Below are 56267 nucleotides of genomic sequence, written 5' to 3' on the forward strand. Positions count from 1 at the left end.
CGCCTCCGGCGCACGCGTGCGCCGGAGGCGGCCTGTTTTTCTAGGATTCGTGCGCCGGCATTTCGGTTTGTTCTTCCACGCCGGGTTCGGTATAGCAACAGTGGCATACCTCCTGCTCGTCCATGCCGAGCAAGGCGCCACACTTTTTACAAAATTGCTGTTCCATCTTTATTCCTCCTGACCAAAATCCTCCGCCTCATCGCGTATCAGGGGCGGGCCTTCGCGCCGCAAAAGCGCAAAGGTCTTTGTGTTGTCGAACACCCATGTCTTGAGTTCGTTCCGCTTCAAAACGACCGGCATGCGGTCGTGCACCGCCTGCATCGAAGCGTTTGCCGGTTCGGTGAGGATGACGAAGCGCTGCTCGCCGCCGAACGTATGATACAGCCCGGCCAAATACAGCACCGGCTCTTCGGGCAGGGTAAAGCGGTATTTTTGCCGCTCGCCATAATGGGCCCACTCATAAAAGCCGCTGGCCGGTATGGCGCACCGACGGCACATGAGGCTGTTCCGAAACATCTTTTTCTCCCCGGCCGTTTCAGACCGGGCGTTGATGACCGTACCGCCTCCGCCCACACGCGGAAACCCCCATTTAATAGGCCGGGGGCTGAGTGTGTTCTCCTCTCCGATCAGCACGGGTACCGTATGCGTTGGGAATATCTCACCGGTTTCCATTTTGACATTCGGAAAACGCTGCCGCGCTTGCTCCCATAACTGCCGCAGTGTGGGCTGCTCCATGGAAAAAAGATACCTGCCGCACATAGCCTTTCCTCCCCCCTACTCATGAGGTGTTTTTATTTTAGAACAAATGTTCGTGTTTGTCAACTGTTACTTTTCCCTAGCGTGCCCTCCATTCATTCAAAAAAACCGGTCCGCCGCGAAAAGCGGCAGACCGGTTTTTGGAATGGTTATTCTCCTTCGGCGCGGATGCGGTCGACGATCGACTGACGCAGCGCAAAGCGATGGGTAATTAGGGGCAGCAGCGCGCCAAGGAGCAAGAACACAGGCGCGATGCACGCCACCGGCAAAATAGAGAACCGGTACGTGAAGAACCAGAATGTTGAGCCGAGCGCCGTTTGCAGCAGCGGCCCTAAAACAAGGCTCAGCACCAGCGACACGGCGACAGCCATGCCCGCGTAGCACAAGCCCTCATAAATCAGCATGCGGCGAAGCTGCTGCCCGGTCATGCCGACGGCCTGCAAGACCGCGAACTCGCGGCGGCGGGTCAGGATACCGGTAAGAATCGCATTGAAGAAGTTGAGCACGCCGACCAGACCGATCACCAGACTTAAAATGCTGCCCAGCATTAGGAACATGCTGCGGAAGGAATGGAATTCATCGACATAGCTCTGCTTGGATTCATAATCGAGCAGCGGATCGATATTCTCCGTGTAATCCTTTAAAAAGGCTTCCATTTCCGCGTTTGATTCGGGCGTGGTGTTAAACAGGTAGGTCATAATGTTCGACGTACCCGTATCGCGCTGAAACACATCGCTATTTAAAACGAACGCATCCGCACCGGAATAGCGGTAGCTCATCGCATGTTGCATGGTTACGCAGGCGGCGACCGTATAGGTCACATCGTGGTATTTTACCGCGCGGCTGCCTACGAAACCGGCCTCGATCTCCTCGGCGGGCATGACCTCGCCGGTTCGGACGTCGTAATATTCATATTCGTCCACATAGCGCAAGGTGACCTCGTCGCCTATCTTGGCCCAGTGCGAGGTATCGTACACCTCATTATAATCATTTGTTTCGTAAACAGCCGCGATCGCGTTCTGGCTGGGATCGTACAGCGGGGCGAGATCGCCCGCGACGATGTCCAGCCGGTCAAGCGGCAGCTTTTCCATACCATAGAGCTGCGCCCTATCAGCCACCGTGTTCTCCGGACCTCTTTCCGTGTCTTCCAACAGCCTATCCACCACTTCCGGACTGTTCCATCTGCCTTGCATTTGGCGGAACCATTCCTCGGAAACAAATTCCTGTACGGACGTGGTTTGGCCGTAGATACGACCGCCCTCCGTCACATCGCCCTTGGCGGTCACCGTATCAATCGCGTCCTCGGGCAGGGCTTGATCCTCGGAGGCAAAGCCGCCTCCTGTCTGGAAATAGTCCGCATTGCCAAGGATAAAGTCGGTAACGACCCAGTTGCGGAGATATTTATCCATATCGAAGCCGTTGGCGAAGGTATAGGTCACCTGCATCAAAACGACCGCGAGCGACAGCGAAACGATGACCAGCACCGTTTTCAAACGGTTACGGCCCAGATTGGCAAACGCCATATGCGGAATTTTCGCGCCCTTTTGGCCCTGCTTGATCTTCTTTTTTTGTTTGGCGTTCGCGCCCTCGGTATAGCGAACCGCCTCGACCGGAGAAACCCGCCCCGCGATACGGCCGGGCTTGCGGCACGAGATCAGCACCGTAATAAGCGAAAACAGCGTGGCGCCGATAAAAATAATCGGATTGGCGGTCACATGCGTGACCGTATAGGAAAGATTCTTCATGATCATCGGCGTGATCACCGTACCGCACACCCAGCCGATCAACAGGCCGATTGGAATGCCAGTGATTGATAGATAGAGCGCCTGCCGCCGTATAATGCGGCGAATTTGCCTGCCGGTGGTGCCAATGGTTTTCAAAAGGCCGTAAAACCGGATATCGTTCGTGACGGAAATCTGAAAAATGTTGTAAATAATCAGATACCCGGTAAAAATAAAGATGAGCAGCAAGACGATGATGGCGATCATGGTGGTGGGGTCGGCATTCGCCGCGAACTGCGCGCCGGTATACGCCCAGTTGACGCCGATCTTAATATAATTATCCTCGCCCGCGGTCTCATTCTGATAGCCATGGTTTTCGAGCACGGCCAGCAGGTCTTCCTTAATATGGTTCGTATTTTTGAAGTAAACGTTCAGGCTCCATTTACCGATCCCATAACCCGAGTCTGCCGGAGCGGTTTTTAGCTGTTCCTCCACGTAGGAGCGCGGCAGAATCGCCATGCTGGCCATGCCCGCCGAATCGTACTCCCACCAACCGGAAAGGGTGAACGTATCCTTTCGCTTGTCGGTCTCGCTCAGATCAAACGGCATTTCAACGGTCGCCCCAAGCTTGGGTTCCACGCCGAGCAGCTTCAAAATGCGAGTATCGCAGGCGATCTCCTTGGTGCCCTCGCGGGGGAGCGCGCCGGTCGTCGGCATATTCATGCCGCCCTTGGCGCAGTTTTCGTCCATGTAGCTTACTTCAATGTGGGCCTTGTTAAACGGCGGGTCGGTCGGCATGCCGAGCATCAGGCGCGTGGCGGTCTTGACGATCAGGGGGTCGTCCGCGAGCTCCAACATTTGCTCTTCGGTTAAATCCTTGAACGTGCCGTGCATATCGCCGCCGACCTGACGGAAGTTCTGCTGCTCGTACGAGGAAACGATCGTCATGCCGATGGTAAACAGCGCGGTAAACAGAATGGTCGTCAGCGCAATGGCGATGATCGCGACCCAGTTGCGCGCCCTACTGGCTTTCAGGCTTTTGCGCGACAGGTTCTGAATGCACTTTTTATTGGCTACTTTCAGCATGGTTATCGCCTCACGATCTGGCCGTCCTCGATGCGGACGATGCGCTGGGCGAGCTGGGCAAGCTCCTCGTTATGGGTGATCATGACAATGGTCTGTTTGAACTTTTCGCCCGTCACCTTGAGTAGGGAAAGCACGTCTTGACTGGTTTTGGAATCCAGATTGCCGGTCGGCTCGTCGGCCAGTAAAATAGCGGGCTTGGTCGCCAGCGCGCGGGCGATGGCGACGCGCTGCTGCTGGCCGCCGGAAAGCTGGCTCGGCAGGTTGGCAAGCTTGCTTTCAAGGCCCAGCGTGCGGATGATTTCATCCACATAGGTCTTGTCCACCGTGCCGCCGTCCAGCTCGATGGGAAGCACGATATTTTCGTAAACATTCAGCACCGGCACAAGGTTGTAGGCCTGAAATACAAAGCCGATCTTGCGGCGGCGGAAAATGGTCAGTTCATCATCCTTTAAAGAGAATATATCCTTTTGATCGACGAACACCTTGCCGCTTGTCGGCCGGTCCAGCCCGCCGAGCATATGCAAAAGCGTGCTTTTGCCGCTGCCCGAAGTGCCAACCACCGCGACAAACTCGCCGCTTTCAACCGAAAGGTCTAATCCATCCAGCGCGTTTACCTGTGTTTCCCCGCTGCCATATTGCTTGCGCAGCGCCTCAGTCTGTAATACGGTCATATCCCGTTCCTCCCAAATGAAAAGTCTGTATGGTACCTGCTTGGTACAATACAGACTATACCCCATGATCCTTGCGAGAGCCTTTCTGAAAACTAACAAGATTGACACAATTCATCCACGCGTCATTTAGCTGAGGCGTTTTTAAACGTGTGTTATCCTTAGCGTAGCGAAGGATCTCGCGCGAACGCGCGGGCATTACGTATGCATCGCGCGTTCGCGCGGGATTCTTCGGCCTAAAGGCCTCAGAATGACAGCGCAAATAGCGCTAAACGAAATGGCACTACAATTCATCCCGGAATTCTTTTAGACCTGCCGCCGTTTAAAGTCCAGATACCCCTGTAAGATCAGAGAAGCGGCCACCGCGTCCACGGTTTTCTTGTGCTGCTTGCTTTTTTTGCCGCTTTCGTGTAAAATAGCATGAGCTTCCACCGTGGTGCGCCGTTCATCCCAAAGGACGACGGGCACGCCGGTTTTCTCGCGCAGCTCCTCGGCAAGCTGTTCGCACTTTTGCGCGCGTTCGCCCACGGTGCCGTCCATATTTTTGGGATGTCCGAGGACGATCTCCTCTATTTTTTCTTCCCTGATGAACTGGACAAGCTTGTCGATCAGCTTGTCCCTGTTCCATTCGCTGATTACGCGGGGAGAACCGGCGATCAAGCCGGTCGCGTCCGACACGGAAAGGCCGGTGCGCGCGTCCCCGTAGTCGATACCTAAAATGCGCATAAGTGCCTCCTATATGTTGTGGTATACACAAGTATAGCACAACTATTCCAAAAATTCAGCACTTTTTTATATAGAAAAACTTGACCGGCCGCCACCGCCATGCTATAATAATTGAACCTATGCAGGTTCTTTTTTTTGTGCGCTTTTTTTGTGTGTCTCAGAAAAAGCTGCCGGAACACTGTAAAGGGAGGCAAGTTGCTCCCCCTGCTTATATAAAAGGTATATAGGCTGAAAAGGAGCACAGGTGGCCGCCGCCCTAACCCGGCGCGGCTGAAACAAAGAAGGAGGTGCCGTTAATGCGCGTAAAGGTTACGCTCGCCTGCACAGAGTGCAAGCAAAGAAACTATGACACGATGAAGAACAAGAAAAACGATCCGGACCGTCTTGAGATGAACAAGTATTGCCGTTTCTGCAAAAAGCATACGCAGCATCGCGAGACCAAGTAAGAGAAAGGAAGACGCTTCATGGCTGAAGAAACCAAAGCGAAGAAGCCCGGTCTCTTTGCACGCATAGGCAAATGGTTCCGCGAACTGAAAAGCGAATGCCGTAAGATCGTCTGGCCGACGCGGCAGCAAACCGTCAACAACACAATGGTCGTTATCGCAGCGGTTGTGATCGTGGGTATTTTCATCTGGATCCTCGACCTGATTTTCGGCGGTGTGGTCCAGTTTGCGCTGCTGCATTTTGCTTCCGCCGCCTAACTGAAGGAGGCTTATATGTCAGACGCTGCAAAGTGGTATGTGGTTCACACATACTCGGGCTATGAAAACAAAGTAGCCTCTTCGATCGAAAAAGCGGTTGAAAACCGCAAACTGCACGACCTGATCCCCGCGGTCAACATCCCGACGGAGACCGTGACCGAGGTGAAGGACGGCAAGACCCGCGAGGTGGAGCGCAAGCTCTTCCCCGGCTATGTGCTTGTCAAAATGATCTTGACGGACGAAACCTGGTACCTCGTGCGCAACACGCGCGGCTGCACCGGCTTTGTCGGGCAGGATAAGGCGGGCGGCAGCAAGCCTATTCCGCTGACAGAGGACGAGATCGCCGCGATGGGCGTTGAAAAGCGCGAGATCGAAGTAAGCTACGCGCTTGGAGACAGCGTGCGCCTCATCGATGGGCCGCTGGCCGGCTTTATCGGCGTGGTGGACGTGCTCGAACCGGATAAGAACAAGGTTCGCGTGGTCGTATCCATGTTCGGACGCGAGACCCCGGTCGAGCTGGAGCTCGATCAGGTCGAAACTGTTACCGATTGATTTTCCTGCGGAACGCATTCCGCATTACTCCGGGCGCGGGCGCGCCCGTATCAGGCAAGTGGGAGAGCCGCCAATAGGCTCGCCAGCCACCACATTTCGTTAAGGAGGAACCCTTTACAATGGCTCAAAAAGTAGTAGGTTATATCAAGCTCCAGATTCCCGCAGGCAAGGCTTCTCCGGCGCCTCCGGTAGGTCCGGCCCTCGGCCAGCATGGTGTAAACATCATGGCCTTTACCAAGGAATTCAACGAGCGCACCAAGAACGACGCAGGCCTGCTGATCCCGGTCGTTATCACGGTCTATGCTGACCGTTCGTTCAGCTTCATCACCAAGACGCCTCCCGCGGCAGTCCTCATCAAGAAGGCCTGCGGTATCGAGAGCGGCTCCGCCGTTCCGAACAAGACCAAGGTTGCCGTTCTGAAGAAGGCCGACCTGCAGAAGATCGCCGAAACCAAGATGCCCGATCTGAACGCCGCTTCTCTGGAAGCCGCGATGAGCATGGTTGCCGGCACTGCCCGCGCCATGGGCGTAACGGTGGAAGAGTAATTTTTTCCGCCCCCGAAGCTTGAATGTTTGTTTGACCGCCGCAGGCTGTATACCGCCGCGGGTGCGTCAAAGTGGGAGGGTATGGTTTCATCCTGTCCCCGCTATACCACTAAGGAGGATTTATTGTGCATAAAGGTAAAAAATATGTAGACAGCGCCAAGACCGTCGACCGCGCAAAGCTGTACGACGTGAACGAGGCGCTCACCACCGTTGTTTCCACCGCCAAGGCCAAGTTCGATGAGACCATCGAACTTCACGTAAAGCTGGGCGTTGACTCCCGTCACGCCGACCAGCAGGTTCGCGGCGCTATCGTGCTGCCCCACGGCACCGGCAAGAACGTTCGCGTTCTTGTGTTCGCCAAGGGCCCCAAGGCTGACGAAGCCGCCGCTGCCGGCGCGGATTACGTTGGCGCTGAGGATATGCTCGAGCGTATCCAGAAGGAAAACTTCTTCGATTACGACGTGGTTATCGCGACGCCCGACATGATGGGTATCGTTGGCCGCCTCGGTAAGATTCTTGGTCCTAAGGGCTTGATGCCGAACCCGAAGGCCGGTACGGTTTCCATGGACGTTGCCAAGGCTGTTCAGGAATCCAAGGCTGGTAAGATCGAGTACCGTCTGGACAAGACCAACATCATCCACTGCCCGATCGGCAAGGCCTCTTTCGGCCCCGAAAAGCTGATGGACAACTTCAGCGCTCTGATGGGTGCTATCATCAAGGCCAAGCCGTCCGCGGCAAAGGGCCAGTACGTCAAGTCCTGCGTGGTCGCTTCCACGATGGGCCCCGGCGTAAAGGTGAACGCTGCCAAGCTGATGGATTGATCGTTTTCCGCCAAAGGAATAACAAAGACCACGCTGCAAATGCATTTGCAGCGTGGTCTTTTTGTATCGTTTTATTCGGTTTGACACGTTGTTTCCACTTTTTCCGGCTTCTTATAGGGCAGTTCCACGGTGCTGATAAAGCTTTCGCTGCACGGGCTGTTTGCCATTACCACGCGCACAGAAAAGATACCATTTTCATACTTGGCGTCAAACGCGCCGTTATGCTTGTGCGCCATTTGCGACAACTGCCGCAGGCCGACGCCATGAAACGGGCCTTTCTTCGTACTGCGAAAGCGATATTTCTTCGCCGGTATTGGCGCGATCTCGCTGGGATTGTCGCAGAGAACACCGAAAAAGTATCCCTTTTGCTTGAGCACCAGACGGATGCGCCGGTTTTCCGGGTCTTTATTCTTTTCGCAAGCCTCAATCGCGTTATCCAGTACGTTAAACAAGACGGTGCATAAATCGGCCGTGGGCACATGCATCGGATTGGGATACCATATTTCGGCACTGATACGGATACCGCTTTCCAGCGCGCGAGAAAATTTTGCGTTCACCAGCGCGGCAACCGTGGGGTCGCGCACTTCTATCCACTGCCTTGTGGATAACGGTTCGGAATCAGCCATTTCTTTCAAATACTTTTTAATTTCCTCCAGTCTGCCCTCTTCGGCCAGCGTGCCCAACACTTGCATATGATTTTTAAAGTCGTGCCGTATCGCACGTGATTTTTCATAAAGCGAGCGTATGGTTTTGCTCTGTTCCTCTCGCTGGTCTGCTCGCAACAACTCGCTTTGAAGTTTATATTCTCGTTCATTACCACGAGACATATTGATTAGTAGCGCCAACATGATAATTAGCTGTAATGCAAATACAATAGGTAAAATAGGCGCAATATGATGCATCCAAAGCGGATCATCGTTTTGGGAATAGGAAAATGCAGTAACAAAACTTGCTAGCAGTGTAATGCCTGCGCCGAAACACACCCATTGAGACGCATGTAGATAGCGCTGTTCTCCTACCCCAGCTTTTCGATAAATAGTATAAATTGCGCTACCTAGTAATAGGTATAACAATCCGCGCGATTCCAGTGTACCATAAATTTGAAAGAAGGATGTTCCCAAAACGCTCTCCGTCGTGACACTAGGATAGAAAAGAGCTAGGACAAATGTCGCTGTGCTTTCACAAAGGTATAACAATCCAAAATAAATCGCTGGTAAGCAAAACGATATTCCAAAACGATGGTTTGACAGAATATAGCATGTAACGATATCAATAATAAAAGCCACTAATGATTTAATTAAATACGGTACGGGAGTAAAACTAAGAATTAGTGTTGGAAACAAATTAATAGCAAGAAGTACTAGTATTTGTGATCGAGTTAGATTTTTCCCAAACGGTCTTAGTACTATATAGTATAGTAGACAAGAAAGGAATACATCTCCGAAGGAGGAAACCACAGATAAAATCGATTCCAGCATGTTGTCCCTCACATATCTGTCAATGCAGCTTTTACATTGTCTGCAAAACCACGGCTTACCGGTACTTTCTTTCCGTTATTCATGCAAAGCCCCTGCACTTCACATGAGCAAATGCTATTGCGATTCACAAGATAAGAACGATGGCACTGTATAAATTGATTTTTCGGCACCTCGTTTACAAAATCCGCGAATTTTTTGCGGTATTTGATCATGCCGTTCTTCGTATAAATGTGGCAGTAATGTTCGGCCGCTTCGATAAATATCACATCGCAGTAGTGAATTAATATTTTCTTTCCCTTCTGGGCAAGAATAACGATCTCCTGTGATTTTGTCTCAGCCAGACCGGCAGCGTGTTCCAAGCAAGGCATGCAATCCTCTTTCCCAATCGGCTTGAGTAAATACCGGTACGCTTGAACGGTATACCCCTCAACCGAATAGGATTCATGGTTTGTGGTAAAGACGATCGGCGTGCGCCCGGTCACCTTACGAATGCGCCGCGCCGTGTCGATTCCGTTTTCCTCTTTCGTTTCAATATCCAGAAAGAATAGATCGGCCCAAAGGATATCGTCCTCCTCTATTTCCGACCCATCGGCAAAGGTGCGAAAGACTGTAAGCATTTGCAATTCTTCCGCTGTCCTTTTGATTGTTTTCTGCGTTTGTTCCATGGTAATCGGCTCGTCCTCGACCAGCGCAATATGTAAAACCATATTTTCACTTCCCTCTTTGCAATTCGTGCCTATTCCCCTTCAATTCATGCCAGTTATCTTGTTATTTATATCCCAATCTTTTATACTTAATTATAGCCCAAGAGCGCGGAATTTTCAAACTATGGAGGGTATTATTATGAAAAATAAAAAAATTTGGCTAAAGCAGCTTCTGATGTCCGCCGCCACCACGATCAGCATGTTCGCCATTTTCATGAGCAAAATGCCTTGTGAAGGAAAATTTTATCAGCCCGAAGTACCGGAGCAGCTCCGCAAGTGATCTAAAACCACGTTTTTTTCACCTGCACAGAACTTTTTCTTGCATTTATAAAAAGCTTCTCTTCCATCAGAGAGGCTTTTTGTTATGTTTCGCAATTATTCCATAAAGTTTTCGTTTTTGACTTGACAAACGCGTCCCCACTCTATATAATATAAGAGCTTGGTCAGAGACAGCTGGCAGCCGCAAGGCTTAAAAGGCGATTACGCCGCCCGCCGAGGTCAACACGGAACTGTATCATCATGTTATCTGTGTACCCTCCCTGTGTCTTTGCACCGGGAGGGTATTTTTATTTTTTAGGAGGTGAATATAGATGCCGAATGCAAAGGTTCTGGAAGAAAAGAAAGCAATGGTTGCGAACCTGGTCGAAAAGATCAAGAATTCCCCCGCTGGCGTTCTGGTCGACTACAAGGGCATCAATGTTGAGGACGACACCAAGCTCCGCCGTGAGCTGCGCGCCGCTGGCGTTGATTATGCTGTAATCAAGAACACCCTGATTCGCTTCGCCGCCAAGGAGCTCGGTTTCGATGCGCTCGATGAGCACCTGAACGGTACGTCCGCTTTGGCTATCTCGACGACGGACGACGTGATCGCCCCCGCCAAGATTCTGGGCGACTTCGCCAAGAAGCACGAAAACTTCACGATCAAGGCCGGTTTCCTCGATGGCGCCGTTGTTGACGCAGCCGAGGTACAGAAGCTCGCAAGCATGCCGAGCAAGGAAGTCCTGATCGCGCAGGTGCTGTACTCCTTCAACTATCCCATCATGCAGCTTGCTATCGCGTGCGACGCGATCGTCAAGAAGGCCGATGGCAACATGGATATGAAGGTTTCCGACCTGCTTGCCCCCGCAGCCGCTCCCGTAGCTGCTGAAGCTTCCGCTGAGGAAGCACCCGCTGCTGAATAAGCAGAAAACAAAAATAAATTTAAAACAAAACGGAGGTATATCCCATGTCTGTTGCTGAGATTATGGAAGCTGTAAAAGAGCTCAAGGTAATGGAGCTCTCCGAGCTGGTTAAGGCTCTGGAAGAAGAATTTGGCGTTTCCGCTACGCCCGTAGCTGTTGCCGGTGCCGGCGCAGGTGCTGGTGACGGCGCTGCCGCTGCCGAAGCCAAGACCGATTTCGACGTCGTTCTGGTTGAAGCTGGTTCCTCGAAAATCAACGTTATCAAGGTTGTTCGCGAGATCACCGGTCTGGGCCTGAAGGAAGCGAAGGAGAAGGTTGACACCGCTCCGCAGACGATCAAGGAAGGCGCTGCTGAGGCAGAGGCCAACGAGATCAAGGAGAAGCTCGAGGCTGCCGGCGCGAAGGTCGAACTCAAGTAATTTTTCCGCTTTTAAAAGACGTGCTGCAAATGATTTTGCGGCGCGTCTTTTCTTTTTGCCCATTTTCCTGTACAATAGAAATATCTATACCGTATTGTCATTCCGTGAAACCGCAAGGCGGACTTTGCCCGCCCGTTATTGGCACGCAAACCGGAAATGACATGGCGCTACACCGAAAGGGGAATCTTTTTTATGACCAATCCGGAAGTCGGTACCGTCGCCCAGTGTTCGCGTCTGGCCGATGGCTTGTATCAGCTTGTCATTCACGCGCCCGAGATCGCTTCGCGCGCGAAATGCGGGCAATTCGTTCATATTTTATGCGGCGAGGGCAACTTCCTCCGCCGCCCGATCTCTATTTGCGATGTCGACGCACCGCGCCTGCGCATTGTGTTTCAGGTCAAGGGCGAAGGCACCAAATGGCTGTCCGAGCGCAAGGCGGAGGACAAACTCGACCTGCTTGGCCCGCGCGGCCGTGGGTTCGACCTTGCCAAGCTGGGCGCAAAGCCGGTATTCATCGGCGGCGGCATCGGCGTACCGCCCATGCTGTACGCGACAAAGTGCGCCCAGAACGCGGGCGCGAAACCGAGCGCTATCTTAGGCTTCCGCTCGCAAAGCGCCGTTATTCTTGAAGAGGACTTTGCCTGCCCCGCCACCGTCTGCACGGACGATGGCTCCTACGGCGTACACGGCTTTGTATCCGACGTTTTAAAGCAACAGGCGGCGGGTTTTACGGGCATTGCCGCCTGCGGCCCCAAGCCGATGCTGAAAGCGATCGCCGCGATCGCGCAGCAAGCGGGTCTGCCCTGTCAGGTATCCATGGAAGAGCGCATGGGCTGCGGTATCGGCGCATGTCTGGTATGCGCCTGCGCGCTGAACGCGGAAAACGGCGAGACCCGGTACGGCCACGTTTGCAAGGACGGCCCGGTATTTGACGCAGAGGAGGTGCAGTGGTAATGGTGGATATGACGGTAGACCTGTGCGGCGTTACCCTGAAAAACCCGGTGACCACCGCCTCCGGCACTTTTGGCTTCGGCCATGAGTACGGCGAATTCTTTGACCTGTCCGCGCTTGGCGGCATCGGCGTAAAGGGCCTGACCCCGCACGAGCGGCTTGGAAACCCCGCGCCCCGCATCGCGGAAACGCCCATGGGCATTTTAAACTGCGTCGGCCTGCAAAACCCCGGCGTAGACCGCTTTATCGAAGAGCAAATCCCCTTTTTGCGCCAGCATGATACCAAGATCATCGCCAACGTATCAGGCAATACGGTGGAGGAGTACGCCGGGATCGTGGAACGCATTTCCGAAGCGGATATTGATTTGATCGAGCTGAACATCTCCTGCCCGAACGTGAAATGCGGCGGTCTGGCCTTTGGCACGCGCACCGATATGGTGACCGAGGTCGTTTCCGCGGCGAAAAAACATGCAAAGAGGCCGCTGATCGTCAAACTCAGTCCCAACGTGACCGATATTGCCGAAATCGCGCGCGCCGCCGTGGACGCGGGCGCGGACGCGCTTTCGCTAATCAATACCCTGCTGGGCATGCGCATCGACATCGAAACGAAAAAGCCCATCCTCTCCAACGTGATGGGCGGCCTGTCCGGCCCGGCGGTGTTCCCGATCGCGGTGCGTATGGTCTATCAAGTGCGCCGCGCGGTCTCCGTACCGATCATCGGCATGGGCGGCATCCGCACCGGGCGTGACGCGGTGGAAATGCTCATGGCGGGCGCGGACGCAATCGCCGTGGGCACCGCCCTGTTCGCCGATCCCCTCGCCCCTGTGCATGTGCTGGAAGAGATGCAGGAATGGATGGAAGCGCACGGCGTGCGCTCTGTACGCGAATTGACCGGCGCGGTAGAGGTGAACGCATGAAGACCACCGTTTACCTTGTGCGCCATGCCGAGGCCGAAGGCAACGTATACCGCCGCTGCCACGGCCAGTATGACAGCCTGCTCACCCCGCGCGCCTATCAGCAGCTCCCCTACCTTGCCGAGCGCTTCAAAGAAGTACCGCTGGACGCGATCTACGCGTCCGACCTGTTCCGCGCCCGCACAACCGCAAAGGCGATCGCCGCCGCCAAGGGCATGCAGGTGGAGATACGGCCCATTCTGCGCGAGATCGATATGGGCGATTGGGAGGACCTAACTTGGGCCGAGCTGCCGGTATTCTGGCCCGAGCAATACCATGAGTGGCAGACCCGCCCGTGGGACGCCGCGCCGCCGCACGGCGAAAGTGTCATAAACGCGGGCGCGCGCATGCTCGGCGGCGTGCGCGAACTGGTGCGCGAGCATGAAGGGCAAGCCTTCGCCGTGGTCACGCACGGCTCGGCTATTCGCGGCGCGCTTACCATCGCAAACGGCCTGGCGCCCGAACAAATGGTCGAGATCGGCTGGGGCGACAATACCTGTGTGGCCAAGCTGGAATTTGACGGGCCGGATTCGGTCTCCGTCGTTTACCAGAACGACGCCTCCCATTTACCGGCGGAGCTTTCCACCTTCGCCTCCATCGGCTGGACAAACAACAAGGGCCAACCGACCACCCTTCAGCTCTGGTTCCGCCGCGCCGATCCGCTGGACAAAGCGGACGCGGAAAAGATTGTGCACTTCATGCGCGAGATCCACAAAAACGCCTACGGCACCGATCTGGGCGTGCATCCAGACGAGATCCTGTCGCATATCGAGGAATTGCAACGCATCTCCCCGCGTTCGGTCACCTTCGGCGTGCTGCCAGACGGCGAGATCGCGGCGCTCGTTTATATGAACACCTCGTATGAGGATGAGCCGAACGTCGGCCTTGTCGGCGGCTTCTGCATCGAGGATCAGTACCGCGGCTGCGGCCTGTCCCAGCAGATCCTTGGGCAGGCGATCAGCGTGTACCGCGCGCTGGGCAAGGAATACCTAGTCGCCCATGTGGCCGTGCACAACGAACGCGCCAAGGGCTTTTACCATAAATATGATTTTGAGCAGCGCGGCGAATACCGGAACGAAAACGGCAACCACTACCGCATGTTCAAACGCATCGCGGTTGATTGACCCAAATAAAAGCCGCCTTTGGCCCCAGTATGACGGGGCCAAAGGCGGTTCTTTTTATTTAAACGGACACGCCGTTTTTTTCGAGCAAGCGCATCACTTTATCGATGATCGGTTCGGGGTCAACGATTGTATACTGCATGCCATGCATCGGCTTGACACGCGCCTGCACGGCGCCCAAAACGGGCGAACCGATCTTCACCATCACCGACGCCCCTTGTTCCGTCAGCGGATTGATCATGACCGCGATGTACGGCCCTTGTTCCAGCGAAAAGGTCTGCGCATCGACGCCCGGCGGCGTGTACCGCAGGTCGGCCTGCCGGATTAGATCGAGCAATGCCGCTTGGTCTTCGTCATATAGCGTCGCATGGCGGAACTCGTCCGAGTGGTCCACAAGGACATCTACCAGCAAATGTTTGTTTTCCGGCAGCCGCAAATGCCGTACCGGCAAAAAGCATGCCAGCGCGGTACAGACCGCCGCCATACACAGCATCGCGGCAAGCCGTTTCAGCGGACTTTTCATGGCAAGCCTCTCTTTCTTTTTCCGGATGCCAAAACAGGAAGCAGCGTTGCCTGCTTCCTGTTTTTCTTTTGACTTAAATGGTGTTGATGTCCACCATTTCGCAATTTTCGATCTTCACGTCGCCTTCCAGACAGCGCAGCAGCGCGGAGGCCGTGTCAATGCTGGTCAGACACGGAATGGCGCGCTCTACCGCCGTGCGGCGGATATGCACCGAGCCAAGCTCCGGGTGGCGGCCCTTGACGGAGGATGCGATGACATAGTCGATCTTGCCCGATTCGATCAAATCGATGATGTTCGGGCCGGGCTCGTCCACGTTGCGCACCGCGTTGGTCGCGACCATGTGGCGGTTGAGCACGTTGGCGGTGCCGCTCGTCGCGTAGATCTCAAAGCCAAGGGCTTCAAAACGTTCGCCGATGCGGATGGCTTCCTGCTTGTCCGAATCGCGCACCGAGATCAGCACGGCGCCCTTCTTCTTCATCTGGAAGCTCGCGCCGATCAGGCCCTTGAGCAGCGCCTCGCGGAACGAGGTGGATACGCCCAGCACCTCGCCGGTGGATTTCATTTCCGGCCCAAGCTGGGTATCGAGATCGCGCAGCTTCTGGAAGGAGAACACCGGCACCTTAACGGCGTAGTGGTCGCTTTCCGGGTGCAGGCCGGTGCCGCAGCCCATGTCCTTCAGCTTTTCGCCGAACATGCAGCGCGTCGCAAGGTCTACCATGGGCACGCCCGTCACCTTCGAGATATACGGCACGGTACGAGAGGAACGCGGGTTGACCTCGATCACGTAGACCTCGTCGTTATACAGAACGAACTGGATATTGACCAGACCGAGTACCGCGAGCGACTTGGCCAGCGCCTCGGTATAGCGGATAATGGTCTCCTTATGCTTGGGCTCTATGGTGATGGACGGATAAACGGAGATCGAGTCGCCCGAGTGAACGCCCGCGCGCTCCATATGCTCCATGATGCCGGGGATGAGGATCTCATCGCCGTCGCAGATGGCGTCGACCTCGATCTCGCGGCCCATCATGTACTTATCGACCAGCACCGGATTTTCCACCTTGTTGCGGGTGATGACCTGCATGAATTCGCGCACGTCCTCTTCCTTGTACGCGATTTCCATGCCCTGTCCGCCGAGCACGTAGGAGGGACGGACGAGTACCGGATAGCCCAGCTCATCCGCGGCCTTTACCGCTTCTTCCTCGGTCATGACGGTATGACCCGCCGGGCGCGGGATGCCGCAGTTTTCGAGGATCACGTCGAACTTCTCACGGTCCTCCGCCGCATCGATCGACCACGCGGGCGTGCCGAGGATCGGTACGCCGAGCGATTCGATATGCGCCGCAAGGTTGATGGCCGTCTGTCCGCCGAACTGCACGATCGCGTAATCCGGCTTTTCCGCGTTCACCACGCCGGTAACGTCCTCCGGCGTCAGGGGCTCGAAATACAGGCGGTCGGCCGTGTCAAAGTCGGTGGATACGGTTTCCGGGTTATTATTGATGATGACGGTCTCGCAGCCAAGCGCCTTCAGCGCCCACACCGCGTGCACCGAGCAGTAGTCAAATTCGATGCCCTGACCGATACGGATCGGGCCGGAGCCGAGAACCAGCACCTTTTTCTTGCCCGTGGCGGGCTTTACCTCGGTCTCCTCATCATAGGTGGAGTAATAGTAGGGGGTCTCGGCCTCGAACTCGGCGGCGCAGGTGTCTACCGTTTTGTAAACGGGCAGGCGCTTGACAGCCGAAATATCCTTACCGGAAAGCTCTTCGATCGTCTTATCGAGGAAGCCCATCTTCTTGGCGCGCAGATAAAGCGCGGAATCGATCGTATCGGCAGCGGCGATCGCCTTTTCCATTTCGACGATGTTCCAGAACTTGTGCAGGAACCATGTGTCGATCGTGGTGATGCGGTGCACGTCCTCGATGGACAGAATGCCGCGGCGGAACGCCTCGCAGATGTGGAACAGGCGCTGGTCGTCCGTGGTGGCGACGCCCTTTTCAATCTCCGCGTCGCTCTTCGCGCGCAGATGGGGCATGATCATGCTGTTCATCTTGATCTCGCAGCCGCGCACGGCCTTCATCATCGCGCCCTCGAACGAATTGTCGATCGCCATGACCTCGCCGGTGGCCTTCATCTGCGTGCCGAGCGTATTGTCCGCGTAAACGAATTTATCAAACGGCCAGCGCGGGAACTTGACCACGCAATAGTCGATCGTCGGCTCGAAGCAGGCCTTGGTCTTGCCGGTAACGGCGTTCATGATCTCGTCCAGACCGTAGCCGATCGCGATCTTGGCGGTCACCTTGGCGATCGGGTACCCGGTGGCCTTGGACGCGAGCGCGGACGAACGGGATACGCGGGGATTGACCTCGATCACAGCGTACTCGAACGATTCCGGGTTCAGCGCGTACTGCACGTTGCAGCCGCCCTCGATGCCCAACTCCGTAATGATGTTGAGCGCGGAGGTGCGCAACATCTGGTATTCCTTGTCACACAGCGTCTGGCTGGGCGCGACGACGACCGAGTCGCCGGTGTGCACGCCGACCGGGTCGACGTTTTCCATATTACAAATGGTAATGGCGTTGCCCTTGGCGTCGCGCATGACCTCGTACTCGATTTCCTTCCAGCCGGAGATGCACTTTTCGACCAGAATTTCGTCCACACGCGAATACATGATGCCGGACGCGGCGATCTCGCGCAGCTGCTCCCAGCTATAAGCGATGCCGCCGCCCGTGCCGCCGAGCGTATACGCCGGGCGGATGATAACGGGCAGGCCGATCTCGCGCGTGAAATCCACCGCGTCCTCGACCGTGTGCACAACCTTGGAGGCGATGCACGGCTCGCCGATCTTCTCCATCGTATCCTTGAACAGCTGGCGGTCCTCGGCCTTGGCGATGGTATCCGGCTTGGCGCCCAAAAGCTTGACGTTCATTTTATCGAGGAAGCCGCTTTCGCACAGCTCCATCGCAAGGTTCAGACCGGTCTGTCCGCCCAGATTGGGCAGCAGGCTGTCCGGCCGTTCCTTCTTGATGATCTCCTGCACGGCTTCCACGGTCATGGGTTCGATATAGACCTTGTCCGCCATGGCTTTGTCGGTCATGATGGTTGCGGGGTTGGAGTTGACGAGCACGACCTCCAGCCCTTCCTCGCGCAGCGCGCGGCAGGCCTGCGTGCCCGCGTAGTCGAACTCGGCCGCCTGACCGATGACGATCGGGCCGGAGCCCAGCACCATTACCTTATGAATATCCTTGCGCAGCGGCATTAGCGGCAGCCCCCTTTCGCTTGATCGATGTTTTCGATGAACAGATCGAACAGATAGCTCGTGTCCATCGGCCCGGGGCATACCTCGGGGTGGTACTGTACGGTGAAGACCGGACGGCCGACATGCTCGATGCCTTCCACCGTGCCGTCGTTCAGGTTGACGTAGCGCACGCGGGCGACCGCCGGGTCGACCGATTCACCCACGACCGCGTAGCCGTGGTTCTGCGAGGTGATATAGGTGCGGTCGCGGTCGATATCCTTTACCGGATGGTTGACGCCGCGGTGGCCGTACTTGAGCTTTTCCGTCTTCGCGCCGATGGCGAGCGCCAACAGCTGGTGGCCCAGACAGATGCCGAAAACAGGCAGGCCGGTTTCGAGCAGATGGCGAAGGTTTTCGACAACATCAACGTTCTCCGCCGGGTCGCCGGGGCCGTTCGAGAGCATGACCGCGTCAAAGCCCTGTTTGACCAGCTCTTCCGCCGGGGTGAGCGCCGGGATGGTGGTCACTTCGCAGCCGCGCTTTTGCAGCTCGCGCTCGATGTTATACTTTACGCCGTAGTCATACAGGGCGATGCGGTACTTGGTTTCGCCCTCGGCCGGGTAAACGGTCGAATCCTCGCAGGTGACGGCTTTTACCGCGTCCTTTACCACATAGGCTTTCATTTCGGCGATCGTCTGCTCGGAGGGCTCAAAGCCCTCCGTGTAGATGATGCCGTTCATCACGCCGCTCGAACGCAGCAGGCGGGTCAGCCGCCGGGTATCGATGCCCTGCAGGCCGACGACCTTCTGCTCCTTTAGGTATTCGTCCAGCGTCATCTTGCAGCGCCAGTTGGACGGATACTCCGCGATCTCGCGCATGATAAAACCGGAGACCCAGCTTTTGCGGGATTCATAGTCTTCAAAATTGATGCCGTAGTTGCCGATCATCGGATAGGTCATGGTGACGATCTGGCCGTAATAGGAAGGATCGGTCAGAACCTCCTGATAGCCCGCCATGCCGGTGTTGAATACGACCTCGCCAATGCTTTGGCCTTCGTAACCGACGCTCGTGCCTTCCAGCAAAGTGCCGTCGGCAAGCAGTAAAAACGCTTTTTTCAAGTGCTAATCACTCCTATTTTTTATCTGATTCCTGCCATCCCCACAAAAAGAGGCAAATGGGAATTTACTTGATTGCCGCGACGATCTCATCGCGCATGCGGATCGCTTCGGCGCGGGCGGCTTCCTTGTAATCGTCGCCGCCGTTTCCGGTCTTTTTCCACGCGCACATGATGCCGCGCGACGAATTGACGATCGCGCCTAGGCCGTCGTCGTTAAAGGCGTTTGCAATGTCCTTCGCGGTCGCGCCCTGCGCGCCGTAGCCCGGCACGAGGAAATAGCTCTTGGGCAGCGTTTCGCGAACGATCTTCTGCTCCTCCGGGTAGGTCGCGCCGACCACCGCGCCGATCTGGCTGTAACCGCAGGGGGCAACCAAACCTTCGCCCCACTTGGCCACCATTTCAGCCATGCGCGCGTAAAGCGGCCTGCCCTCCATATCGCGGTTTTGCAGCTCGCCGGAGGAAGGGTTCGAGGTCTTGACCAGAATGAACAGGCTCTTTTCCCGCTCGCGGCACTCCTTGAGGAACGGCTCGATGCCGTCCGTGCCGAGGTAGCCGTTTACCGTGGCCGAATCGCAGCCGTACGGCGCGATCTCGGTATCGCCCACGCGGGTCTTGCCCAAATAAGCTTCGGCGTAGGCCGTGGCCGTCGCGCCGATATCGTTTCGCTTGATATCGCCGATCACGTACATGCCCTTGGCGTGCGCGTAGTCGATGGTCTCCTTCAGCGCCATCGCGCCGTAGGAGCCGAGCAGCTCATAATAAGCGGCCTGCGGCTTGACGGCGGGAACGATGTCGCACAGCGCGTCGATCAGGCCGCAGTTAAAAGCGACGACGCTTTCGGCGGCGGCGCGCAGGGTCTCGCCGTGCAGCATCATATTGCGGCTCGAGATATGCGGCGGGATGTACTCGAGACGGGCGTCCAGCCCGGCGACGGTGGGGTTGCCTTTTTCTTTGATCTTCTCTACCAAAGTTTCAATAGACATGTGCTGCACTCCTTTTCCAGCGGTTGATAGGCTTACAGAATGGTGACGATATCCTCCCCATCGACCTCGGTGACGCGCACGCGGACGCGTTCTTCCTTGGCCGTGGGCAGGTTTTTGCCGATATAGTCGGGCCGGATGGGGATTTCGCGGTGTCCCCTATCGATCAATACGGCGAGCTGGATGCGGCCCGCGCGGCCCAGATAGGACACGGCCTCGATCGCGGCGCGCACCGTGCGGCCCGTATAGAGCACATCGTCCACGATGATGACGGTCGCGTTCTCGACCCGGCGGTCCGGCTCGGGCAGGGGCAGGTCGCGGCGGGGCTTGTCGTCCCGCCACGGGGTCACGTCCAGCTCGATCACGGGCGGTGCGGCGCCCTCTACCTCGCGCAGCTTGTCGGCGATACGGCGGGCCAGATAAACGCCCCGCGTGCGCACGCCGGCGAGCAGCACGCCTTCCGTGCCGCGATTTTTCTCCACGATCTCGTAGGCAATGCGTGTGAGCGCCCGGCGCACACCGTCGGCATCCATAATGACAGCTTTTTGTTCGGGCATGCTGCGCCCCCTTTCCTAAAAATGCAAAAAAGCTTTCTGCCAATAGCAGAAAGCCGCACAAAAACGCCAGCTATCCCTTTGTAGAGAGACCGGGCGCGCACTGATTTTCTGCCTTGGCGAACTCGCGGGTTGCACCTTAAAGGCGGATTGTTATCGTTATTATATCCTATGCGGGCGATTTTGTAAACAGCCGAAACGACAAAACAATCTTGTTTTTTGTGCCAGAAATAGTGAAATACACCGACAAGTCCGCAGGACGGGTTTCTAAACACTGTATATGCAATCCTATTGTCCCGCAAGGAGAAATAGACTATACTGAATATAAGTTAACACACGGTTAGGAGGGCGCACTTTGAAAAGCGTACACAGCCTGCAATATAAAAACGCAAATAAGGAAGAGTATCTGCCGGGCCGCACGGCGGAATTCCCCTATATCGCCTCCTACTGCGAACTGGACAAGTACATTGGCCGAGTCGTGCCTTGGCATTGGCACAAGGAGGTCGAACTGTTCTACGTAAAAAGCGGCACAGTGGAATACTTCACGCCCAAAGGGAAGACCGTGTTCCCCACCGGTTCGGGCGGCATTCTCAATTCCAACGTGCTCCATACCACCAGACCGCAGGACGGACCGGATGAAACCATTCAGCTCTTGCATATTTTTGATCCCTCGCTGATCGGCGGTCAGCAGGGCTGCCGGATCGAGCAGAAATTTGTCACGCCGCTGATCACCGCCCAGCAAGTCGAACTGATCCGCCTGTCCGCGGACGACCCCGCACAGGCGCGCACGATCCAGATGATCCTAGATTCATTCGATATCGCACCGGAGGAGCCCACTTATGAGATCAAGCTGCGCGCGGCGTTATCAGAAATCTGGTGCCGGTTGCTGGAGCTCGCGCAGCCTTTGCTCCAAGAAAAAGGGAAATATGATAAAACCAACGAAAAGCTGCGCGTGATGATGATCTATATCCATGAGCATTTTTCAGAAAAACTACCCATTGCGCAAATCGCCGCCTCGGCCTTTGTCAGCGAACGCGAGTGTTTCCGCGCCTTTCAGCAGTACCTGCATATGACGCCCGCGGAATACCTGAAAAGCTACCGCCTGCAAAAGGCGTGTCACATGCTGGCAAGGAGCCGGGAATCGATCACCGCGATCTGCCACGCCTGCGGCCTTGGCAGCAGCAGCTATTTTGGCAAGACCTTCCGCGAAAGCATTGGCTGTACGCCGCTGGAATATCGGCGCAAATGGCAGGATTACGATATTACTGGGCAGGAATAATATATTTTTAAAGAAAAGATTGCACTATACTGATATCAACAAAGGTGATAGGGCAATCGACGATACGCTGCCAGACGCGGTCACCTTAGGGTGGCCGCTTTTTTATGGAACGGAGGTGCGCTATGTTTCATCTGAGTATTTTCAATTTGAAGGGCTTTTTCCAAACAGTGGACCGCTGCACCGGCGCCGTCTATCTTGTGTGTCCGGACGGCAGCAAAAAGGATATCAACAAGCAATTTGATTTACAGCAAAGCTTACAGCGGCAGTTTTTTGAAAATAAGCGGTATTTGCGCCTTTGTCTGGATGTGCCGGGCGTCAGCGATTATTTGAGCGTCGTCTGTTTTTCCCTTGGCGATTATTAAATTCGATCCCATCCATATTTTCATCATAAGGGAGCCCGGCTGCTGCACAGCCGGGCTTTCCCCATGCCGTGAAGCGATCATTTTTTGTTAATTTTTCCACTCCGTTTATGCAATTTTTGTTCTTCCGCCGCGGCGCGTAAATTCTCAGCCGATTCGGGCAAACTGAATATGCAGCACCAAGTGAATCTATTTTTTGAAAGGCGGCAGACGAATATGCGAGTTTCTCCCTTTATTTCCGGCATTGCCACCGGCGCGGTGGCAGGCGCGGTCGTTTCGATGGTAGCGGCAGGCGCGATGCTCAACCCCTCGATCCGACGCAGCGTTCAGCACACGGCCCACAAGGCCGAGCACGCCATGCAGCACGCGGCTAAGAACGTGAACCAGATGATCGGCTAAAGTTTCCCCCTCTTCGCCCGCAAAACAGCCCGCTGCGTTTGCAGCGGGCTGTTTTGCTTTATTTTTCCTTGTCTGTTTGCTGTTTATACAGAGTCAAGATCCATAGAACACAGTCCCGCCGTTCCTTCGCCGTTTGGATGTATTCCTCGATCTGCGCCTGCGATAGCTTTTCCCCCTTACACATTTCATCCGCCAGATCAATGTTATCGATCAGCCAATAAACTCCTTTCTGCATCCATTCAGGCAAAGTTCTCATTTTTTCAAGGATCTTTTCAATCGCTTTTTCTTTGGAATCCATCGATTTTTCCTCCTTATATTGTATCACTATGTAATGCACTACTATTCTACACCAAGCGACCTGTAAATCGTGGAATGCATACATTCCAAAGGAAAATTTATTTTTAACTGTCCGTGACAAATGCGGCATCCGCCGCGCATTTCATCGCGGGCGAAGCGAGCCGCCTACGGTTGCGTTCCCTCACGCCGCGGACGGCCGAGTGGGGTCACTCGGCCCTACGAGAGGTGCGTGTTTTCCCCTTACCAGAAGCGGCTGACATTGCGCGAACGCACGTTTCTTTGGAGGCTCGCTACGCTCGCAATATCATGCGCGGCAGCAGCCGCGAAGGAACGTCGCGCCGCCCGGCGCGGGGGCAAAGGGGAAGGAACAACCATCCGGTTTTTCCTTCCCCCTTGACCTCCATTCTTTTCCCTTACTCTTGTATGGGGCGGCGCAAGCCGCCTTTTTGTTTTGCATGCGAGTTGCTGCGTGCCATACCGGGTGCCTAGGGATTCAGTGGATGGGTTGCTCCGCTCGGCCGAACCGGCCTGTTTGGTGCGCCCACAGTGGTTGACGCTTCGTTCTCGGCGCGCCGAGAACGTGGGAATCACTTGTTCGCGGCGGTGCGAACCGCTGGGATGTAGGGCGGGACGCCTCGGCCCGCCGCGTTTTATGGCGAGCGAAGCGAGCCGCCAAAAGAAAAGCGGCCCCCCCCCCCCCCCCCCCCCCCCCCCCCCGCCAAAAGAAAAGCGCCCGGAACCGAAGTTCCGGGCGCTTTCCCATGTGATCGACAGTTTTTAGCGGATCGGCAGCATCTTGCCGGTCTCGAAGGATTCCTTGCAGCGGTAGGCGGCTTCGGATACGGCGGTGCCGTCGTATACGGTCAGGTCGGCGGGCTTGGTGCCGTTCTTGACATGGCCGACAAACGCGGTCATTTCGGCAACGAAAGCCTCGTGCCAGCGGCTCATGAAGTCCGGGTAGTACTCCTCGCGCGAGCCGTGCTCGTCGACGATGTTCAGCAGATTCTGCGCGCCGACGTTCGCAATGCGCAGCGTGCCCTTGGTGCCGATGATCTCGGTCTCCACGTTGGAGCCGGCGGCGTGGGTGCGGTTGGTGAACATAAAGCCCATTGCGCCGTTATCGCACTGTACGGTGGCGCAGGCGTTGTCCGCGTCGTTCAGTTCCTTGTAAAGGTCGAATTCGAACACGCTGCCGATCGCCCATACGTTCTTGATGTCCGAGCCGGTGAACCAACGGATCAGATCGATATCATGCACGCACATATCCAGATACTGGCCGCCGGAGTGCGGCGCGAACTTAAGCGTGGATTCGATCGTGGAGCGGGGGTCCTGCGTGTAGGAACGAACCAGCACGACCTTGCCGATGTCGCCGTTATCGATACGGCGCTTGGCGTCCGCGTAGGACTTATCAAAGCGGCGCATGAAGCCGAGCTGGAAGATCAGGTCGGGATGGGCGGCGACAACCTTCTCCGCATCCTTGCACTGCGCTACGTCGGTGCCGAGCGGCTTTTCGCAGAATACATGCTTGCCGTACTTCATTGCGGTCTCGATCTGCTGGGTGTGCAGGAAGGAGGGGGTGACGATCGCGACGGCGTCCAGCTCCGGGTTCTTGCACATCTCTTCAAAATCGGTATAAGTATTCGCAACGCCCAGCTCCTCGGCCACTTCCTTTACGCGCTTTTCATCGGCATCGCAAATTGCGGCGAGCTCGCAGCCCGGCACCTGTGTGGCAAGGTTGCAGGCGTGCTCATAACCCAGGCGACCCAGACCGACCGAACCAATCTTTACTGTTTTCATCATGCATTCTCCTTTAAACTCTCGTTCTCTCTCCGGGGCCTCTCTCCCAGCCCCTTAACTTGTCTTTATTGTACTGCCGCACAGGCGAAAAAAATAGAGCATTCTTGCTTTTTGATAGAAAAATAGCGCCGCTGGAACACCCGTCTCCGGCGGCGCTATTTCATAAACTTCCTTAATCTTGCGATTCATGCACCACATACTCCCGGCGGAAGGTGCGCGGCGACATGCCGACCGCCTTGGAAAACTGAGCGTTGAAGTGGCTGGGGTTGTCATACCCGACGACCGCGGCAATGCGCGTGACGGGCAGATCGGTGGTAATGAGCAGGGTCTGCGCTTCGCCCACGCGGCGGCGCAATACATATTGCAGCGGCGAGTAGCCGGTGACCTGCTTGAACACATGCGATAAGTAATATGGGCTGACGCGCAGGCTGTCCGCCAGCGCTTGCAGAGAAAAATCCTCCGCGAAGTGCGCGTCGATATAATCCTTGATGCGGCGGGACAGCGCGTTTTCATCCGCCGTGCGCCCCGCGTTCTCGCCGCCGAGATACTGCCGCACAACGGATAAAAGCGCCATGAGCAGGTGATGGCTGCCGTCCTCGTTCCCGGCCTTGAGTTCGTCAAACAGCAAAGCGTACAGCCGTTCCAGCCGCACGGTTTGCGCCTCGGTCAAGCGGTAGACGGGCGAAGCGTCATCCCTTGTCAGCGCGTTTTCGCGCAGGCCGGGCACCGCGAGGCCGCCGAACGCTAGGCTGTAGCTTGCGATCTTTGCATCCGGCCCGGAGCGTTCGTCGTGCACCACGCCGCTGTTATAAATGAATAGGTCGCCCCGCCGCGCTTCGTACGCGACGCCGCCGACCGAGTAAACGCTTTCGCCGCCGCAGATCAGCACGACCTCGACCAAATCCTTATGCGCGTGCATGACGCGCGGGTGGACGCTGGCCTCGGCTTCCGTCCGGCTGACACTAAACAAACGCGGCATGCCCGGGAGCCCGAATACCGGCTCGTATTCCTTTTTGACAAAGCATTGGATCACAGGGCGCCCTCCCATCCTTCTTAATGAATTTATCGTATCACAACCGCGTGCCGCCGGTCAAGAGAGGAAAACGAAAGGCAAGAGGGCGCCGCAGGTGAACTGCCCCTGTCAAGTAGACAGGGGGGCAGTTCAGAGCGGCGCCCTCAAAATTGTTCTATAGCAGTTGTCCGCGCAGCATGATCGAATGCACGTTCAATTCATCGTCTAAAAAGACGACGTTGGCAAGCCGCCCGGGTTCCAGCGAGCCATAATCGTGCTCTACGCCGATGGCTCTGGCCGGGTTGAGGGCCGCCGAACGCACGGCTTCGCCGAGCGGAATGCCCATCTTTACCGCACTGCGTACACAGTTTAGCAAATTGGTGGCCGAACCGGCGATGGTACCGTCGTGCAGGGTGGCAAGGTTGCCCCGCACCGTGACCGCCTGCCCGCCAAGCGAATATTCGCCGTCCTCCAGACCGGTGGCCATCATGCTGTCTGAAATCAGAATGACCCGGCCCGCGAACATCTTGAACGTTTGCCGAACGACCGACGGGTGCACATGCACGCCGTCCGCGATCAGTTCAACCGCGACCGCGTCGTTGTCCGCCGCCGCGCCGATTACGCCGGGCGCGCGGTGTGAAAAGGGCGGCATGGCGTTCCACAAGTGCGTTACCTGCCGCGCGCCAAGGCGAAACGCTTCGGAGGTCGTTTCATAATCCGCTTCGGTGTGCGCGATGGACAAGCGAACCTCAGACGCGAGCGCCTCGATCGTTTCCATCGCGTGCGGAATCTCCGGCGCAAGATCGCACAGCTTGAACAGACCGTTCGCCTTCTTTTGCAGGCGGCGGAACATTTCCGCGTCCGGTTCGTGCAGGTAGGCCGCGTTTTGCGCGCCTTTTTTTGCCTCCGAAATAAACGGACCCTCCATATTGATGCCGACCAGCGCCGCGTCCTGCGCCTCGACCCGATAGGTCGCGGCGGCTTCGGCAATGCCGGCCAGCTTTTCCTCCGGATAGGTCATGGTTGCCGGGCAGATCGCCGCCACGCCGTTCTGCGCCTGATAGCGCGCGATGGCGGAGATCGCCTCGTACGTGCCGTCGCAGAAGTCATAGCCGACACAGCCGTGGAAATGAACGTCCACTAAGCCGGGGATCGCGGTCAGGCCGTCCATATCGGCGGCTTCGGCCGAAGGCTCGCCGGACGCGATCCGATCGCCGGAAATACTCAGGCCGCCGTGTACGAACGTTCCGTCCGGCTGAAAAACTTTCAGATTTTTAAATTCCATGCGGATGACTCCTTCATTCCTCTTAGAGCAGATCGCGGCATTTGGCCAGCGCCGCTTCGTCCACGACCGCGACGACGTCCGGGTGCAGCTGGAGAATGGATGCGGGCACGCGGGGCGTGACCGGGCCGAAGAACGCTTCGCGCACGATATCCGCCTTGTTTTCGCCCGAAACGATGATCAGGACCTTACGCGCCGCCATGATGGTGCCGATGCCCATCGTGTAAGCCTGACGCGGCACATCGTCCGCGGAGGCAAAGAACCGCTTGTTGGCTTCAATGGTGGATTCCGTCAGATCGACACAGTGGGTGTCCTTCGGGAATTCGTCGGCCGGTTCGTTAAAGCCGATGTGGCCGTTCAGACCCATGCCCAGCAGCTGTAAATCCACGCCGCCGGCGGCGCGCACCGCGGCTTCGTAGGAAGCGCAGGCGTTATCCGCGTCCGGGTCGGAGCCGTCCGGCACATGGACGCGATCCTTCGGTACGTTGATCGAATCGAACAGGTGCTTGTGCATGAAGTAGTGATAGCTCTGGTCGTGGTCGGCGGTCAGGCCGCGGTACTCGTCCAGATTAAAGGTGGTAACGCCCGAAAAGTCCAAATCGCCCGCCTGATAGCCTTTTACCAGCTCTTCATACAGGCCGATCGGCGAAGAGCCGGTCGCCAGACCGAGCACGCAGTTCGGCTTTAAAATGACCTGCGCCGCGATGACATTTGCCGCTTTGCGGCTGAGTTCGTTATAGTCTTTTGCACAAATGATCTTCATTATTCCACACCTCATCCATTTCTAAAAAATAATGACGCGGAAGGCGAGCGTCGCCGCCCGCCTTCCGCACACTCCCCCGTGTGAGGGAGCATTCCTACTTTTACTTAAGCATCTTGGCCATTTCGTCGGCTACGAACTGTACCTTGGTGCCTACAATAACCTGAACCGAAGTCTTGGACGGACGCATAACGCCCGCTACGCCGGCAGCCTTGATCTTCTTTTCATCGACCGCGGTGTAATCCTTTACTTCGAGGCGCAGGCGGGTGATGCAGTTGTCGAGGCTTACGACATTGTCCTTGCCGCCAAGGCCTTCGAGAATCTGCGCCGCAACAGCGGTGAAATCGTTGTTCGCCAGAACAGCCTTGGTCTCGTCTTCATCATCGTCATCCTCACGGCCGGGGGTCTTGAGGTTGAACTTGGTGATAACGACGCGGAACACAAAGTAGTAGACGATAGCGACCACGATGCCGATCGGGATGATCATCCAAGTGTTCTGCGCCAGAGGCGTGAACGAGGAGAGCACCAAGTCAACAACGCCGCCCGAGAACGAGAAGCCCGCTCGAACCGGGAACATAACGGTGATCGCGCCGGAGATGCCGGCCAGCAGCGCATGCACAACATACAGGCCGGGAGCGAGGAACATGAACGAGAACTCGATCGGCTCGGTAACGCCGGAGACGAAGGAGCAGATCGCGGCTGCGAACAGCAGGCCGTAAGCGATCTTTTTCTTGTTCGGCTTGGCGGTGTGGTACATTGCCAAGCAGGCTGCGGGCAGGCCGAACATCATGAACGGGAAGAAGCCGGTCATATACATACCGGTCTGTCCGGCTACGCCGGTGCCGGCCCAGAAGTTGCCCAGATCGTTGATACCGGCAACGTCAAACCAGAAGACCGAGTTGAGCGCGTGGTGCAGGCCGACCGGAATGAGCAGACGGTTGAGGAACGTGTAAATGCCAACGCCGACAGCGCCAAGACCCATGATGCTTTCGCCGACCCAAACGAGTGCGTTGTAAACGACCGGCCAGACGAAGAACAAAACGAGTGCCGCAACGATCGAAACGACCGCCGTGACGATAGCGACGCAGCGCTTGCCCGAGAAGAACGACAGCGCGTCGGGCAGCTTGGTGGATTTGAACTTGTTGTAGCACATCGCGCCGATGATACCGGCAACGATACCGATAAACTGGTTGTTGACCTTGGAGAACGCAGCGTCCGCCTCCACGCCCTTGATAATGGATACAAAGGCCGGATTGAGCAGCTGCTGGATCATCAACCAGGAAACCAGACCGGCCAGAGCCGACGTGCCTTCGTGGTCGTCCGACATGCCGACCGCGACACCGATCGCGAACAGGATCGGCATGTTGTCAATCAGCGCACCGCCAGCTTTCACCAGGAACAGACCAATCATGGCCAGAGCGCCCGTGATATCGCCGCCCTGCATGGTACCCGGCGATAGAGCGTAGCCAATGCCCATCAAAATGCCTGCAACGGGCAGACACGCGACAGGCAGCATCAGCGATTTGCCGAGCTTCTGCAATTTTTTCATCATAAGGATTTCCCCTCCTCTTTTTTACCGCCCTCCGGCGGCTCGGTCAATGTGTATGCGGCAGGGGCGGCCTTAGCCGATAGGCGCCCGCGCCGACGTTCCACCGTTTCCGGATGCCCCGCAAACGGATTGAAACCTTTTTTACAGGTTCTTTCTGAGGAACAGCTCCATCGCATCGGCGGCGGCTTCCTCATCCGGCCCTTCGACCGTGACGCGGATCAGGTCGCCCTGCTTGGCGCCCATGCTCATCACGCCCATGATGCGCTTCGCGTCGACTTCTTTCTTGGGGGATGCGATCATGATCTTGGATTCAAACTTTGCCGCTTCCTTGACCAGCAGCCCCGCCGGACGCGCGTGGATGCCCAGCTCGTCGGTGATCGTGTACTCAAATGTTTTCATATTGTTTCATTTCCTTTCTCGCGGTTATTTTACTTTTTCAGCGTCAGCAGCGGCGCGCCCGCTTCCACGGGGCTCGGGTCGGCCGCCTTCACAGCACTGTACGCATCCGAATTGCAGATAATGACCGGCGTTACGATATCGTAGCCTGCCGCTTTGATCGCCTCGGGGTCAAATTCGATCAGCGTATCGCCCGTTTTGACCTTGTCGCCCGCCTTGCAGCAGGCCTTGTAGTGTTCGCCCTTGAGCTGCACGGTGTCGAGGCCCACGTGGATGAGCACCTCGGTCCCGTCGTCCGTGGTCATGCTGACCGCGTGGCCGGTATCGAACATCACGTCGATCGTGCCGTCCGCCGGCGCTGTGATGCGGCCCTCAGCCGGTACAACGGCCGCGCCCTGACCCAGAATGCCCTGCGCGAACGTCGGGTCGGCCACGTCGGAAAGCGGAACGATCTTTCCCTTTACCGGAGAAGCAATCACCATGCCGCCACCGGCGCCGCCCATCAATTTTTCCTTTAATTTACCAAACATTTCATCACCCTTTTTCTGACGAGTATGTCCTACGCACCGTAGGAATATGCCCAAAAATAAAAAGAACCAAATTTCTGCGGATACGATTCACCTATGATAGGCCCATCGTTTCGCGAAATTTGGTTTTGCCCGCCGAAGCGGTAACAATCCAACTGACTTTTCGGATTCTTGTTCACTTGTTGTTTTTATTGTAACAAACCGTTCACATTTATGCAAGACGGTTTTCACCGTCAAACCGTTAGAAATTATGACCAGTTTTTCGTCATTTTACACAAATGAACGCATCGGCCCCGAACCTTGGCGCGCCGCGCTTGACGAGAGCGACCCTATTTGCTATGCTGAAAAGACAAAAACCGACGGAAAGAAGGAATTTCCCATGCAAATTGACGGCAACGAGCTGGCGATTCAGCAAAACGAACTTGACCGCCAAGGCTTTAAAGAGGAAGCACTCAAAATCAAACGCGAATTTTTAAAGCAGGTGCGCGAGGCGGGCGACCACTGTCCCTGTAAGGAAGCGTGTCCGCACCACGGCAACTGTTTCGAGTGCGTGACCGTCCACCGCGGGCACCGCGACCACCTGCCGCTTTGCATGTGGGATATGGTGAACGAGCGGATCGCCGCGCTGAGCCATATGACCGAGGGCTCGCTCCGCGCCTACGAGGACCGAAAAGCCGCCGAAGCGGCTTCCGCCTGCGGTGGCTGTGAAGGCTGCGCCGGCTGCAAGGAATAAAAGGAAATAGCCGCTTCCGAAACACTCGGAAGCGGCTTTTTACAACTATGATTTACAGTCCCATATCCTTTTTGAGCTTTTCCAGTTCCGCGTCGACCGAAGCGGAGGCGCCGGAGGCGGCGTATTTTGCCTCGAGCGCGGCGGCTTCGTCCACCGGCTTTTGGTTCAGTTCGCTCATCGCGTTGGCCTGATCGAGCATTTGATCGGCCTTGCGCTCCATACGGTCAAACGCGTTCATGGCGCCCGCGGCCTTATCCGCCGACGAGGCAAAACCGTTTACCTTTTCCTGCGTCTTGGCGACCGCGACCTTGGCCTTGATCATCTCGCGGCGGCCGTTCAGGTTTTCAATATCGCCCACCAGCTTATCGTGCATCTGGCGCATCTTCTGCGCGTTTTCATGCGCGGCGTCATAGGTCGCCTTCAGGCTGGCCGATTTGCCCTCTAACTGCTGCTTTTTGCCGAGGAAGGTACGTGCATCGCCCTCATTCCCGGCGGCGAGCGCCTTGCGGGCAAGGTCGTCGTACTTCTTTACCTCTACCTCGTTATCCTCTACCATGCGGCGGGTACGCGCTTCCTCCGCCATCACGCCCGCGGTTTCCCGCTTGACCTCGGCCAGATTTTCCGTCAGGTCGCGCAGGTACTGATCGATCATCTTGGCGGGGTCCTCCGCCTTATCCAGAAGGTCGTTGATATTTGCCTTGATAATGTCGGTGAAACGCTCTAAAATGCCCATTTTTTGTTTCCTCCATTCGGTTTATATCATGAATGCCGCATACATAATACGGCGCTTGGAATGCCTTACGGGTCCTTTTTATCCTCGTATTTTTTAGCCAAATCCTCGATATCCTGATCGCCGAACTTCTCGAGCGGCGTTTTCAGGATCTCCTCGGCCCGCTTTTGCTCGCGCTCGCGCGCTTCGCGCATCTTCTTGCCCCACAGGTACAGCAGCACCGCCACGATCACCACCGCCAGACACACGGCCACAACCGGCAGCGGGGATTTCTGCACGGTCATGATGCGCTCGCCCGTTTTTTCAAAAACAAGGCTGAACATGCGATCTTCATCGCCCTGCGGAATATCTGAATAATAGTAGCGGTCCATGTAGTCGGCCAGAATGCCGATGGCTTCATCGTCCAAAACAGATTTGGCCTGCGCGCCAATGGTATAGCCGCAGTTGTACGAGCCCCTGTCGTCGTCAGCGAAGACGAGCAGGAAATGCGCCGTATCGGTGAACAGCTCATCGTATAGTTTTTTAGAGCGCTCCGTCAGGCTGGCGACCGTTGCGCCGGAATCGGCTGGCAGAATGTACAAATAGGGCTGTATGCCGGTCTTCTCATAGAAGGCCTTCATCCCGCTTTCCAGCTCGCGCCCGTTTCTGATCCACCCGGCTTCATCGGTATAATAGCCGGTCTCCTGCACCGCGCCCGCAGGAAGCGGTTCGCGTGCGACTGTACTTTTGGCGATATCACTGCCGCCGCCACCCGTGCCGCGCATAAAAAATCCAATGACCATGAACAGCACGATGACCGCAATGAAAATGCCGACCGCCGTACCGCAGCCGGGGCCACAACCGTTGCCGCCGGTGCCATTGTTGTTCTGGTTTCCTCCGCCGCCACCGCCGCCCTCATAGCGGCGGGAGTTGTTGACAAAGATCGGTCCTGTACGGATGCCGCCAAAGCCGCCGTATCCGCCGGTAGAGCGGCCGCCCGTGGACCTGCCGCCGCCCGATCGGCCGCCGCCGGAAAAACCACCGCCAAAGCCGCCGCCGGAACGGCCCCCGCCAGAGAAACCGCCGGAACGGCCCCCGCCCGAAAAGCCCCCCGAGCGTCCGCCGCCCGAAAAACCGCCGCCGGAATGGCCGCCACCGCCGCCTCCGCCTGATCTGCCCATTGTTTTATCCCCCTAAGTATTGGATGATTACTTTTTCTGCCCGCGCAGATATTGCAGCACATCGTGCCGGGTGACGATACCGCTGAACATACCGCGACCATCCGCGACGGGTACAAAGTTCTGCTCGGTCACCAGATCGACCAGATCCTCCATGCGCGCGTCGATGCTGACGGTGCGGTGGCATACGCGCCTTTCGATCTGCCCGACGGTGATCTGGTCGAGCTCCTCCGGGGTAAAGTGCAGGACCGCGCGAAGGAAATCCCCTTCGTTGATCGTGCCCACGTATAGCCCCTTGTGATCAATCACGGGGATCGCGGTAAAGCCGCTTTCCAGCATATCCGTCATGGCCTGCCGCACGGTGCAGTCCTCAAATAAGTACGAGACCTCGCCCTTGGGCTTGAGGAAAAAGGAAATGTTCATTGACGAAACCACCACTTTCCTGAATACAGGTATTCTATTCTATTTATAACCTTTTATCATTGTACGACAGCGAAGCAAAAGGGTCAATCGTTTCCCGGCAAGATTGATAGTTTATTTACAATTCACCGTCCGTTTCTTGGGCAAGGTGCCGCTAAAAAAATTTCCTGTACGCTTGACCTTTTCCCTTTTAACTGCTAAAATGTAAAAGTCAGAACCGGAAGGTTCGATCACAAAGCATTTTTGCAAGGAAAGGGTTTTTGACATGAAGAAAAGATTTCTGGCTGCCCTGATGTGCGGCGCCATGGCGCTCAGCCTCACCGCCTGCGGCTCCGGCGGCGACCAACCGAAGGCTGACGACGCGAATCCCCCTGCCGAAGGGCAGACGACCGGCGGCAAATCCTTTAACATCGGTATTTGCCAGCTTTTGCAGCATGATGCGCTCGATGCCGCCACCAAGGGTTTTCAGGATAAGCTGACCGAGCTGGCTCAGGCCGATGGCAATGAAGTAAAGTTCGATTACAAAAACGCTTCAAACGACGTGCCGACCTGCTCGACCATTATCAACGGGTTTGTATCCTCCAACGTGGACCTGATCCTTGCCAACGCGTCTCCGGCGCTGTCGGCGGCGGCCTCGGCGACAGATACGATCCCGATCCTCGGCACCTCAATCACGGATTACGGCACGGCCCTTGATATGGACTGGACGGGCACCAGCGGCCGCAACATCTCCGGTACCGCCGACCTGGCTCCGTTGGACGAGCAGGCCGCTATGCTGCACGAGCTGTTCCCGGACGCTAAGAATGTCGGCTTACTGTACTGTTCGAGCGAAGCCAACTCCGCCTACCAGATCAGCGTCATCCAGCCGATTCTGGAGGAAATGGGCTACACGTGCACCGTTTACACGTTCTCTGATTCGAACGATCTCGCTTCGGTCGCAACGAATATGGTAAGCGCCAGCGATGTGATCTATGTGCCGACCGATAATACGGTTGCCGGCAATACGGAGATCATCAAAAACATCACGCTTCCGGCCAAGGTTCCGGTCGTCGCCGGCGAAGAAGGCATTTGCAAGGGTTGCGGCGTCGCTACGCTGTCGATCAGCTATGACGAGCTGGGCCGTGTAACCGGTGAGATGGCCTACGATATCCTCGTAAATGGCGCTGATATCTCTACTATGGAAGTAAAATTCAGCCCTACCTTTACGAAAAAGTATAACAAGGCGATCTGCGACGAGTTGGGCATCACCATTCCGGACGGCTACGAGCCCACAGAAGAAGCCTGATCCCCGCGGTCCCTTCAATTACCGACGAATGAAAAAAGAGTGGAAAAGGGCTTCCCTTTTCCACTCTTTTTCGTTATAATTAAAATATCTGTACGCATTTAACAATACCGTTTGGGGGAATGAAAGTGAATGTTCTCAACCTGCTCAATGCACTGCCGGGCGCGGTTGCTCAGGGCCTGATCTGGGGCATCATGGCTATCGGCGTATTCATTACGTACAAGGTGCTCGATGTGGCCGACCTGACCGTGGACGGCTCGATCACCACGGGCGGCGCAACCTGCATTATGCTTATGTTCGCGGGCTTTCCCGTATGGGCGGCTATGCTCGGTGCATTTTTGGCCGGCCTGATTGCCGGCTGTATCACTGGTCTTTTGCACACGTTTATGGGTATTCCCGCGCTTCTTGCCGGCATATTGACCCAACTTTCGCTTTACTCGATTAATTTGCGGATCCTAGGGGCCGCAAACAAGGCGATCAGCGTTGATAAATATCCGCTGATCGTGTCGCTCCGCTACATCACCCAGTCTATTCTGGTGGTAACCGTGTTTGTTGTTGTGATCATCGCACTGCTTTACTGGTTCTTCGGCACGGCGCTTGGCTGCTCAATCCGCGCTACGGGCGCCAATCCCAACATGAGCCGCGCACAGGGCATTAATGTTAACCACAACAAGGTATTTGGCCTGATGGTCTCCAACGGTCTGGTTGCGCTCGCAGGTTCTTTGCTTGCTCAGTACTCTGGCTTTGCCGATGTTAAAATGGGCACAGGCGCGATCGTAATTGGACTAGCCGCCGTTATTATCGGCGATGTTATTTTTGGCAGAATATTTCGCAACTTTGCTCTCAAACTGCTCAGTGTCGTTTTCGGCGCTATCATATACTATCTGGTCATTCAAATCGTTCTGTGGCTGGGCCTGAACGCGGATGATTTGAAGTTGTTGTCCGCGCTGGTCGTCGCGATATTCCTTGCTATCCCTTACTGGAAGGGCAAATATTTCAGCAAGGCCGCAAAGAAGGGGGACAAGACCGATGCTTGAGCTGCAAAATATTCATAAAACCTTTAACGCAGGTACAATTAATGAAAAGAAGGCGATCGACGGCCTGAACCTGACGCTCCAGCCCGGTGATTTTGTCACGGTGATCGGCGGCAACGGCGCGGGCAAGTCCACCATCCTGAACCTGATCGCGGGCGTGTTCCCGGTCGATCAGGGACTGATCCGCCTAAACGGGTTTAATCTCACCGGCCTGCCCGAGCACAAGCGCGCGCGCCATTTGGGCCGTGTGTTTCAGGACCCCATGATGGGCACGGCGGCCACCATGGGCATCGAAGAAAATCTGGCGCTCGCCTACCGGCGCGGCAAACGCCGCGGTCTGGGCAGCGGCATTTCAAACGCAGAGCGCGAAATTTATCGTGAAAAACTGGCTACGCTGGGCCTTGGTCTGGAGGACCGTTTGACCAGCAAGGTCGGCCTGCTCTCCGGCGGCCAGCGGCAAGCGCTGACCCTGCTGATGGCGACGCTGCAAAAGCCCGACCTGCTGCTGCTGGACGAACACACCGCCGCGCTCGACCCCAAGACCGCCGACAAGGTCTTGCAGCTAACCGACGAGATCGTCGCGCGCGACCAGCTCACCACCTTAATGGTCACGCACAACATGAAAAACGCCATCCAGTACGGTAACCGCCTGATCATGATGGACGCCGGCCGCGTCGTCGTGGACATTGCGGGCGAGGAAAAGAAAAACCTTTCCGTACGCGATCTGCTGGAAAAGTTCAATATCGAAAACGACCGCATGCTTTTAAGCGAATAACGCAACACTCCCCCTGAACGGCGCGCTTCGGCGCGTGGAGGTTCTTTGACAAACTGCAACGGCGCGCTTCGGCGCGCCGTTTTAATGTTCCGTTTCCCTTTCTCTGTTTTCCAGTTCCCGCCTTTCTATCACCAGACCGAGCGCGTTGACGCGTTTTTCCTGTTCCTCGCCGCTGGTCGCGGTGTAGATACGGGTGGTATCGACCGAGCTGTGGCCGAGAAGATCGGCCAAATGCGCCAAATCGCGATCCGTATCGTAATAGGTGCGTGCAAACAGGTGACGCAAGTTGTGCGGGAACACCTTATGCGGGTCGACGCCCGCCGAACGGCACAGACGCTTCATCGTGTTCCAGATATTCGATCGATCCATCGGCAGGCCATACCGTGTGATAAACACCGGGCCGCCCGTTAAGTGCTTGCTCTCCGCGTAACGCAGCAGCGCGCCGCACAGGCTGCTGGGCAGGAATACCACGCGCGTTTTACCCTTGAGCCTAACGGAGGCGCGCCCTGCGCGCGCCGCTTCCACGGTGATGTAGCGAAGTTCGGATATGCGAATGCCGGTAGCCCCGAGCGTTTGCAGCAGCAGGTATACCCTACTGTTCCGGCGACCTGATGCAACGTACAGCAGGCGCAGGTAGTCCTTTCGCGTCAGCTCGCGGTCGGGCGGTAAAAACGCTTTGCGCTGCGTCTTGAGCGGCCGCACGCGGCAGTCGTGCCGCTCCATAAACGCCAGCAGGCCGTTTACCGCCGCCAGCATGGAATTGACGCTGGAGGCCGCGTATCTCGCGGTCAGGGTTTCCTTATAGGCGACGACCGCCGTTTTGTCCAGCTGCCGGTCTCCCATGAACGCCACAAAGCTGCACAGGTCGCGCCGGTATTTGGAGAGCGTCGCGGCGCTTCGCTCCGCCGCCGCCAATTTCTCAAGGTATGCTTCGATCTGTTCCGTTAACATGATTTTATTCCTCCGATGCATCTCTATTGTCGGCCAGCACAATACGCCGCTCAATCAACATAGCACCGGATAGGCTATAAATGCAACCGCTTTGCATGTATTTCTTTCTTATAATGCGAAAAAAACCACCCTTGGAAAGAACATTTTTCCAAGGGTGGTTCTTATTTGATGGTTTACTTCAAAATTACGCGTTCGCGCACCGTGCCATTGACGATTAGCGGCAAGGTCTGCATGGTGTAGCCGCTGCACGTAACCTGCGCGGTATAGTTGGCCCGCTTGACGGTAAACGCGGCCAAACCGTCCGCACCGGTGGTAACGCTCTTACCGCCGATGGTGACGACCGCGCCCGAAAGCTTGGCGCCGGTGGTATCCGTTACCGTTATCTCGACCGTTTCCAGTATTTCACCGGTCAGCTTAACGGTACGGCCCGAAGAAACACTCAGCGTCTGGCTGATCGGGTTGGTAAAGCGGCTGTCCGAAGCGGCCAGCGTATAGGAACCGCGCTTGACATAAACGGTCGCCTTGCCGTCCTTATCTGTGGTGGCGTTCTGGGCGGGCGTGCCCTTCTCGGTCTCGGTCGGCGTAAAGGAAACGACCACGCCTTCGATCGGCAGGCCCAAATCGTCAACGACCTGCGCGGTCAGCGCAAAGGTGGTGACGAAGTTGACGCGCAGCGTCGGATTTTTGCCCTTTGTCATGACAAAGGTAAAATCGGCGTAATTGGCGTTATTCTCCGCGAAATCCGAAACGGCCGACCGGTTGATCTTGACCGTGGAGCCGTTCACCACGTACTGCCAATCCTCTTCCAGCGTTTTGCCGTTGCAGCGGATGTACTTGAGTTCAGCGTCGTCCGCCGGTACGAGCGATACGGTCAGATCGGCATAGCCGCCCGACTGGGTGTTCGCGTCAAAATCCGCCTCGGCAGGCGAAACCGTGTTGACCGGCGAGGTGTCGGTCACCTCCAACGTGCAGGAGTGCGTCGCACCGCGGCTGGGCACAAAGCTGATCGTATACGAGCCGGTATTCTTTTTATCCAGCAGCTCGTGCTTGAACGTCACAAGGCCGCTAGCGCCGTCGTACACATAATCGGTACCGCGTTCCAGCACGGTGCTCCCAATCTTGACGCTCGACAGCGTGGTGCCCGTGGGCAGCGTAACGGTAACGGACAGCTCGGTATGGTTGGCCGAACCATCATACTTATCATAGGTAATCTTGGACGGACTGACCGCGGTGAGCGCGGAGTCCACGGTAGAGATCAGGATCGCGCCCTTGCTGCCGTCGCGGAAGATCAGATCCATCGAAAAGGTGCCGGCCTTGAGCGTGGTCAGGTATTTCTTGTACACGCGGATGCCGTTCTTATCGGTAAGCAGGTTGTAGTCGGTGCCTTGGCTAAGCGTCTTGCCGTCGCACTCGACGCGCTGCAAATCGTTTTTGTCCGCGCCAAAGGAAAAGTCATAGGAGTGCGCCAGCGTATCGGTATTGTTGATATCGAACGAGAAGGTGCCCGGCGATACCGTAACGCCGTTCGAGGAAGAAACCGACTCGCCCGCGATCGTCGCGGTCACGCCGCTCATCAGCTCATAGCTGCCGGGCTTCATCAGCAGTTCGCAGCCGGACGCGTTCAGAACCGCCTTCTGGATCGAGCCGCCGCCGGTGACGGCGGTCTTGGCGTTGCAGGTCAAGGTATTGATCTCGGTGCTGCCAGTCGTGAGCAGGGAAGCCTGCTTTTCCACATTGATGTCCCACACCTGCGCGTCCAGCGTCAGCGAAAGGTTTTCGCCGTCGAGCGTCAGGTCGGACAGGCCGCCCGCGCTCACATCGAGCCCGCTCTCCCGCAGCGTGCTGGAAGAAAGCACCTCGGTCTTGCCGATATTGGTGTTGCCCGTGCAGGTGATCTGCGGCGTGATGCCGCGCGGATTTTTCACGACCATGCGGGCGGCGGATACGCCGTCCATCGTGACGTCGCCGCCGGAAACGATGATATCCCCTTCCACCTTGACGTTGCGCAGGTTGACTGTGCCGGTCGTCACGCCTTCGGTGATGTAAAGGTTGCCTTCCACGGTCGCGTCCGAAAGAGTGCCCGCGGCCGAGATGGAAACATTCTTGGTGTCGTCCGCAAAATCGGACTCGGTCAGCGTGCCGTTTGCCGTGTGCAGCGAGGAGCCCATGAAGAAATAAAGAATCTTGGCGATCTCGCCGCGCGTTACTGCGCGCTGCGGCATAAACGAGCCGTCCGTATAGCCGTTGATATAGCCCTTATCGACCGCTTCGGCCACATAGCTGACCGCATATTTGCTGATCTTGGCCTTATCGGTGAACGACATGGAGGCGGCGGTGCCCGTGGGCGTGTACTTATGCAGACGGCCCAAAATAGTCGCGGCCTGCTCGCGCGTCAGCGTGCCGGTCGGGTCCATTTTATCATCGCCCACGCCGTTGATGTAACCGTATTCCACCGCGGTCTGCACGGTGGAATAGTAGGTGTCCGAACTTTTTACATCGGTAAAGCTGATCTGTGCTTTTTCCGTAAAGCCGAACGCCCGGTTGATATAGCGCATGAATTCCCAGCGCATGATCGCCTGATCGGGCTTGTACGTCCCATCAGAGGCCGGGTTAATGACGCCCTGCTTATTGAGCGCGGTAATATAGGTTCTGGACCAGTGCTTATCGATATCGCTTGCCGCAAAGGCGGCGGGGATCGATACGAGCAGCATGGCTGCCGCAAGGACGGCGGACAAAAATCTTTTCACAGCTTTCACCTCTTTGGTTTTATGGGGATAAAGCACATTCGCTTCCCTTTATTCCGGTTGCTCCGCCGGCGCGGAGCCTGCGCCCTCTCCGGGCTTTTTACCGCTGCGGCGGCGGCCGCCGCGTCTTCTTCTGCGGCGGGGCGCGCCATCGGCGGCCTGCGGCTGTTCGCCTTCCGGCATAGTCTCTTCCGGCGCTGCGTCCTCCGGCTCCGGTGCGCGGACCGGTGCGGGCGCGGGACGGGGCTCCACAGGCTTTTTCGTCTCTGCCCCGTCATGGGCCGCCGCGCAGGGACGGTTTTTACAGCCGCCGCCACGTACCATGCAGCATTCCGTGCACTGGAACTGCTCCGGCGAATGCTCAGGGCCGTCGTCGAGCTGCACGCGGCAGGTGCCGCGCAGCATTTGGGTGGAAATGACGCGGCCGCGCCCCTCGGGCGTATCAACTATACTGCCGTTTTTCGGGGTCACCTTTTGCAGCTCGGCATAGGCTTCGTGCTCATATTTCAGGCAGCACATCAGCCTGCCGCACGTGCCGGAAATTTTGGCCGGGTTGAGCGAAAGGTTCTGTTCCTTCGCCATATTGATCGAGACCGGGTGGAATTCCTCCAAATAGGAAGAACAGCACAGCTCGCGCCCGCAGGCGCCAAGGCCGCCAATCATCTTCGCTTCGTCGCGCACGCCGATCTGCCGCAGCTCAATCCGAGTGCGGAACACACCCGCGAGGTCTTTGACCAGCTCGCGGAAATCGACGCGGCCATCGGCCGTGAAATAAAACAGCATCTTGCTCATGTCAAACGTGCACTCGACCGTGACAAGGTTCATTTCGAGCCCATGCTCCTCGATCTTACGCTTGCAGATGACAAAAGCCTCGTCCGCGCGGCGCAGGTTGCGCTCAAGCGTTTGCCGGTCGGCGTCTGTCGCGACGCGCACCATGCGCTTGAGCGGCTGGACGATATTCTGATCGGGCACCTCGGTGTTGCCCTGCACGGCCTTTGCAAATTCCAGGCCGCGCGCGGTCTCCACGATAACGTCCTCCCCCGCGGCGACGGGAACGCCTTGCGGGTCAAAATAATACATTTTTCCGTTTGGTTTAAAACGGACTCCGATAATATTGGTCAATACTTGCTCCTCCTAGATAGCGGGGATCATTCAAGATAACAAATGCGAAATGCGTCGCTCGTGAGCGACAGGGTAACGGCCGCCGCGGCCGCGTTGCGGGACACGCGGTCCTGCAAAACATAGAGGAAATCGGCCAAGCGCGTCAGCCTTGCCGGGGCGATCGCGCGCGAAAGCTTATCCGTTTCGGCGGCAAGGCCGGGCGCGAGCGGTACGGTTTGCAGCCCATGGGCGCGTAAGATCGCGTCGCGCAGCGCGGTCTGCATCAGCCCGAGCAGGGCGACCAGCGCCCGGCGCGGCGTTTTTTCCATGGCGAGCGCCGCGGCCATCAGCCGCTCCTCTCGCCCCTCGGCAAGGGCCGCGAAATAAGGGCCGATCAGATCGGCTGCTTCCGCTTCGGGCAGCGCGCCGCCGTCCGGCTCAAGCGAAAAGGTCACGCAGCGGCTGCGCACGGTTTCCAAAAGCGCGTCCGGCTGTTCAGAGAGCAGCAGAAAAAAAGCGTAGGCGGGCGGCTCCTCCAGCAGCTTGAGCAGCGCGTTCTGCGCGGCGGGATTCAAGCGGTGCGCGTGGCAGATGACCGTCACGCGGCGCTCTCCATCATTCGGCACGATGGCGTTTTCCGCCTTTAAGCGGCGGGCAAGCTCAACTTTGAGCTCGTCGTCCCCCTCGTCGACAACGGTCAAGTCGGGGTGCACGTCGCTTGCCACCTTGCGGCAGGGCACGCAAACGCCGCAGGGGCGCTGTCCGTCGCCCTCGCAAAACAGGGCTGCGGCCAGCGCGCGGGCAAGCGACAAAAGCGCTTCGCCATTTTCGCCGGTGAGCAGCACGGTCTGCGGAAAGCGGCCGGCAAGCGCGTGCCGCAGGCTCGCCTTCAGCGCTTCGTTGCCGGACAGCGCGTCAAGCGAGATCACAGCTTTTCAAAGCGCTCCACGTTCAGCACGAACACGGTCGCGCCGCCGACCTCGACCTGCACCGGGGTGGACGGGAAAAAGCCCATGCCCAGCTCCGCCGTGGTCGGGATGATCTGCTTGCGGGAAGAGGAATGCTCGCGGATGATGTCAAACGCCGCGTCGAGCTTATCCTCGTCCAGACCAATCAGGATGGTGACGTTGCCGGCCTTGAGAAAGCCGCCGGTCGTCGCCAGCTTGGTGATGGAAAAGCCGGCCTTCATCAAATTGTTTATTACGTCCTGCGCGTCGTCGTAATTGATGATCGCAAGTACCATTTTCATAACGGTTACCTCCCAAACAGGTTTCATTCAGTCTGTTATTACTACATAAATGTCGTCTACTTTATTGTACCATCTTTCTTGCAACAATTCAATGTGCGAGTCGGTGATTTTCTCGCCCGGCCAAAGCAGCGGGATTCCCGGCGGATAGGGCGTTACCGGGCGGGCGCAGACCATACCCGCGGCAGTCTCGACCGGCACGCGGCCGTGGTGGGAAAAATGCGCCTGCCGCACCGACAGCACCCGCTCGGCGGGCGGAAACGGCGCGGCCGGATGCGGCACTTCTCCCTTTTGCGCCCGGCGGCTGATCTTTCGCAGCGCGCGCCGCAGCCGCCGCAGCGAAGAGCCGGTATCCGAGCAGGTCAGGATAAACACGGCGTTTCGCTCGTCCGCCATCTCGCAGGCGACGCCGAACTCGCTCCAAAGGGTGTCCGAAAGCGTCTGTCCGGTCATATCGGTGCCCGCGGTGCTCACGGTCAGCCGGCAGGGATCCAAATCGGGGAAATCGCCCGTGCCCAAGGCCGAAAAGCGCGTGCGCGCATCGACAAAGCGGCGCAGCTCCTCGCAGGCCGTGGCCGCGCGCAGGTAGGCGATATGGCCGGGGCCCTCGACGTAGGCGCGCGCCAGATCGATCGAAGACAAAATGGGATAGGACGGGCTCGACGTGCCGAACAGCGCGGTGTTTTCGCGCAGGCCGCGCCGGTCGATCCGGTCGCCCATGAGCAATGCAGCGCCCTGCCCCAGACAGGGCAGCGTTTTATGAATGGACAGCACCGCCAGATCGGCGCCCTCCGCAATCGGCGTGGGCAGGCCGACCGCCGGAAAATGCGCGCCGTGCGCCGCGTCGACCAGCAGTTTTTTGCCGTAAGCCGCGCATAGGTCGGCAAAAGCAGGGATATCGCGGCGAACGCCGTAATAGGTTGGTGAGGTGAGCATCACCGCGCGGATCTCCGGGTGGGCGATCAACTGCCGTTCCGCCTCGGCGATATCGAGCGCGCCGGGCACGGCAAACGGCTCGATCAGCTCGGAAGAGAAAAAATAGGGCGTTAGATCAAGCAGCGCACAGGCTGTGCAAACCGATTTATGACAGCCCCGGTCAAGCAGCACGCTGCCGCCCGCCCCGGCGGCGGTGGCCAGCATGGCCAGCACGCCCTGCGTCGAGCCGCCGGTCAGGAAAAAGCAGTCCCCTGCCTCAAAATAACATGCGGCGGCTACCTCCGCGTCCCGAATGGGGCCTTCGCCCAAATATAGGTTGCCGGTGCCGTAGGTCTCGGTAAAGTCGATCGCAAACAGGTCGGCATAGGTGGTGAACACAGGCTCGCCCTTGTGTCCGGGCATGTGAAAGCGCGCCGCGTCGCCCGTGGCCATCAGCTGTAGGGCGTGGTAGAGCGGCGCGGTGGTAAACGGCAAAAGCCGGTTGATCTTGCTCATCTGCCCGCGCGGCCGGCGCAGGGTGCGCTTATGCGTCTGCATTGCGAAACCCCCTTTATGGGAATTAGTAATTAGTAGTTAGTAATTAGTAATTATTGTGCAAGGCCGCGCGACTTCCTCCACGCTTCACACTTGCCGCGCAATTATTAATTACTCATTACTAATTCCTAATTATTATACCACGCCGTGGCATAGGCTTGCAAACTGTCCATAATGTGCACACATTCGTCTTTTTCAGACGGAATTTTGGTTTAATTTCACGTAGTAAATCATGGGGGTGTATATTATAATAATTATTGCGCTCGTTATTCGATCGCCATGTTTTGAATTTTGAAAGGCAGGTAACTAACCTATGGCTGACAATCGTATTTTCAACTTTTCCGCAGGCCCCTCCATGCTGCCGGTTCCCGTGCTCGAACGCGCGGCATCCGAAATGCTCAATTACAAGGGCTCCGGCATGTCTGTCATGGAGATGAGTCACCGCTCCAAGGTATATGACGCCGTCATCAAGGACGCCGAGGCCGCGCTGCGCCGTGTCATGAACATCCCGGAAAATTACAAGGTGCTGTTCCTGCAAGGCGGCGCGACCACGCAGTTCGCGGCCATCCCGATGAATCTGATGAAGACCGGCAAGGCCGATTACGCCGTGACCGGTAACTTTGCAAACAACGCGTACAAGGAAGCCGTGAAGTTCGGCGATATCCATGTTGCGTATTCTTCCAAGAAAACCAATTTCGACCACGTGCCCGCGCAGAACGAGCTTGACCTGAACGCGGACGCGGACTATTTCTACATCTGCGCCAACAACACCATCTATGGCACCGAATACTCTTATGACCCCGAAACGCCCGAAAATGTTCCGCTCGTGGCGGATATGTCGTCCAACATCCTGTCCAAGCCGGTCGACGTTTCCAAATATGGCGTTATTTACGCCGGCGCGCAGAAGAACATGGGCCCCGCCGGCCTGACCGTCGTGATCGTACGCGACGACCTGCTCGGCTCCTACCCCAAGGAAAAGTACCCGGCCATGCTGGACTGGAAGCTGATGGCCGACAAGGAAAGCATGTACAACACGCCCCCGACCTATGCCATCTATGTGCTCGGTCTGGTGCTTGAGTGGGTGGAATCCCTCGGCGGCCTGACCGAAATGGCCCGCCGCGCCGAAGAAAAGAGCAGCCTGCTGTACGATTACCTCGATTCGACCGATTTTTATCAGGCCGTTGCCGCGAAGGACAGCCGCAGCCGCATGAACGTCACCTTCCGCACCGGAAACGACGAGCTCGACGCCAAGTTCGCCAAGGAATCCGCCGCCGCGGGCATGTCGAACCTCAAGGGCCACCGCTCGGTAGGCGGTATGCGCGCCTCGATCTACAACGCCATGCCGCTCGAGGGCGTACAGACGCTGATCGACTTCATGAAAAAATTTGAAGCCGCCAATAAGTAAGGGAGGACATACGCCAACATGTATAATGTAAAGCTGTATAATAAGATTTCCAAGGTCGGTCTGGACGACCTCGACGCCGCCAAGTACGCCTGCTCCGAGGATTTTAGCGATTACGACGCCGTGCTGGTCCGTTCGGCCAAGCTGCACGACGTTGAATTCCCGAAAAACCTCAAGTGCATTGCGCGCGCGGGTGCGGGCGTCAACAACATCCCGATCGACCGCTGCTCGGAAGAGGGCATCGTCGTATTCAATACGCCGGGCGCGAACGCCAACGCCGTCAAGGAGCTGGTCATCTGCGCGATGCTGCTCGCCTCCCGTAAAATCGTGCAGGGCGCGAACTGGGTGCGCTCGCTGAAGGGCACGCCGGATATCGGCCCCGCTGCCGAGAAGGGCAAGGCGACCTATGCCGGGCCCGAAATCGCGGGCAAGCGCCTTGGCGTGATCGGCCTCGGCGCGATCGGCGTCAAGGTGGCGAACGCCGCCATCGGCCTCGATATGGACGTTTGGGGCTACGATCCCTTCCTGTCCGTGGACGGCGCGTTAAAGCTGTCCCGCGCGGTCAAGCACATCACCGATCTGGATCAGATCTTTGCGAACTGCGATTATATCACCGTACACGTGCCGCTGCTGCCGGATACCAAGAATATCGTCTGCGCGGAGACCCTTGCGAAAGCCAAGGACGGCGTGCGCGTGATCAACCTTGCCCGCGGCGAATTGGTCGACGAGCAGGCCATGGCCGATGCGCTCCAGTCCGGCAAGGTCGCGTGCTACGTGTCCGACTTCGCTTCCGACTGCATTTTGGAGCAGGAAAACGCGATCGTGCTGCCCCACCTCGGCGCTTCCACGCCCGAGAGCGAGGACAACTGCGCGATCATGGCCGCAAAGGAAATCGCGGAGTATCTGGAAAAGGGCACCATCCGCAATTCGGTCAACTTCCCGAACCTCAAGGTCCCGTACGAGGGCGGCTACCGCATTTGCATGATCCACAAAAACGTGCCCAACATGATCACCGCCATTTCGTCCGCCATGTCCTCCAAGGGCGTCAACATCGAAAACATGGGCAACCGCTCCAAGGGCGAATACGCCTATACCATCATGGACGCAGCCGTCCAGCCGACCGAGGAGACCCTCGCCGCGATCCGCGCGATCGACGGCATGATCTCGGTCCGCGCGATCTGATTGTAATCCATAAAATAGGCCGCTGCCTGATCGCAGCGGCCTATTTTTATCCTTATGTCTTATTTGTCGGCGCCACTCTTATTCTGCAACAGACAAATCCCCGCGCAAGCTACGCCAATGCCCAGCAGCGTAAAGCCGGCGTTCGTATCGAGCGCCTTCATCCGTGACAATACCACGACCGCGACGCCCATGGCGAGCGTCACCGCTTTGAAAACCAGACCGATGATGTTCCGCGCGCTTTGCTTGTCCGCGCCGCTGCCGCCCCGCTCGCGAACCTGCATCAGCTCATCCACCGATACCTGAAGCGTTTCCGCGAGCTTAGGCAACGAAGCGATATCCGGACAGGACAGATCGCGCTCCCATTTGGAAACGGCCTTATCGGTGATATTCATGATGGCGGCCAGTTCGGCCTGCGTCATCCCGCGTTCCTTGCGCAAGGATGCGATCATGTTGCCCAGCGTTTGTTTTTGCATGCAGCGTTCCTCCTTGGTTATCCATGCCATTCCATGCAGGCGTTCCCCCCTGTATCCGTCCTCCTGAGCGAAGCGAAGGATCTCGCGCGAACGCGCGTTCCTTACCGAAAATCGCGCGTTCGCGCGAGATTCTTCGTCACTACGTTCCTCAGAATGACAACCGGGAAAGCTTAACTTAATGACATTGGCCCTCGTCATTCGTGTTTTTATTGTATCCCCGCCGGGGCGGATTCTCAACCGACCGCCGGTTTAGTATGGGAAACGGTTGGTTTACCTGTGGTTTACCCGTTCTCTCCCCGCTATTTTACCATATCACGCGCCCGACCAGCGGGCTGATTTTGCCGAAAAAACGGGTACGCCAAAGACGGTCGCGCACATAGCGCGGGTCTTGCTAATCCCCCCAAAATGGGATATACTAATTTTATCTGGAATTTAAGAGGAGTGGCACAGAATGGAAGATGGTTTTATCAAGGTGGCGGCGGCAACGCCCGCGCTGCGCGTGGCGGACTGCCCCTATAACGCCTTGGAAATTGTAAAGCTGGCACGCGAGGCCGCCGGTAAAGGCGCGAAGCTCTGCGTGTTCCCCGAGCTGTGCCTGACCGGCTATACCTGCGGCGACCTGCTGTGGCACCAGACCCTGCTGGACGGCGCGCTGGACGCGCTGCAAACCGTTTTAGAGCAGTTGGAGGCGCTCGACATGCTGGTGGCCGTCGGCCTGCCGTTCATGGCGGAGGGCAGGCTCTTCAATGTCGCCGCCGTTTGCTACCACAACGAGGTGCTCGGCCTTGTGCCCAAGCGCAATTTGCCCAATTACGCCGAGTTCTACGAAGGCCGCCACTTTACGGCGGGCCACGCCGCTTTTTTACCCGCGGGCGATATCGAGCTGCGCTTTCCCAGCGGCCGCGTGCAGAAAAACGTCGCCCTGACCGGCGACCAGCTGTTCTGCTGCGAAGGCTTGCCCGCGTTTACCCTCGGCGTTGAGATCTGCGAGGACCTTTGGGTGCCCCAGCCGCCCTCCACCACGCTGGCGCAGCTGGGCGCAACGGTCATCGTCAACCTGTCCGCTTCGGATGAACTGATCGGCAAGGCCGCTTACCGCCGCGAGCTGGTAAAGAGCCAGTCCGCGCGCCTGCTGTGCGCCTATGTATACGCGGACGCGGGCTTTGGCGAATCGACGCAGGATCTCGTCTTTGCCGGGCACGACCTGATCGCGGAAAACGGCGCGCTGCTCGCGGAAAGCCGCCGCTTTGAGGGCGGCGTGGTATATGCCGATCTGGATTTGGACCGCTTGCAGCACGAACGCCGCCGCATGGGCAGCTTTAGCCCCCGGAGCGAGGGGCAGGCCTGCCGCCGCCAGCGGTTTTCTCTGCCGCGGACCACCTGCGACCTGCGGAACCGCTGGTTCCCGCGCACCCCGTTCGTGCCGCAGAATGACGCCGTGCGCGCCGAGCGCTGTGAGGAAATCTTGACCATACAGGCGGTCGGCCTTGCCACGCGGCTGCACCATACCGGCAGCAAAACCGCCGTTGTCGGCCTGTCCGGCGGGCTGGATTCAACGCTCGCCCTGATCGTTGCGGCGCATGCGTTCGACCGGCTCGGACTCGACCGGTCGGGCATTCTCGCGGTCACCATGCCCTGCTTCGGCACGACCCAGCGCACCCGCGGCAACGCGGAAAAGCTGGCGGAAGCTTACGGCGTGACCCTACAGACCGTCGATATCAAAGCGGCGGTCGATCAGCACTTTGCCGATATCGGCCAGTCCAAGGACGACCTGACCGTAACCTTTGAAAACGCGCAGGCGCGTATGCGCACGCTGGTCTTGATGAACCTTGCCAACAAGAACGGCGGCATGGTGGTTGGCACGGGCGACCTGTCCGAACTCGCGCTTGGCTGGGCCACCTATAATGGCGACCACATGAGCATGTACGGCGTCAACGCCTCCATCCCCAAAACGCTGGTGCGCTATCTGGTCGCTTACGAGGCCGACCGCGCCGAGGGCACGCTGGGCGAGGTGCTGCGCGACGTGCTGGATACCCCCGTATCCCCCGAATTGCTGCCGCCCAAGGACGGCGAGATCAGCCAAAAGACCGAGGACCTTGTCGGCCCGTACGAACTGCACGATTTCTTCCTGTATTATATGCTGCGCTTCGGCTACCCGCCGGCTAAAATTTTCCGCGCGGCGCTGAAGGCCTTTGACGGCGAATATGACCGCGAAACGATTAAAAAGTGGCTCATTACCTTCCTGCGCCGCTTTTTCACCCAGCAATTCAAGCGCTCCTGTCTGCCGGACGGCCCTAAGGTCGGCACGGTCGCCCTGTCCCCGCGCGGCGATTGGCGCATGCCGTCGGACGCCAGCGCGAAGCTGTGGCTGGACGCCGCCGAGCAGCTTTGAGAGGTGCGCCTGATTGAGAACACTGATCCGCAGGCTCGCGGCGGTGGTTGCCGCCGCGGTGTTCTGCCTGAATCTTTACGTGGAGCTTTCCCCCCGGTACGTGGTCGGCCCGGAGTGGAAGCTCGCGTTTGCCGCCGCTTTCGCCCTGCCGCTCGCGCTCGCCTTTTTCTGCGGCGTGCCGCGCGCGGCGCGGCAAAAGCGCAGGCACGATTTTTGGCTTATCCTATTCTGGTACTACTTATGGGTACTTTTGAACGTGCTGTTTTTCGACAATGCGTTTGGGCGCGGTTTTGCGCCCGATCCCACGTTTTCAGCGGTTAATTTGGAGCCGCTGCGCACGATCCGCAATTATTTGCTGGCCTACGGCTACGGTAACATTTCCCTGCGGCTTACGGTATTGAACCTCGCGGGCAATGTGGTGGCCTTTGCGCCGATGGGCTTTTTTCTGCCCGCGCTGTTCCGCTGGCAGCGCAGCGTGTTTTTCTATACGGCGTCGCTCGCGCTGGCGATCTCCGCGGTCGAGATCGCGCAGATCTATTCGGGCGCGGGCTCGTGCGATGTGGATGATCTGATCTTAAATCTGGCAGGCGCGCTGGTTGTCTACCTGATCTGCCGCATTCCGCCCATCTGGCGGCATGTGTGCAGCGTGACCCCTAAAAAAGGAGACTGAAAAATGATGACGTTCAACACCGTACTTATCGCGGGCCTCGGCCTGATGGGCGGCTCGATGGCCAAAACCATCAAAGCGCGCACGAATTGCCGCGTGCTCGGCTGGAACCGCACCCGCGAAACCGCCGAGCGCGCCAAATCGGATGGCGATATCGACGCGGTCGCCGGCGAAGCGCTCTTTGGCGAAGCCGATCTGATCATCATCGGCCTGTATCCGCAGGCCACGGTGGATTGGCTGCTTGACGCCATGCCCAAGCTGAAAAAGGGCTGCGTCGTGGTCGATATGGTAGGCGTCAAGCGGTTTATGGTGGACCGGCTGGAGCAGGCCGCGCTGGACAACGGCGTGCACTTTGTCGGCGGACACCCAATGGCGGGGCGCGAGTTTTCCGGCTTCGATTACGCAATCTCGACCCTGTTCGACGGAGCGAGCATGATCTTCGTGCCCACCAAAAGCAGCGACGAGCAGGTGCTTCAATCGCTCGAATCGTATTTCATGTCCCTTGGCTTCGGGCAGACCGTGCGCTGCACCGCCGAGCAACACGACAGAATGATCGCCTTCACCTCGCAGCTCGCGCATGTGGTCTCCTCCGCTTACATCAAAAGCCCGGAAGCCGACCAGCACAACGGCTACTCGGCAGGTTCTTACCGCGATCTCACGCGCGTGGCCAAGCTCAACGAGAATATGTGGAGCGAGCTGTTCCTGTGCAACGCGGAAGCGCTCGCGACCGAGATCGACGAGATCATCGGGCATCTGGACGAATACCGCCGCGTCATCCGCGCGGGCGACCGCGACACCCTCACCGCCCTGCTGCGCGACGGACGGGAACGCAAGGAACGGATCGGATAAAGAGAATGCGGCTTTCGCCGCAGGGATTAAGAGGAGCGGAAAATCCAATGTCATTTAAGATAAGGTCAGGCAAGGAAAAAAGGTATCGCAAATGTAGGGCGCGACGCCCTCGGCGCGCCGAGAGCGAAGCACCGGGATAAGTGAGCGCATCAAACAGGCTGGTACGGCCGAGCGAAGGAACATAGTTTCTCAGGAAGCGTTACATCCCTTCGAGCCGGCGCGCCGGGGGCGTCGCGCCCTACTAGCTCGGTGATTCTCTTGTTTTTTCCTATGCGTTTCCCTCTCGGGACTTTGCCTACAGTCTAAAAAAGGACACATTGCTCATATCGTGGCAATGTGTCCTTTTTAACGCGCACTATCCAATCCATAAGGAATAACGTATTAAAAAAGCGAATAGGAATTTGTAATATATTAAGAACTGCATTATTGTACATTACCAGATGCAAAATTATATATTATAATTGCAAAAAACCCACAGGCTGGTGATTCGTTTGGAGAAGTTCACGATTGCGAAAGATACAGAAAAAATGTCTTCCATCAATAGGACCATCCGTTTTAAACCCGAAGTATTTGATGAAATACAGCAGCTGCATCAGGCTACAGGGGTTTCGTTCAACAAAATCTGTGCGCAATGTATTGAATACGCTTTAAAGCATTTGGATGATGACTCTATCAGCGAGGAAGAGGATGGCTACCATGGTTGACGCATTCACACGCTACGCCTATACTTTCCCCAAACTACTGGATGGCGCACAAGAAAGCGACGGCGATCTGCTCATGGCCGCCCGGCGTTACACGGAAAACCACTTTTCAGCATACAAAAGTCTCAAACAGCATGCACGCAACATATATTCCGATATGATCGGTGGTTTGTCCACCGACTTTCTAATTGAAGTAGAGGACCGCTATCACCAATTCGACGAATACCTGAACTGTATGTGCAAATTCTTCTTGTATCAAGGTATGGAAGCCGCCCTGCGGCAGTACCGCGCCATACCGGGCGAATCGCTCGCCCCGCTTGCGTTAAAAACCGAGTTTTCACGCTTTTTAAGCGCCGCACATATGACAGAACAGCGCCGGCTCGCATGGCTCGGCATACTCAAGGCCGGAGAACTGATCGGCTGCCCGCACCGCGATCGAAGCTACCAGCTCCAACGGGCACGGGAACGGCTGGCCTGCTGTTACATTTGCGTCGTTGTGGGCTATGAGCACGCCATGGCGCACTTCATCAATTTTTCCGACGCTTATCGGCTGGACTTTCTGTACCTAGCCGATCTGCGGCGTGATTTTCTAAAGCTCTGCGCCCTAGAGGAATTAGTCAGCCAAAAGGACTTGAAGCTCCTGATTTTGGATATTTAAAGAAAAAAGCGAGCCGCAATTTGCAGCTCGCTTTTTATGTATTCGTTTATCCCCGTTCCGCAAGGTAGCGGTACTCCGCCGACTTGGAGAGCGGCTTGAACGCGGGGCGCATGATCTTGCCGCCAGTCGAGACCTCTTCGAGACGGTGCGCCATCCAGCCGACGATACGGGCGGTGGCGAACAACGGCGTATACAGCGAGCGCGGCAGGCCGAGCATTTTGTATACAAAGCCGGAGTACATATCCACATTGGCGCACATGGGCTTCACATCGCCCTTCTTTTCAGCAAACACGCCGGGTGTGATGCGCTCGATCAGCTCAAGCAGGTCCATTTCGTCGGTAAAGCCCTTTTGTTCGGCCAGCGGACGCGCCGCATCCTTCAGGGCGACCGCGCGCGGATCGCTCTTGGTATAGATCGCGTGGCCCATGCCGTAGATCAGGCCGGAGCCGTCGCCGGCTTCGCCGTCCAGTATCTTGGCGAGGTAGGCGCGGACCTCCTCTTCGTCCTTCCAGTTGGAAACGTTCTGCTTGATCTCGTCGAACTGGCTGACGACGCGCAGGTTCGCGCCGCCGTGGCGCGGCCCCTTGAGCGAGGAGACCGCCGCCGAGATTGCCGAATAGGTATCCGTGCCCGAGGACGAGGTAACGCGCACCGTAAAGGTGGAGTTATTACCGCCGCCGTGCTCGGCGTGCAGGATCAGGCAGCGATCGAGCAGCTTTGCTTCCTCGTCCGTGTATTGGCCGTCCGGCCGGATCAGGTGCAGGATGTTTTCCGCGGTGGAGCGATCCGGGTCGGGCACGTGCAGGAACATGGAGTCGCCGTCGAAATAGCGGCGCTTGGCCTGATAGGCGTGTGAAATGATGACCGGGAACTTGGCCGTCAGGCTGATGCCCTGCCGCATGATGTTTTCCACCGTGGTCTCGTCCGGATTTGCATCATACGAATAAAGGGCCAGCGTGGCGGCGGCCAGCTTGTTCATGATATCGCGGCTGGGCGCGCGCATGATCATATCCTCGGTAAAATTTTCCGGCAGTGCGCGTTCCAGACCGATCGTGTGCTGAAAGTCAGCCAGCTGGCGGCGGGTCGGCAGCGAGCCGCACATCAGCAGATAGCCGACTTCCTCAAAGCCAAAGCGGTTTTCCAGCTCCAGCCCGCGGATCAGGTCGTATACATTATAGCCGCGATAGGTCAGGCGGCCTTCGATCGGCTCGCGCTCGCCCTCGTTCATGATGTAGCCGTGCACGTTGCCGAGACGGCTCATGCCCACGAGCACGCCGGTGCCGTCGGAATTACGCAGGCCGCGCTTGATGCCGTAGCGGGAGAAAAGCTCGGGTGGAATACGGGTGTTCAGGCGGAAACTCTCGCAGAGTTCGCCCAGCAGTTCCTCCCCTACAAAGCTGGGTTCATGTGTCATCGGGCTTTCTCCTTTCAGTCTAATCGTTCAGAATGAATATATTGTACCGCAATCCTGCAAAAAAGTCAAATCCACTCGCTTGGAATTTGTCACAAAAGCAAACTTGAACCAGTTTGTCCGCTTGTTCACAATGATTGTACGCAAGCCCGCAAGCGAGAAACTGCAAACACTTTTTTAAAATAAATTAGGAAAGCTCCGCGCGGAAACGCGCGGAGCAAGAATAAGCACGTGAGACTTTTACAATTTCCCACAGGTATTTCGAATAATCAGCCGAGGCTCTATCACCTGCTGGATCGGCGTTTTGTCCTCCGCCGAACGATGAAGCACTTGCAGGATCGCCTGCGCCGCCAGCTCTCCCAAATGATAGCGCGGCTCTTCAATCGTGGTCAGATTGATACGCGGCATAGAGGAATATTCAATATTATCAATGCCGATCACTGAAATATCTTCCGGAACGCGAAAGCCGTGCATCCAAAGATATTCCAGTATTCCAAGCGCGATGCAATCGTTACTGGCAAAAAAGGCGGTAGGCAGCTCACTGCCGCATGTCAGGATATGATTGGTGGCCTCAAAACCGCCTCGACGATCTGGATAAACCGTAAGCAGCGGGCTTTCCTGATCCGAGCCAAAATGCCGTTCCATTGCTTCAATAAAGCCCCGCCTCCGTTCATGATATGTATACGTTGCATCATCACTACCGATATAAGCAATACGGTGATGGCCCAGCGAAACCAGATAATTGGTCGCCATAGCTGCCGCAGCATAGTTATCGATCGAAATATAGTGCAGGTTTGGCCCTTTGGGCCGGTTAGAAATAAACACTACGGGCACAGATTCGTTTATCTGCCTTAAATTACGATAGGAATCATCGGACAGCGGATCCATGATCATACCGCAGATTTCCAGATTGGTCAGCGTTTGCATCGCCTCTACTTCATTTTGCAGCTTACCTGCGCTGTTGCACAGTACCAGACTGTAGCCCGCGGCGCGCAACGTATCCTGTGCCCCCTGTATGAGTGGTGGAAAATAGGGGTTCGTAATATCCGGAACGACAATGCCTATGACAGGTGCTACAGTACTTTCTGCGGTCGGTGTGCGCACATAACCCATTTGATCAGCGATATCACGAATATGCCTGCGCGTTTTTTCACTGACCAAGGCATTGTTATTGAGCGCGCGGGATATGGTGGCTACCGTATAGCCGGAGGCCTGTGCAATATCTCGAATGGTAACTCTCATGATGTCGGCACCTCATAGATGTTTAGATTTCATCCGTTGTTTTATTGCAACAAAATGATGTAATGTTTTTATATAAAATTATAACACAAATCATTTTAGCATGAAGTCTACAAATAGACCAGCTTTATTTTAAATGGTTTTATGTGAAAAATGTAACTAAGTTTATAATAATTTATCACATTTTTATATCCACATTATTGTCTGATATGTATATATATCCACGTTAAATTCGTCTTTTTATATGCTTATTTCACATATATTTTCTTGTTTTGTTAGCAATAACGCAGAAATACCTTTTCTATCTGAAAATCTATTGACATTTTTATATTCATGTCCATAATCAACTTATAAAATCAGCTGATTAACAATAGAACGCCAAGGAGGTTCGTATGGAAAGACGCTTTTACAACGTGAAGATCGGTGCGCATCCCATCAACTGGTGCAATGATGACATGGATTTTCTGGGAGATGAGTACACCTTTGAACAAATCATTGATGAGGCGGCGGCGGCCGGCTATGCCGGGATTGAACTCGGAAGAAAATTTCCGCGCGATCCAAAGATTTTAAGACGCGAACTGGGTAAGCGGGATTTGGTGCTTACATCCGGCTGGTGCGACACCATGTTTGCTTGTGCAGAGCTAAGGGACGAATATTTCCACGCATTTCAGGAAAAGGCACGATTCTTTCAAGAGATGGGGTGCCGCTATATCATCGCAGCCGAGGGCACAAATTCGTCCTGCTGGGATCCCCGCGAATACCGCGCAAAGCAGGGCGTGCGGAAAATGAACGATACGGAATGGAAGCTGTTTACGGATGGCCTGAACGAGGCGGGCGCTTTTTGCCAAACGCTCGGCATGGAGCTGGTGTATCACGTACACACCGGCACAGTGATTGAAACGCTGGAAGAAACGCAGAAAATGTGCGATATGACCGATTCCAATCTCGTTTTTATTCTCGCCGATACCGGCCATCTAAAAGTATGCGGCGTGAATATCCCTCAGTTTTTTGAGACCTTTGCCAATCGTATCCGCTACGTGCATCTCAAGGATGTCCGCCCGCTCGTGCTCAAAATTGTACGGCAGTTTAACATGGATTTCAACAGCGCAGTGCAGGTTGGGTTGTTCACCGTTCCCGGCGACGGCTGCATCGATTACCCTGCTGTCTTTGATATTTTAGAGAAAAATCACTATCAGGG

Annotated in this window: 59 protein-coding genes and 1 other annotated feature (1 of these 60 running past the window's edge); of the genes, 26 read left to right on the forward strand and 33 right to left on the reverse strand. The window is 56.7% G+C overall.

Features of this window, described 5'->3' with window-relative positions; genetic code table 11:
- Window positions 1-40: 40 nt before the first annotated feature.
- The 5 genes from NE562_RS12165 to ruvX all read right to left on the reverse strand — a co-directional run bounded on the left by NE562_RS12165 (window position 41) and on the right by ruvX (window position 4957).
- The gene (locus NE562_RS12165; protein WP_280962696.1) at window positions 41-166 is read right to left on the reverse strand and encodes a hypothetical protein; all 126 of its coding nucleotides are present in this window, start codon (window positions 164-166) and stop codon (window positions 41-43) included.
- A 2-nt stretch (window positions 167-168) separates the two neighbouring features.
- Window positions 169-759, reverse strand: coding sequence for an SOS response-associated peptidase (locus tag NE562_RS12170; protein ID WP_280962697.1), 591 nt, complete (start codon window positions 757-759; stop codon window positions 169-171).
- A 146-nt stretch (window positions 760-905) separates the two neighbouring features.
- The gene (locus NE562_RS12175; RefSeq protein WP_280962698.1) at window positions 906-3563 is read right to left on the reverse strand and encodes an ABC transporter permease; all 2658 of its coding nucleotides are present in this window, start codon (window positions 3561-3563) and stop codon (window positions 906-908) included.
- 2 nt (window positions 3564-3565) lie between these two features.
- Window positions 3566-4234, reverse strand: coding sequence for an ABC transporter ATP-binding protein (locus NE562_RS12180; RefSeq protein ID WP_280962699.1), 669 nt, complete (start codon window positions 4232-4234; stop codon window positions 3566-3568).
- A 303-nt stretch (window positions 4235-4537) separates the two neighbouring features.
- Window positions 4538-4957 (reverse strand): Holliday junction resolvase RuvX, encoded by a 420-nt coding sequence (gene ruvX, locus NE562_RS12185; protein WP_280962700.1) that lies wholly within the window; start codon window positions 4955-4957, stop codon window positions 4538-4540.
- Window positions 4958-5253: 296 nt separating this feature from the next.
- Between ruvX and rpmG the strand changes: the two genes are divergently transcribed.
- From rpmG to rplA, 5 genes are all read left to right on the forward strand, one after another.
- Window positions 5254-5403: a 50S ribosomal protein L33 gene (rpmG, locus tag NE562_RS12190; RefSeq protein ID WP_280962701.1), complete on the forward strand. Its 150-nt coding sequence runs from the start codon at window positions 5254-5256 to the stop codon at window positions 5401-5403.
- 18 nt (window positions 5404-5421) lie between these two features.
- Window positions 5422-5658, forward strand: coding sequence for a preprotein translocase subunit SecE (gene secE, locus NE562_RS12195; RefSeq protein WP_280962702.1), 237 nt, complete (start codon window positions 5422-5424; stop codon window positions 5656-5658).
- Between the two features lie 15 nt (window positions 5659-5673).
- A complete protein-coding gene (nusG, locus tag NE562_RS12200; RefSeq protein ID WP_280962703.1) occupies window positions 5674-6210 on the forward strand; it encodes a transcription termination/antitermination protein NusG in 537 nt (178 codons plus the stop codon).
- Between the two features lie 119 nt (window positions 6211-6329).
- Window positions 6330-6755 (forward strand): 50S ribosomal protein L11, encoded by a 426-nt coding sequence (gene rplK / locus NE562_RS12205; RefSeq protein ID WP_280962704.1) that lies wholly within the window; start codon window positions 6330-6332, stop codon window positions 6753-6755.
- Window positions 6756-6880: 125 nt separating this feature from the next.
- Complete coding sequence (gene rplA / locus NE562_RS12210; protein WP_280962705.1) at window positions 6881-7576, forward strand: 50S ribosomal protein L1; 696 nt, start codon at window positions 6881-6883, stop codon at window positions 7574-7576.
- 71 nt (window positions 7577-7647) lie between these two features.
- Here the strand turns inward: rplA and NE562_RS12215 are convergent, their stop codons facing one another.
- Both NE562_RS12215 and NE562_RS12220 read right to left on the reverse strand, forming a co-directional pair.
- Window positions 7648-9054, reverse strand: a complete 1407-nt coding sequence (locus tag NE562_RS12215) for a sensor histidine kinase (RefSeq protein ID WP_280962706.1) — start codon at window positions 9052-9054, stop codon at window positions 7648-7650.
- Between the two features lie 8 nt (window positions 9055-9062).
- Entirely contained in the window at window positions 9063-9761 is a 699-nt protein-coding gene (locus NE562_RS12220; protein WP_280962707.1) for a LytR/AlgR family response regulator transcription factor, read from the reverse strand.
- Between the two features lie 136 nt (window positions 9762-9897).
- Here NE562_RS12220 and NE562_RS12225 point away from each other — a divergent pair, with 136 nt between their 5' ends.
- The 6 genes from NE562_RS12225 to NE562_RS12250 all read left to right on the forward strand — a co-directional run bounded on the left by NE562_RS12225 (window position 9898) and on the right by NE562_RS12250 (window position 14386).
- A complete protein-coding gene (locus tag NE562_RS12225) occupies window positions 9898-10038 on the forward strand; it encodes a hypothetical protein (RefSeq protein ID WP_280962708.1) in 141 nt (46 codons plus the stop codon).
- 145 nt (window positions 10039-10183) lie between these two features.
- Window positions 10184-10334 (forward strand) — a sequence feature (ribosomal protein L10 leader region).
- A 14-nt stretch (window positions 10335-10348) separates the two neighbouring features.
- Window positions 10349-10939: a 50S ribosomal protein L10 gene (rplJ, locus tag NE562_RS12230; RefSeq protein WP_280962709.1), complete on the forward strand. Its 591-nt coding sequence runs from the start codon at window positions 10349-10351 to the stop codon at window positions 10937-10939.
- Window positions 10940-10983: 44 nt separating this feature from the next.
- Window positions 10984-11358, forward strand: a complete 375-nt coding sequence (gene rplL / locus NE562_RS12235) for a 50S ribosomal protein L7/L12 (protein ID WP_280962710.1) — start codon at window positions 10984-10986, stop codon at window positions 11356-11358.
- Window positions 11359-11550: 192 nt separating this feature from the next.
- Window positions 11551-12312: a dihydroorotate dehydrogenase electron transfer subunit gene (locus NE562_RS12240; RefSeq protein WP_280962711.1), complete on the forward strand. Its 762-nt coding sequence runs from the start codon at window positions 11551-11553 to the stop codon at window positions 12310-12312.
- Window positions 12312-13226, forward strand: a complete 915-nt coding sequence (locus tag NE562_RS12245; RefSeq protein ID WP_280962712.1) for a dihydroorotate dehydrogenase — start codon at window positions 12312-12314, stop codon at window positions 13224-13226. Before NE562_RS12240 ends, NE562_RS12245 begins: the two co-directional genes overlap by 1 nt.
- A complete protein-coding gene (locus NE562_RS12250) occupies window positions 13223-14386 on the forward strand; it encodes a bifunctional histidine phosphatase family protein/GNAT family N-acetyltransferase (protein WP_280962713.1) in 1164 nt (387 codons plus the stop codon). Before NE562_RS12245 ends, NE562_RS12250 begins: the two co-directional genes overlap by 4 nt.
- Before the next feature lie 58 nt (window positions 14387-14444).
- On the opposite strand, the gene NE562_RS12255 is transcribed toward NE562_RS12250, so the two are convergent.
- The 5 genes from NE562_RS12255 to pyrR all read right to left on the reverse strand — a co-directional run bounded on the left by NE562_RS12255 (window position 14445) and on the right by pyrR (window position 20798).
- Window positions 14445-14906 (reverse strand): hypothetical protein, encoded by a 462-nt coding sequence (locus NE562_RS12255; RefSeq protein ID WP_280962714.1) that lies wholly within the window; start codon window positions 14904-14906, stop codon window positions 14445-14447.
- Window positions 14907-14979: 73 nt separating this feature from the next.
- A complete protein-coding gene (gene carB / locus NE562_RS12260; protein WP_280962715.1) occupies window positions 14980-18165 on the reverse strand; it encodes a carbamoyl-phosphate synthase large subunit in 3186 nt (1061 codons plus the stop codon).
- Window positions 18165-19262: a carbamoyl phosphate synthase small subunit gene (locus NE562_RS12265; RefSeq protein ID WP_280962716.1), complete on the reverse strand. Its 1098-nt coding sequence runs from the start codon at window positions 19260-19262 to the stop codon at window positions 18165-18167. The genes carB and NE562_RS12265 overlap by 1 nt, the downstream gene beginning before the upstream one ends.
- Before the next feature lie 64 nt (window positions 19263-19326).
- The gene (gene pyrF, locus NE562_RS12270; RefSeq protein ID WP_280962717.1) at window positions 19327-20244 is read right to left on the reverse strand and encodes an orotidine-5'-phosphate decarboxylase; all 918 of its coding nucleotides are present in this window, start codon (window positions 20242-20244) and stop codon (window positions 19327-19329) included.
- A 32-nt stretch (window positions 20245-20276) separates the two neighbouring features.
- Complete coding sequence (gene pyrR, locus NE562_RS12275; RefSeq protein ID WP_280962718.1) at window positions 20277-20798, reverse strand: bifunctional pyr operon transcriptional regulator/uracil phosphoribosyltransferase PyrR; 522 nt, start codon at window positions 20796-20798, stop codon at window positions 20277-20279.
- A gap of 352 nt (window positions 20799-21150) precedes the next feature.
- On the opposite strand from pyrR, the gene NE562_RS12280 reads away from it, so the two are divergent.
- From NE562_RS12280 to NE562_RS12290, 3 genes are all read left to right on the forward strand, one after another.
- Window positions 21151-22074 (forward strand): AraC family transcriptional regulator, encoded by a 924-nt coding sequence (locus tag NE562_RS12280; protein WP_280962719.1) that lies wholly within the window; start codon window positions 21151-21153, stop codon window positions 22072-22074.
- Window positions 22075-22196: 122 nt separating this feature from the next.
- Window positions 22197-22436 (forward strand): ribonuclease HII, encoded by a 240-nt coding sequence (locus tag NE562_RS12285; RefSeq protein WP_280962720.1) that lies wholly within the window; start codon window positions 22197-22199, stop codon window positions 22434-22436.
- A gap of 213 nt (window positions 22437-22649) precedes the next feature.
- Window positions 22650-22832, forward strand: a complete 183-nt coding sequence (locus NE562_RS12290; RefSeq protein ID WP_280962721.1) for a hypothetical protein — start codon at window positions 22650-22652, stop codon at window positions 22830-22832.
- A 58-nt stretch (window positions 22833-22890) separates the two neighbouring features.
- On the opposite strand, the gene NE562_RS12295 is transcribed toward NE562_RS12290, so the two are convergent.
- The 9 genes from NE562_RS12295 to NE562_RS12335 form a co-directional block, all read right to left on the reverse strand.
- On the reverse strand, window positions 22891-23130 hold the full coding sequence (locus tag NE562_RS12295) for a hypothetical protein (protein WP_280962722.1): 240 nt from the start codon (window positions 23128-23130) through the stop codon (window positions 22891-22893).
- Window positions 23131-23906: 776 nt separating this feature from the next.
- On the reverse strand, window positions 23907-24929 hold the full coding sequence (locus NE562_RS12300; RefSeq protein WP_280962723.1) for a Gfo/Idh/MocA family oxidoreductase: 1023 nt from the start codon (window positions 24927-24929) through the stop codon (window positions 23907-23909).
- A 51-nt stretch (window positions 24930-24980) separates the two neighbouring features.
- Window positions 24981-25115, reverse strand: a complete 135-nt coding sequence (locus NE562_RS12305; RefSeq protein ID WP_280962724.1) for a hypothetical protein — start codon at window positions 25113-25115, stop codon at window positions 24981-24983.
- Window positions 25099-25959, reverse strand: a complete 861-nt coding sequence (locus tag NE562_RS12310) for a helix-turn-helix domain-containing protein (protein WP_280962725.1) — start codon at window positions 25957-25959, stop codon at window positions 25099-25101. The genes NE562_RS12305 and NE562_RS12310 overlap by 17 nt, the downstream gene beginning before the upstream one ends.
- Window positions 25960-26113: 154 nt before the next feature.
- Window positions 26114-27223, reverse strand: coding sequence for an N-acetylglucosamine-6-phosphate deacetylase (nagA, locus tag NE562_RS12315; protein WP_280962726.1), 1110 nt, complete (start codon window positions 27221-27223; stop codon window positions 26114-26116).
- A gap of 22 nt (window positions 27224-27245) precedes the next feature.
- On the reverse strand, window positions 27246-27983 hold the full coding sequence (gene nagB, locus NE562_RS12320) for a glucosamine-6-phosphate deaminase (protein ID WP_280962727.1): 738 nt from the start codon (window positions 27981-27983) through the stop codon (window positions 27246-27248).
- A gap of 100 nt (window positions 27984-28083) precedes the next feature.
- A complete protein-coding gene (nagE, locus tag NE562_RS12325) occupies window positions 28084-29532 on the reverse strand; it encodes an N-acetylglucosamine-specific PTS transporter subunit IIBC (protein ID WP_280962728.1) in 1449 nt (482 codons plus the stop codon).
- A 138-nt stretch (window positions 29533-29670) separates the two neighbouring features.
- Window positions 29671-29928: an HPr family phosphocarrier protein gene (locus NE562_RS12330; protein ID WP_280962729.1), complete on the reverse strand. Its 258-nt coding sequence runs from the start codon at window positions 29926-29928 to the stop codon at window positions 29671-29673.
- A gap of 29 nt (window positions 29929-29957) precedes the next feature.
- A complete protein-coding gene (locus NE562_RS12335) occupies window positions 29958-30455 on the reverse strand; it encodes a PTS sugar transporter subunit IIA (protein ID WP_280962730.1) in 498 nt (165 codons plus the stop codon).
- Window positions 30456-30702: 247 nt separating this feature from the next.
- On the opposite strand from NE562_RS12335, the gene NE562_RS12340 reads away from it, so the two are divergent.
- Entirely contained in the window at window positions 30703-31185 is a 483-nt protein-coding gene (locus NE562_RS12340) for a hypothetical protein (protein ID WP_280962731.1), read from the forward strand.
- A 52-nt stretch (window positions 31186-31237) separates the two neighbouring features.
- Here NE562_RS12340 and NE562_RS12345 read toward each other — a convergent pair whose 3' ends face one another.
- The 3 genes from NE562_RS12345 to NE562_RS12355 all read right to left on the reverse strand — a co-directional run bounded on the left by NE562_RS12345 (window position 31238) and on the right by NE562_RS12355 (window position 33495).
- Window positions 31238-31918, reverse strand: coding sequence for a PspA/IM30 family protein (locus NE562_RS12345; RefSeq protein WP_280962732.1), 681 nt, complete (start codon window positions 31916-31918; stop codon window positions 31238-31240).
- 65 nt (window positions 31919-31983) lie between these two features.
- The gene (locus tag NE562_RS12350; protein ID WP_280962756.1) at window positions 31984-33075 is read right to left on the reverse strand and encodes a hypothetical protein; all 1092 of its coding nucleotides are present in this window, start codon (window positions 33073-33075) and stop codon (window positions 31984-31986) included.
- A gap of 27 nt (window positions 33076-33102) precedes the next feature.
- Window positions 33103-33495, reverse strand: coding sequence for a CBS domain-containing protein (locus NE562_RS12355; protein ID WP_280962733.1), 393 nt, complete (start codon window positions 33493-33495; stop codon window positions 33103-33105).
- A gap of 262 nt (window positions 33496-33757) precedes the next feature.
- On the opposite strand from NE562_RS12355, the gene NE562_RS12360 reads away from it, so the two are divergent.
- The 3 genes from NE562_RS12360 to NE562_RS12370 all read left to right on the forward strand — a co-directional run bounded on the left by NE562_RS12360 (window position 33758) and on the right by NE562_RS12370 (window position 36583).
- On the forward strand, window positions 33758-34777 hold the full coding sequence (locus NE562_RS12360) for an ABC transporter substrate-binding protein (RefSeq protein WP_280962734.1): 1020 nt from the start codon (window positions 33758-33760) through the stop codon (window positions 34775-34777).
- A 119-nt stretch (window positions 34778-34896) separates the two neighbouring features.
- Window positions 34897-35811 carry an ABC transporter permease gene (locus NE562_RS12365; protein ID WP_280962735.1) on the forward strand — a complete coding sequence of 305 codons (915 nt, stop codon included), beginning with the start codon at window positions 34897-34899 and terminating at the stop codon, window positions 35809-35811.
- Window positions 35804-36583 (forward strand): ABC transporter ATP-binding protein, encoded by a 780-nt coding sequence (locus NE562_RS12370; protein WP_280962736.1) that lies wholly within the window; start codon window positions 35804-35806, stop codon window positions 36581-36583. Before NE562_RS12365 ends, NE562_RS12370 begins: the two co-directional genes overlap by 8 nt.
- Window positions 36584-36664: 81 nt before the next feature.
- Here the strand turns inward: NE562_RS12370 and NE562_RS12375 are convergent, their stop codons facing one another.
- From NE562_RS12375 to NE562_RS12400, 6 genes are all read right to left on the reverse strand, one after another.
- Window positions 36665-37534, reverse strand: a complete 870-nt coding sequence (locus tag NE562_RS12375) for a tyrosine-type recombinase/integrase (protein ID WP_280962737.1) — start codon at window positions 37532-37534, stop codon at window positions 36665-36667.
- 173 nt (window positions 37535-37707) lie between these two features.
- Complete coding sequence (locus NE562_RS12380) at window positions 37708-40281, reverse strand: S-layer homology domain-containing protein (RefSeq protein WP_280962738.1); 2574 nt, start codon at window positions 40279-40281, stop codon at window positions 37708-37710.
- 48 nt (window positions 40282-40329) lie between these two features.
- Window positions 40330-41400, reverse strand: a complete 1071-nt coding sequence (ricT, locus tag NE562_RS12385; RefSeq protein ID WP_419196008.1) for a regulatory iron-sulfur-containing complex subunit RicT — start codon at window positions 41398-41400, stop codon at window positions 40330-40332.
- A gap of 26 nt (window positions 41401-41426) precedes the next feature.
- A complete protein-coding gene (locus NE562_RS12390; protein WP_280962739.1) occupies window positions 41427-42308 on the reverse strand; it encodes a hypothetical protein in 882 nt (293 codons plus the stop codon).
- Window positions 42305-42628, reverse strand: a complete 324-nt coding sequence (locus tag NE562_RS12395) for a cyclic-di-AMP receptor (protein ID WP_280962740.1) — start codon at window positions 42626-42628, stop codon at window positions 42305-42307. Before NE562_RS12395 ends, NE562_RS12390 begins: the two co-directional genes overlap by 4 nt.
- 27 nt (window positions 42629-42655) lie before the next feature.
- Window positions 42656-44098, reverse strand: a complete 1443-nt coding sequence (locus NE562_RS12400; RefSeq protein WP_280962741.1) for an aminotransferase class I/II-fold pyridoxal phosphate-dependent enzyme — start codon at window positions 44096-44098, stop codon at window positions 42656-42658.
- 310 nt (window positions 44099-44408) lie between these two features.
- Here NE562_RS12400 and serC point away from each other — a divergent pair, with 310 nt between their 5' ends.
- Window positions 44409-45500 (forward strand): 3-phosphoserine/phosphohydroxythreonine transaminase, encoded by a 1092-nt coding sequence (serC, locus tag NE562_RS12405; RefSeq protein ID WP_280962742.1) that lies wholly within the window; start codon window positions 44409-44411, stop codon window positions 45498-45500.
- Between the two features lie 18 nt (window positions 45501-45518).
- Window positions 45519-46679, forward strand: a complete 1161-nt coding sequence (locus NE562_RS12410; protein WP_280962743.1) for a phosphoglycerate dehydrogenase — start codon at window positions 45519-45521, stop codon at window positions 46677-46679.
- 59 nt (window positions 46680-46738) lie between these two features.
- Here NE562_RS12410 and NE562_RS12415 read toward each other — a convergent pair whose 3' ends face one another.
- On the reverse strand, window positions 46739-47152 hold the full coding sequence (locus NE562_RS12415) for a helix-turn-helix domain-containing protein (RefSeq protein WP_280962744.1): 414 nt from the start codon (window positions 47150-47152) through the stop codon (window positions 46739-46741).
- A 451-nt stretch (window positions 47153-47603) separates the two neighbouring features.
- Here NE562_RS12415 and NE562_RS12420 point away from each other — a divergent pair, with 451 nt between their 5' ends.
- The 5 genes from NE562_RS12420 (at window position 47604) to NE562_RS12440 (ending at window position 52419) form a co-directional block, all read left to right on the forward strand.
- On the forward strand, window positions 47604-49544 hold the full coding sequence (locus NE562_RS12420) for an NAD(+) synthase (RefSeq protein WP_280962745.1): 1941 nt from the start codon (window positions 47604-47606) through the stop codon (window positions 49542-49544).
- A gap of 13 nt (window positions 49545-49557) precedes the next feature.
- Complete coding sequence (locus NE562_RS12425) at window positions 49558-50214, forward strand: VanZ family protein (protein WP_280962746.1); 657 nt, start codon at window positions 49558-49560, stop codon at window positions 50212-50214.
- A 3-nt stretch (window positions 50215-50217) separates the two neighbouring features.
- On the forward strand, window positions 50218-51060 hold the full coding sequence (locus tag NE562_RS12430) for a prephenate dehydrogenase (protein WP_280962747.1): 843 nt from the start codon (window positions 50218-50220) through the stop codon (window positions 51058-51060).
- Window positions 51061-51542: 482 nt separating this feature from the next.
- On the forward strand, window positions 51543-51764 hold the full coding sequence (locus tag NE562_RS12435) for a hypothetical protein (protein ID WP_280962748.1): 222 nt from the start codon (window positions 51543-51545) through the stop codon (window positions 51762-51764).
- On the forward strand, window positions 51757-52419 hold the full coding sequence (locus tag NE562_RS12440; protein WP_280962749.1) for a hypothetical protein: 663 nt from the start codon (window positions 51757-51759) through the stop codon (window positions 52417-52419). Before NE562_RS12435 ends, NE562_RS12440 begins: the two co-directional genes overlap by 8 nt.
- 46 nt (window positions 52420-52465) lie before the next feature.
- On the opposite strand, the gene NE562_RS12445 is transcribed toward NE562_RS12440, so the two are convergent.
- Both NE562_RS12445 and NE562_RS12450 read right to left on the reverse strand, forming a co-directional pair.
- On the reverse strand, window positions 52466-53833 hold the full coding sequence (locus NE562_RS12445) for a citrate/2-methylcitrate synthase (RefSeq protein WP_280962750.1): 1368 nt from the start codon (window positions 53831-53833) through the stop codon (window positions 52466-52468).
- A 237-nt stretch (window positions 53834-54070) separates the two neighbouring features.
- The gene (locus tag NE562_RS12450; RefSeq protein WP_280962751.1) at window positions 54071-55072 is read right to left on the reverse strand and encodes a LacI family DNA-binding transcriptional regulator; all 1002 of its coding nucleotides are present in this window, start codon (window positions 55070-55072) and stop codon (window positions 54071-54073) included.
- A gap of 389 nt (window positions 55073-55461) precedes the next feature.
- Here NE562_RS12450 and iolE point away from each other — a divergent pair, with 389 nt between their 5' ends.
- Window positions 55462-56267, forward strand: partial view of a myo-inosose-2 dehydratase gene (iolE, locus tag NE562_RS12455; protein ID WP_280962752.1) — the 5' portion only. 100 nt of this gene lie beyond the right edge of the window; 806 of the gene's 906 nt are visible here — the first part of the coding sequence; the start codon lies at window positions 55462-55464; its stop codon lies off the right edge, out of view.

This window comes from Butyricicoccus faecihominis (genome assembly GCF_024462775.1).
In the GTDB taxonomy this organism is placed as follows: domain Bacteria; phylum Bacillota; class Clostridia; order Oscillospirales; family Butyricicoccaceae; genus Agathobaculum; species Agathobaculum faecihominis_A.

Bases quoted from the DNA above. Each gene is read 5' to 3' on its own strand.
- NE562_RS12440 (WP_280962749.1), top strand. From the start codon at position 51,757: ATGGTTGACGCATTCACACGCTACGCCTATACTTTCCCCAAACTACTG.
- NE562_RS12250 (WP_280962713.1), top strand. From the start codon at position 13,223: ATGAAGACCACCGTTTACCTTGTGCGCCATGCCGAGGCCGAAGGCAAC.
- NE562_RS12305 (WP_280962724.1), bottom strand. From the start codon at position 25,115: ATGAATCGCAAGATTAAGGAAGTTTATGAAATAGCGCCGCCGGAGACG.
- ruvX (WP_280962700.1), bottom strand. From the start codon at position 4,957: ATGCGCATTTTAGGTATCGACTACGGGGACGCGCGCACCGGCCTTTCC.
- NE562_RS12420 (WP_280962745.1), top strand. From the start codon at position 47,604: ATGGAAGATGGTTTTATCAAGGTGGCGGCGGCAACGCCCGCGCTGCGC.
- NE562_RS12350 (WP_280962756.1), bottom strand. From the start codon at position 33,075: ATGGGCAGATCAGGCGGAGGCGGCGGTGGCGGCCATTCCGGCGGCGGT.
- NE562_RS12240 (WP_280962711.1), top strand. From the start codon at position 11,551: ATGACCAATCCGGAAGTCGGTACCGTCGCCCAGTGTTCGCGTCTGGCC.
- secE (WP_280962702.1), top strand. From the start codon at position 5,422: ATGGCTGAAGAAACCAAAGCGAAGAAGCCCGGTCTCTTTGCACGCATA.
- NE562_RS12450 (WP_280962751.1), bottom strand. From the start codon at position 55,072: ATGAGAGTTACCATTCGAGATATTGCACAGGCCTCCGGCTATACGGTA.
- rplK (WP_280962704.1), top strand. From the start codon at position 6,330: ATGGCTCAAAAAGTAGTAGGTTATATCAAGCTCCAGATTCCCGCAGGC.
- NE562_RS12410 (WP_280962743.1), top strand. From the start codon at position 45,519: ATGTATAATGTAAAGCTGTATAATAAGATTTCCAAGGTCGGTCTGGAC.
- NE562_RS12180 (WP_280962699.1), bottom strand. From the start codon at position 4,234: ATGACCGTATTACAGACTGAGGCGCTGCGCAAGCAATATGGCAGCGGG.
- NE562_RS12360 (WP_280962734.1), top strand. From the start codon at position 33,758: ATGAAGAAAAGATTTCTGGCTGCCCTGATGTGCGGCGCCATGGCGCTC.
- nagB (WP_280962727.1), bottom strand. From the start codon at position 27,983: ATGAAGATCATTTGTGCAAAAGACTATAACGAACTCAGCCGCAAAGCG.
- NE562_RS12445 (WP_280962750.1), bottom strand. From the start codon at position 53,833: ATGACACATGAACCCAGCTTTGTAGGGGAGGAACTGCTGGGCGAACTC.
- NE562_RS12285 (WP_280962720.1), top strand. From the start codon at position 22,197: ATGTTTCATCTGAGTATTTTCAATTTGAAGGGCTTTTTCCAAACAGTG.
- NE562_RS12365 (WP_280962735.1), top strand. From the start codon at position 34,897: ATGAAAGTGAATGTTCTCAACCTGCTCAATGCACTGCCGGGCGCGGTT.
- NE562_RS12175 (WP_280962698.1), bottom strand. From the start codon at position 3,563: ATGCTGAAAGTAGCCAATAAAAAGTGCATTCAGAACCTGTCGCGCAAA.
- NE562_RS12345 (WP_280962732.1), bottom strand. From the start codon at position 31,918: ATGGGCATTTTAGAGCGTTTCACCGACATTATCAAGGCAAATATCAAC.
- pyrR (WP_280962718.1), bottom strand. From the start codon at position 20,798: ATGCCCGAACAAAAAGCTGTCATTATGGATGCCGACGGTGTGCGCCGG.
- rplJ (WP_280962709.1), top strand. From the start codon at position 10,349: ATGCCGAATGCAAAGGTTCTGGAAGAAAAGAAAGCAATGGTTGCGAAC.
- pyrF (WP_280962717.1), bottom strand. From the start codon at position 20,244: ATGTCTATTGAAACTTTGGTAGAGAAGATCAAAGAAAAAGGCAACCCC.
- NE562_RS12170 (WP_280962697.1), bottom strand. From the start codon at position 759: ATGTGCGGCAGGTATCTTTTTTCCATGGAGCAGCCCACACTGCGGCAG.
- nusG (WP_280962703.1), top strand. From the start codon at position 5,674: ATGTCAGACGCTGCAAAGTGGTATGTGGTTCACACATACTCGGGCTAT.
- NE562_RS12340 (WP_280962731.1), top strand. From the start codon at position 30,703: ATGACCAGTTTTTCGTCATTTTACACAAATGAACGCATCGGCCCCGAA.
- NE562_RS12165 (WP_280962696.1), bottom strand. From the start codon at position 166: ATGGAACAGCAATTTTGTAAAAAGTGTGGCGCCTTGCTCGGCATGGAC.
- NE562_RS12430 (WP_280962747.1), top strand. From the start codon at position 50,218: ATGATGACGTTCAACACCGTACTTATCGCGGGCCTCGGCCTGATGGGC.
- NE562_RS12255 (WP_280962714.1), bottom strand. From the start codon at position 14,906: ATGAAAAGTCCGCTGAAACGGCTTGCCGCGATGCTGTGTATGGCGGCG.
- rpmG (WP_280962701.1), top strand. From the start codon at position 5,254: ATGCGCGTAAAGGTTACGCTCGCCTGCACAGAGTGCAAGCAAAGAAAC.
- NE562_RS12415 (WP_280962744.1), bottom strand. From the start codon at position 47,152: ATGCAAAAACAAACGCTGGGCAACATGATCGCATCCTTGCGCAAGGAA.
- NE562_RS12375 (WP_280962737.1), bottom strand. From the start codon at position 37,534: ATGTTAACGGAACAGATCGAAGCATACCTTGAGAAATTGGCGGCGGCG.
- carB (WP_280962715.1), bottom strand. From the start codon at position 18,165: ATGCCGCTGCGCAAGGATATTCATAAGGTAATGGTGCTGGGCTCCGGC.
- NE562_RS12245 (WP_280962712.1), top strand. From the start codon at position 12,312: ATGGTGGATATGACGGTAGACCTGTGCGGCGTTACCCTGAAAAACCCG.
- NE562_RS12225 (WP_280962708.1), top strand. From the start codon at position 9,898: ATGAAAAATAAAAAAATTTGGCTAAAGCAGCTTCTGATGTCCGCCGCC.
- NE562_RS12370 (WP_280962736.1), top strand. From the start codon at position 35,804: ATGCTTGAGCTGCAAAATATTCATAAAACCTTTAACGCAGGTACAATT.
- NE562_RS12215 (WP_280962706.1), bottom strand. From the start codon at position 9,054: ATGCTGGAATCGATTTTATCTGTGGTTTCCTCCTTCGGAGATGTATTC.
- NE562_RS12220 (WP_280962707.1), bottom strand. From the start codon at position 9,761: ATGGTTTTACATATTGCGCTGGTCGAGGACGAGCCGATTACCATGGAA.
- NE562_RS12330 (WP_280962729.1), bottom strand. From the start codon at position 29,928: ATGAAAACATTTGAGTACACGATCACCGACGAGCTGGGCATCCACGCG.
- nagE (WP_280962728.1), bottom strand. From the start codon at position 29,532: ATGATGAAAAAATTGCAGAAGCTCGGCAAATCGCTGATGCTGCCTGTC.
- NE562_RS12335 (WP_280962730.1), bottom strand. From the start codon at position 30,455: ATGTTTGGTAAATTAAAGGAAAAATTGATGGGCGGCGCCGGTGGCGGC.
- NE562_RS12395 (WP_280962740.1), bottom strand. From the start codon at position 42,628: ATGAAAATGGTACTTGCGATCATCAATTACGACGACGCGCAGGACGTA.
- rplL (WP_280962710.1), top strand. From the start codon at position 10,984: ATGTCTGTTGCTGAGATTATGGAAGCTGTAAAAGAGCTCAAGGTAATG.
- NE562_RS12295 (WP_280962722.1), bottom strand. From the start codon at position 23,130: ATGGATTCCAAAGAAAAAGCGATTGAAAAGATCCTTGAAAAAATGAGA.
- NE562_RS12300 (WP_280962723.1), bottom strand. From the start codon at position 24,929: ATGATGAAAACAGTAAAGATTGGTTCGGTCGGTCTGGGTCGCCTGGGT.
- NE562_RS12290 (WP_280962721.1), top strand. From the start codon at position 22,650: ATGCGAGTTTCTCCCTTTATTTCCGGCATTGCCACCGGCGCGGTGGCA.
- NE562_RS12355 (WP_280962733.1), bottom strand. From the start codon at position 33,495: ATGAACATTTCCTTTTTCCTCAAGCCCAAGGGCGAGGTCTCGTACTTA.
- NE562_RS12400 (WP_280962741.1), bottom strand. From the start codon at position 44,098: ATGCAGACGCATAAGCGCACCCTGCGCCGGCCGCGCGGGCAGATGAGC.
- nagA (WP_280962726.1), bottom strand. From the start codon at position 27,223: ATGGAATTTAAAAATCTGAAAGTTTTTCAGCCGGACGGAACGTTCGTA.
- serC (WP_280962742.1), top strand. From the start codon at position 44,409: ATGGCTGACAATCGTATTTTCAACTTTTCCGCAGGCCCCTCCATGCTG.